Annotated in this window: 54 protein-coding genes; 28 read left to right on the top strand and 26 right to left on the bottom strand. The window is 42.0% G+C overall.

The annotated features are described in order from the left end of the window. Positions 1 to 1,248 precede the first annotated feature (1,248 nt). Positions 1,249 to 3,072 carry a PAS domain S-box protein gene (locus NFS43_RS18665; protein ID WP_251554290.1) on the bottom strand — a complete coding sequence of 608 codons (1,824 nt, stop codon included), beginning with the start codon at positions 3,070 to 3,072 and terminating at the stop codon, positions 1,249 to 1,251. Between the two features lie 258 nt (positions 3,073 to 3,330). Continuing rightward, positions 3,331 to 3,744, bottom strand: coding sequence for a nickel-responsive transcriptional regulator NikR (nikR, locus tag NFS43_RS18660; protein ID WP_251554289.1), 414 nt, complete (start codon positions 3,742 to 3,744; stop codon positions 3,331 to 3,333). A gap of 83 nt (positions 3,745 to 3,827) precedes the next feature. Here nikR and NFS43_RS18655 point away from each other — a divergent pair, with 83 nt between their 5' ends. Genes NFS43_RS18655 through NFS43_RS18645 form a run of 3 tightly spaced genes read left to right on the top strand, consistent with a single transcriptional unit; the run spans position 3,828 to position 6,634 of the window. Beyond that, a complete protein-coding gene (locus NFS43_RS18655; protein WP_251554288.1) occupies positions 3,828 to 4,889 on the top strand; it encodes a FecCD family ABC transporter permease in 1,062 nt (353 codons plus the stop codon). A gap of 12 nt (positions 4,890 to 4,901) precedes the next feature. Then, positions 4,902 to 5,687, top strand: coding sequence for an ABC transporter ATP-binding protein (locus tag NFS43_RS18650; protein ID WP_251554287.1), 786 nt, complete (start codon positions 4,902 to 4,904; stop codon positions 5,685 to 5,687). Beyond that, complete coding sequence (locus NFS43_RS18645) at positions 5,684 to 6,634, top strand: ABC transporter substrate-binding protein (RefSeq protein ID WP_251554286.1); 951 nt, start codon at positions 5,684 to 5,686, stop codon at positions 6,632 to 6,634. The genes NFS43_RS18650 and NFS43_RS18645 overlap by 4 nt, the downstream gene beginning before the upstream one ends. Before the next feature lie 101 nt (positions 6,635 to 6,735). Here the strand turns inward: NFS43_RS18645 and NFS43_RS18640 are convergent, their stop codons facing one another. Next, positions 6,736 to 7,608 (bottom strand): YitT family protein, encoded by an 873-nt coding sequence (locus tag NFS43_RS18640; RefSeq protein WP_251554285.1) that lies wholly within the window; start codon positions 7,606 to 7,608, stop codon positions 6,736 to 6,738. A gap of 169 nt (positions 7,609 to 7,777) precedes the next feature. Next, the gene (locus tag NFS43_RS18635; RefSeq protein ID WP_251554284.1) at positions 7,778 to 8,314 is read right to left on the bottom strand and encodes a GbsR/MarR family transcriptional regulator; all 537 of its coding nucleotides are present in this window, start codon (positions 8,312 to 8,314) and stop codon (positions 7,778 to 7,780) included. 260 nt (positions 8,315 to 8,574) lie between these two features. Here NFS43_RS18635 and NFS43_RS18630 point away from each other — a divergent pair, with 260 nt between their 5' ends. The 10 genes from NFS43_RS18630 (at position 8,575) to NFS43_RS18585 (ending at position 16,044) form a co-directional block, all read left to right on the top strand. Continuing rightward, positions 8,575 to 9,714, top strand: coding sequence for a betaine/proline/choline family ABC transporter ATP-binding protein (locus NFS43_RS18630; RefSeq protein WP_251554283.1), 1,140 nt, complete (start codon positions 8,575 to 8,577; stop codon positions 9,712 to 9,714). A gap of 54 nt (positions 9,715 to 9,768) precedes the next feature. Beyond that, a complete protein-coding gene (locus NFS43_RS18625) occupies positions 9,769 to 10,380 on the top strand; it encodes an ABC transporter permease (RefSeq protein WP_420910346.1) in 612 nt (203 codons plus the stop codon). Between the two features lie 15 nt (positions 10,381 to 10,395). Further along, entirely contained in the window at positions 10,396 to 11,319 is a 924-nt protein-coding gene (locus NFS43_RS18620) for an osmoprotectant ABC transporter substrate-binding protein (protein ID WP_251554281.1), read from the top strand. Positions 11,320 to 11,331: 12 nt separating this feature from the next. Continuing rightward, entirely contained in the window at positions 11,332 to 12,018 is a 687-nt protein-coding gene (locus NFS43_RS18615; RefSeq protein WP_251554280.1) for an ABC transporter permease, read from the top strand. Between the two features lie 316 nt (positions 12,019 to 12,334). After that, entirely contained in the window at positions 12,335 to 12,808 is a 474-nt protein-coding gene (locus NFS43_RS18610) for a DUF2975 domain-containing protein (RefSeq protein ID WP_251554279.1), read from the top strand. 10 nt (positions 12,809 to 12,818) lie between these two features. Continuing rightward, a complete protein-coding gene (locus tag NFS43_RS18605; RefSeq protein WP_251554278.1) occupies positions 12,819 to 13,055 on the top strand; it encodes a helix-turn-helix domain-containing protein in 237 nt (78 codons plus the stop codon). Between the two features lie 5 nt (positions 13,056 to 13,060). Beyond that, on the top strand, positions 13,061 to 13,426 hold the full coding sequence (locus NFS43_RS18600) for a hypothetical protein (protein ID WP_251554277.1): 366 nt from the start codon (positions 13,061 to 13,063) through the stop codon (positions 13,424 to 13,426). Positions 13,427 to 13,489: 63 nt separating this feature from the next. Then, complete coding sequence (locus tag NFS43_RS18595; RefSeq protein ID WP_251554276.1) at positions 13,490 to 14,422, top strand: ABC transporter ATP-binding protein; 933 nt, start codon at positions 13,490 to 13,492, stop codon at positions 14,420 to 14,422. Next, the gene (locus NFS43_RS18590; protein ID WP_251554275.1) at positions 14,415 to 15,359 is read left to right on the top strand and encodes an ABC transporter permease; all 945 of its coding nucleotides are present in this window, start codon (positions 14,415 to 14,417) and stop codon (positions 15,357 to 15,359) included. Before NFS43_RS18595 ends, NFS43_RS18590 begins: the two co-directional genes overlap by 8 nt. Positions 15,360 to 15,765: 406 nt before the next feature. Then, entirely contained in the window at positions 15,766 to 16,044 is a 279-nt protein-coding gene (locus NFS43_RS18585; protein ID WP_251554274.1) for a hypothetical protein, read from the top strand. A gap of 13 nt (positions 16,045 to 16,057) precedes the next feature. Here NFS43_RS18585 and NFS43_RS18580 read toward each other — a convergent pair whose 3' ends face one another. Together NFS43_RS18580 and NFS43_RS18575 are read right to left on the bottom strand one after the other, a co-directional pair. Continuing rightward, complete coding sequence (locus NFS43_RS18580; RefSeq protein WP_251554273.1) at positions 16,058 to 16,711, bottom strand: permease prefix domain 1-containing protein; 654 nt, start codon at positions 16,709 to 16,711, stop codon at positions 16,058 to 16,060. Then, positions 16,708 to 17,034, bottom strand: a complete 327-nt coding sequence (locus NFS43_RS18575; protein WP_251554272.1) for a PadR family transcriptional regulator — start codon at positions 17,032 to 17,034, stop codon at positions 16,708 to 16,710. Before NFS43_RS18575 ends, NFS43_RS18580 begins: the two co-directional genes overlap by 4 nt. A 100-nt stretch (positions 17,035 to 17,134) precedes the next feature. Between NFS43_RS18575 and NFS43_RS18570 the strand changes: the two genes are divergently transcribed. Then, complete coding sequence (locus NFS43_RS18570; protein ID WP_251554271.1) at positions 17,135 to 17,425, top strand: ABC transporter permease; 291 nt, start codon at positions 17,135 to 17,137, stop codon at positions 17,423 to 17,425. A gap of 34 nt (positions 17,426 to 17,459) precedes the next feature. On the opposite strand, the gene NFS43_RS18565 is transcribed toward NFS43_RS18570, so the two are convergent. Further along, positions 17,460 to 17,762, bottom strand: a complete 303-nt coding sequence (locus tag NFS43_RS18565; protein WP_251554270.1) for a hypothetical protein — start codon at positions 17,760 to 17,762, stop codon at positions 17,460 to 17,462. 178 nt (positions 17,763 to 17,940) lie between these two features. Here NFS43_RS18565 and NFS43_RS18560 point away from each other — a divergent pair, with 178 nt between their 5' ends. Further along, positions 17,941 to 18,309: a VOC family protein gene (locus NFS43_RS18560; RefSeq protein WP_251554269.1), complete on the top strand. Its 369-nt coding sequence runs from the start codon at positions 17,941 to 17,943 to the stop codon at positions 18,307 to 18,309. Between the two features lie 299 nt (positions 18,310 to 18,608). On the opposite strand, the gene NFS43_RS18555 is transcribed toward NFS43_RS18560, so the two are convergent. The 6 genes from NFS43_RS18555 to NFS43_RS18535 all read right to left on the bottom strand — a co-directional run bounded on the left by NFS43_RS18555 (position 18,609) and on the right by NFS43_RS18535 (position 24,597). Beyond that, entirely contained in the window at positions 18,609 to 18,875 is a 267-nt protein-coding gene (locus NFS43_RS18555; RefSeq protein ID WP_251554268.1) for a DUF2798 domain-containing protein, read from the bottom strand. Continuing rightward, the gene (locus tag NFS43_RS24450) at positions 18,875 to 19,003 is read right to left on the bottom strand and encodes a hypothetical protein (RefSeq protein ID WP_277613972.1); all 129 of its coding nucleotides are present in this window, start codon (positions 19,001 to 19,003) and stop codon (positions 18,875 to 18,877) included. The genes NFS43_RS18555 and NFS43_RS24450 overlap by 1 nt, the downstream gene beginning before the upstream one ends. Before the next feature lie 138 nt (positions 19,004 to 19,141). After that, on the bottom strand, positions 19,142 to 20,794 hold the full coding sequence (locus tag NFS43_RS18550; protein WP_251554267.1) for a DUF4368 domain-containing protein: 1,653 nt from the start codon (positions 20,792 to 20,794) through the stop codon (positions 19,142 to 19,144). Between the two features lie 57 nt (positions 20,795 to 20,851). Further along, entirely contained in the window at positions 20,852 to 21,055 is a 204-nt protein-coding gene (locus NFS43_RS18545; protein ID WP_071441617.1) for a transposon-encoded TnpW family protein, read from the bottom strand. 75 nt (positions 21,056 to 21,130) lie between these two features. Beyond that, positions 21,131 to 22,030, bottom strand: coding sequence for a phage major capsid protein (locus NFS43_RS18540; protein ID WP_251554266.1), 900 nt, complete (start codon positions 22,028 to 22,030; stop codon positions 21,131 to 21,133). Positions 22,031 to 22,302: 272 nt separating this feature from the next. After that, the gene (locus NFS43_RS18535) at positions 22,303 to 24,597 is read right to left on the bottom strand and encodes a phage/plasmid primase, P4 family (RefSeq protein ID WP_251554265.1); all 2,295 of its coding nucleotides are present in this window, start codon (positions 24,595 to 24,597) and stop codon (positions 22,303 to 22,305) included. Between the two features lie 897 nt (positions 24,598 to 25,494). Between NFS43_RS18535 and NFS43_RS18530 the strand changes: the two genes are divergently transcribed. From NFS43_RS18530 to NFS43_RS18515, 4 genes are all read left to right on the top strand, one after another. After that, complete coding sequence (locus NFS43_RS18530; RefSeq protein ID WP_251554264.1) at positions 25,495 to 25,710, top strand: helix-turn-helix domain-containing protein; 216 nt, start codon at positions 25,495 to 25,497, stop codon at positions 25,708 to 25,710. Between the two features lie 17 nt (positions 25,711 to 25,727). Beyond that, positions 25,728 to 27,710 carry an HsdM family class I SAM-dependent methyltransferase gene (locus NFS43_RS18525; protein ID WP_251554263.1) on the top strand — a complete coding sequence of 661 codons (1,983 nt, stop codon included), beginning with the start codon at positions 25,728 to 25,730 and terminating at the stop codon, positions 27,708 to 27,710. Continuing rightward, positions 27,703 to 28,791, top strand: a complete 1,089-nt coding sequence (locus NFS43_RS18520; protein ID WP_251554262.1) for a restriction endonuclease subunit S — start codon at positions 27,703 to 27,705, stop codon at positions 28,789 to 28,791. Before NFS43_RS18525 ends, NFS43_RS18520 begins: the two co-directional genes overlap by 8 nt. Before the next feature lie 141 nt (positions 28,792 to 28,932). Then, a complete protein-coding gene (locus NFS43_RS18515; protein WP_251554261.1) occupies positions 28,933 to 30,552 on the top strand; it encodes an ATP-dependent nuclease in 1,620 nt (539 codons plus the stop codon). 87 nt (positions 30,553 to 30,639) lie between these two features. Here NFS43_RS18515 and NFS43_RS18510 read toward each other — a convergent pair whose 3' ends face one another. The 7 genes from NFS43_RS18510 to NFS43_RS18480 form a co-directional block, all read right to left on the bottom strand. Continuing rightward, positions 30,640 to 30,951 (bottom strand): MarR family transcriptional regulator, encoded by a 312-nt coding sequence (locus NFS43_RS18510; RefSeq protein WP_251554260.1) that lies wholly within the window; start codon positions 30,949 to 30,951, stop codon positions 30,640 to 30,642. Positions 30,952 to 31,126: 175 nt separating this feature from the next. Next, on the bottom strand, positions 31,127 to 31,555 hold the full coding sequence (locus NFS43_RS18505) for a VOC family protein (protein ID WP_251554259.1): 429 nt from the start codon (positions 31,553 to 31,555) through the stop codon (positions 31,127 to 31,129). A gap of 139 nt (positions 31,556 to 31,694) precedes the next feature. Beyond that, a complete protein-coding gene (locus NFS43_RS18500; RefSeq protein ID WP_251554258.1) occupies positions 31,695 to 32,255 on the bottom strand; it encodes a CBO0543 family protein in 561 nt (186 codons plus the stop codon). 137 nt (positions 32,256 to 32,392) lie between these two features. Further along, on the bottom strand, positions 32,393 to 33,061 hold the full coding sequence (locus NFS43_RS18495; RefSeq protein WP_251554257.1) for a TerC family protein: 669 nt from the start codon (positions 33,059 to 33,061) through the stop codon (positions 32,393 to 32,395). 267 nt (positions 33,062 to 33,328) lie between these two features. Continuing rightward, complete coding sequence (locus tag NFS43_RS18490; protein WP_251554256.1) at positions 33,329 to 34,735, bottom strand: APC family permease; 1,407 nt, start codon at positions 34,733 to 34,735, stop codon at positions 33,329 to 33,331. 98 nt (positions 34,736 to 34,833) lie between these two features. After that, positions 34,834 to 35,643, bottom strand: coding sequence for a PfkB family carbohydrate kinase (locus tag NFS43_RS18485; protein WP_251554255.1), 810 nt, complete (start codon positions 35,641 to 35,643; stop codon positions 34,834 to 34,836). Between the two features lie 83 nt (positions 35,644 to 35,726). Then, positions 35,727 to 36,704 (bottom strand): LacI family DNA-binding transcriptional regulator, encoded by a 978-nt coding sequence (locus tag NFS43_RS18480; RefSeq protein ID WP_251554254.1) that lies wholly within the window; start codon positions 36,702 to 36,704, stop codon positions 35,727 to 35,729. Between the two features lie 271 nt (positions 36,705 to 36,975). On the opposite strand from NFS43_RS18480, the gene NFS43_RS18475 reads away from it, so the two are divergent. The 3 genes from NFS43_RS18475 (at position 36,976) to pfkA (ending at position 39,994) form a co-directional block, all read left to right on the top strand. Next, complete coding sequence (locus NFS43_RS18475; protein ID WP_251554253.1) at positions 36,976 to 37,731, top strand: GntR family transcriptional regulator; 756 nt, start codon at positions 36,976 to 36,978, stop codon at positions 37,729 to 37,731. Between the two features lie 212 nt (positions 37,732 to 37,943). Beyond that, positions 37,944 to 38,957 (top strand): SIS domain-containing protein, encoded by a 1,014-nt coding sequence (locus NFS43_RS18470; protein ID WP_251554252.1) that lies wholly within the window; start codon positions 37,944 to 37,946, stop codon positions 38,955 to 38,957. Positions 38,958 to 39,031: 74 nt separating this feature from the next. Continuing rightward, positions 39,032 to 39,994 (top strand): 6-phosphofructokinase, encoded by a 963-nt coding sequence (gene pfkA, locus NFS43_RS18465; protein ID WP_251554251.1) that lies wholly within the window; start codon positions 39,032 to 39,034, stop codon positions 39,992 to 39,994. 135 nt (positions 39,995 to 40,129) lie between these two features. Here the strand turns inward: pfkA and NFS43_RS18460 are convergent, their stop codons facing one another. From NFS43_RS18460 to NFS43_RS18450, 3 genes are read right to left on the bottom strand one after another with little or no spacing between them, the layout of a single operon-like run. Continuing rightward, complete coding sequence (locus NFS43_RS18460) at positions 40,130 to 41,128, bottom strand: carbohydrate kinase family protein (RefSeq protein ID WP_251554250.1); 999 nt, start codon at positions 41,126 to 41,128, stop codon at positions 40,130 to 40,132. Positions 41,129 to 41,145: 17 nt separating this feature from the next. Then, on the bottom strand, positions 41,146 to 41,577 hold the full coding sequence (locus NFS43_RS18455; protein WP_251554249.1) for a secondary thiamine-phosphate synthase enzyme YjbQ: 432 nt from the start codon (positions 41,575 to 41,577) through the stop codon (positions 41,146 to 41,148). Then, the gene (locus tag NFS43_RS18450) at positions 41,574 to 42,431 is read right to left on the bottom strand and encodes an amidohydrolase family protein (RefSeq protein WP_251554248.1); all 858 of its coding nucleotides are present in this window, start codon (positions 42,429 to 42,431) and stop codon (positions 41,574 to 41,576) included. The genes NFS43_RS18455 and NFS43_RS18450 overlap by 4 nt, the downstream gene beginning before the upstream one ends. A gap of 373 nt (positions 42,432 to 42,804) precedes the next feature. Between NFS43_RS18450 and NFS43_RS18445 the strand changes: the two genes are divergently transcribed. From NFS43_RS18445 to NFS43_RS18420, 6 genes are all read left to right on the top strand, one after another. Further along, positions 42,805 to 43,632, top strand: a complete 828-nt coding sequence (locus tag NFS43_RS18445) for a sugar phosphate isomerase/epimerase family protein (RefSeq protein WP_251554247.1) — start codon at positions 42,805 to 42,807, stop codon at positions 43,630 to 43,632. Positions 43,633 to 43,764: 132 nt separating this feature from the next. Beyond that, positions 43,765 to 45,003 carry an ABC transporter substrate-binding protein gene (locus tag NFS43_RS18440; protein ID WP_251554246.1) on the top strand — a complete coding sequence of 413 codons (1,239 nt, stop codon included), beginning with the start codon at positions 43,765 to 43,767 and terminating at the stop codon, positions 45,001 to 45,003. A gap of 75 nt (positions 45,004 to 45,078) precedes the next feature. Then, positions 45,079 to 46,032: a carbohydrate ABC transporter permease gene (locus NFS43_RS18435; RefSeq protein WP_251554245.1), complete on the top strand. Its 954-nt coding sequence runs from the start codon at positions 45,079 to 45,081 to the stop codon at positions 46,030 to 46,032. Positions 46,033 to 46,045: 13 nt separating this feature from the next. Further along, positions 46,046 to 46,864 (top strand): carbohydrate ABC transporter permease, encoded by an 819-nt coding sequence (locus NFS43_RS18430; protein WP_251554244.1) that lies wholly within the window; start codon positions 46,046 to 46,048, stop codon positions 46,862 to 46,864. Positions 46,865 to 46,944: 80 nt separating this feature from the next. After that, entirely contained in the window at positions 46,945 to 47,676 is a 732-nt protein-coding gene (locus NFS43_RS18425; RefSeq protein ID WP_251554243.1) for a GntR family transcriptional regulator, read from the top strand. 258 nt (positions 47,677 to 47,934) lie between these two features. Beyond that, positions 47,935 to 49,248, top strand: coding sequence for a glycosyltransferase family 2 protein (locus NFS43_RS18420; RefSeq protein WP_251554242.1), 1,314 nt, complete (start codon positions 47,935 to 47,937; stop codon positions 49,246 to 49,248). A gap of 366 nt (positions 49,249 to 49,614) precedes the next feature. Here the strand turns inward: NFS43_RS18420 and NFS43_RS18415 are convergent, their stop codons facing one another. Genes NFS43_RS18415 through NFS43_RS18405 form a run of 3 tightly spaced genes read right to left on the bottom strand, consistent with a single transcriptional unit; the run spans position 49,615 to position 52,180 of the window. After that, on the bottom strand, positions 49,615 to 50,166 hold the full coding sequence (locus NFS43_RS18415) for a GNAT family N-acetyltransferase (RefSeq protein WP_251554241.1): 552 nt from the start codon (positions 50,164 to 50,166) through the stop codon (positions 49,615 to 49,617). A 16-nt stretch (positions 50,167 to 50,182) separates the two neighbouring features. After that, a complete protein-coding gene (locus tag NFS43_RS18410) occupies positions 50,183 to 50,959 on the bottom strand; it encodes a class I SAM-dependent methyltransferase (RefSeq protein WP_251554240.1) in 777 nt (258 codons plus the stop codon). A 15-nt stretch (positions 50,960 to 50,974) separates the two neighbouring features. After that, the gene (locus NFS43_RS18405; protein ID WP_251554239.1) at positions 50,975 to 52,180 is read right to left on the bottom strand and encodes a M20 metallopeptidase family protein; all 1,206 of its coding nucleotides are present in this window, start codon (positions 52,178 to 52,180) and stop codon (positions 50,975 to 50,977) included. Positions 52,181 to 52,459: the final 279 nt, after the last annotated feature.

The following is a 52,459-nucleotide window of genomic DNA, read 5'->3' as shown; positions in this document are numbered from 1 at the left end:
CCATGACAGGTTCAAGACGACAAAACCAAGGAGAAGCCGTCCGGAATTGTCGCCATGACGGGTTCAAGACGACAAAAATAAGAGGAAGCCGTCCGAAATTGTCGCCATGAAGAGTTCAAGACGACAAAACCAAGGGGAGCCGGTCCGGAATTGTCGCCATGACAGGTTCAAGACGACAAAACCAAGGAGAAGCCGTCCGGAATTGTCGCCATGACGGGTTCAAGACGACAAAACCAAGGGGACCCGCTCCGAAATTGTCCTCATGACAGGTTCAAGACGACAAAACCAAGGGGACCCGCTCCGAAATTGTCGTCATGACAGGTTCAAGACGACAAAACCAAGGGGAGCCGTCCCGAAATTGTCGCCATGACGGGTTCAAGACGACAAAACCAAGGGGAGCCGTCCCGGAATTGTCGCCATGACGGGTTCAAGACGACAAAACCAAGGGGAGCCGTCCCGAAATTGTCGCCATGACGGGTTCAAGACGACAAAAATAAGAGGAAGCCGTCCGAAATTGTCGCCATGAAGAGTTCAAGACGACAAAACCAAGGGGAGCCGGTCCGGAATTGTCGCCATGACAGGTTCAAGACGACAAAACCAAGGGGAGTCCGCCCGGAATTGTCGTCATGACAGGTTCAAGACGACAAAACCAAGGGGACCCGGTCCGAAATTGTCGTCATGACAGGTTCAAGACGACAAAACCAAGGGGAGCCGTCCCGAAATTGTCGCCATGACGGGTTCAAGACGACAAAACCAAGGGGACCCGGTCCGAAATTGTCGTCATGACGGGTTCAAGACGACAAAACCAAGGGGACCCGGTCCGAAATTGTCGCCATGACGGGTTCAAGACGACAAAACCAAGGAGAAGCCGTCCGGAATTGTCGCCATGACGGGTTCAAGACGACAAAAATAAGAGGAAGCCGCCCGGAATTGTCGCCATGAAGAGTTCAAGACCACAAAACCAAGGAGAAGCCGTCCGGAATTGTCGCCATGACAGTTCAAGACGACAAAACCAAGCCGGTCCCGTCCGAAATTGTCGCCATGACAAATACATGACGACAAAAATAAGAAGACCCCGCCCAGAAATATCGCCATATTTTAGCAGAAACGATCCTTTCAATCTAACACCAAAATGACTAGGAGCAATCCTAGCCATTTTTTTGCAAGACTCACCACTTTGAACACAAGAAAACCGCTCTACGCCGCATTCTCAAGGAAACCATTCAGGCCCATCTGGGGGCCCGTCCTTCACAAAGGCAAAATGACCTCAATCAGGGTTCCGTTCTCATCACTCCAAAAATTGACACTGCCATGATGATTTTCAATAATTTGCTTAGAAATCATGACCCCTAATCCAGTTCCGCCTTCCTTCGTCGTAAAGAAAGGCTCCCCAATCCGTTTTAGGAGATGCGGCGGAATTCCGCTGCCAGTATCCTTAAAGAAGATTTTGACCCGATCATTGCCTAATCTTTTTAATTCAATCGTAATCATACCGCCATTTGGCATCGCTTCAAGAGAATTCTTCAAAAAATTGATAAACACTTGTTTCAACTGATTCTTGTCACAATTAATCGTAAGATCCTCACATTGATTGACAATTTCAATCTGGACATCCTTCATAATGGCCTGCGTATCAATGAGCATTTTGACCTCGTTCATCAACGTTTTCATCTGCTCTTTTTCATATTTTAAATCCTGCGGTTTGGCTAGAACCAACAGCTCGCCTAGGATCAGCTCAATCCGGTCCATCTCAGATTGAATAATATCAATATAGGCCTTATTTTCCAATTGCGCTTCCATCAGCTGGAGAAACCCTTTAATGGCGGTAAGCGGGTTCCTGACCTCGTGGGCAATTCCAGCGGCTAGCTGCCCGGCGATGGTCAATTTCTCCGAATGAAGCAGCAGCTCTTGCGTCTTTTTCCGTTCCGTCATATCCCGAATAATAATATGCTGGCCAGACTGATGATTAAAAAAGGTTGGAACCGCCTTGATCTCCACCTCAAGGGGAGTGCCATCCATTCGGTTTATGACGAATTGCTTAAAAGTAGTGGGTTCGCCGTCCGTGACACTTTTAATCCGTTCTCTTGCTATTTGCTGATAATCCGGATGGACAAAGTCTAATAGAGTTTTCGACATCACTTCTTCAACGCTCTCAGCGTTTAATAACTTAATTCCTGTTTCATTAATGAAGGTAATTCTTTCATTGCTCGCAATAACGACGGCATCTGGCGAATGCTCCACTAAATTCCGAAACGCTTTTTTGCGGTTCAAAAGTTCCTCCGTTGCCTTCACTCGTTCCGTTATGTCCCTCATGACCCCGACTATTTCGATAATATTCCGGGTATCCGGGTCCACAATGGGTTTGCTCAAGGACTCTACCCAGACGAAATTCCCGTCCTTTTTGCGAAGCCGGAAGGAAACTCTGCTAGATTCAAGCTCGGTGAAACCATGATTCAAAACGGCCTTTTCTCGATCTTTTTTATCGACCAATTCAGAGAAATGCCATCCCGCGAGCTCATCAGGTGTATATCCCAGTATAGCTTCACAAGAAGGGGAAACATAAAGGATTTCTCCCAGCACATTCGTGGTCAGGATGATATCCAGAATATGGTCGGTCAGGAGTCGGTGAAACTCTTCAATTCTACGAACCTCCGCCTTTTTTCGCTTTAACTGGGTAATATCTTTTGCTATGATTTGGATTCCTGCAATTTGGTTTTCGGAGCTAATGGGGAGCAGCATGATATTTAAGTCGATGATCTGGCCCCATTTGTTGATGGATTTGCAGTCGAAGTTGTGGAATTGTCCCAATGCTGCTTTATGGAAGTAGTTCAAAAATTTATCTAATTCTTCCGTGGCGATCATAGATTGGAATTTCAATTGTTTGGCTTCCCTGTTTGAGAACCCCATTAACTCTTCAAAAGAAGGGTTTACCTGAATAACATAGCCATCCAAATCGACGGTCAAAATAGCATCTTGGTTAGAAGCAATCAGCTTCTCTTTCCCTTGGCTTTCTAGGAATCTCGTGAGTAATTGTTTCTTTTCATGCTTAATTTCTTCGATCGGACTGTTCATCTCTCTCTATCAGTTCCTTTCCCCTTAATGCTCGTCTATAAAAATAGCCAAGATGGAATAGGCCACCTTGGTTAAATCTCGCTCGTTTATCCCAATTTTATTGTATATCTCCACAGAAAAATTATCAATTTTTTCCTAAATTACACATTTTAGTTTTCAAATGTTTGTCAAATTTTCAGTTCATTTCGTGAATCATGCCCATTTTGCCTATACAGTTGTACAGTGGAGTGCTACAATTTTGGTAAAAAGTAACACGATTTAAGAAAGTGGTGAAATCGTTAATTTTCCATAAAAGACACCTTTTAATGTGATCAGTTTGTCACTTAGTGTTCTTAGATCAGCGGCTAAGCCTTTGACGATGATTATTTCTAAACAGTTATGATGATCGATATGCAAATGGGTAGCGGCCAGAATATTTTCATGGTATTCATGCTGAATACCCATCATTTCATTGACCAGTTTATTTTGATGGTGATTATAAAAAAGCAAAATCGCACCCGCAACGATTTCCGAGTTATTGGTCCAATTATGTTGGAGGATAGCATCGCGAATAAGATCTCTCACAGCCTCAGAACGGTTCGAATATCCCTTTTCTTCTATGATTTTATCAAAATTTTCAAGTAACCTTTCATCCATAGAAACACCAAATCTAGTAAGTTTATTATTTTCCAAGGCGATGCAGCTCCCTATCCATATGATTACATAGAAAAACAATCTCCTTCTTTATTGTATAGCATAAGAAAGGATAAATGAACATGCCTGCTAACCGGTTACTAATTAAACACAACGAACCAAGCATGAAGGGAATCCTCCTGGTTTTATTGCCAGCCAGCCTATTCTCGATCATTTTGGCCATTGGGATTGGCCCTGTCTCGGTTGCACCCGCCACCGTAGCAAAAATCATTTTAAGCAAGCTGCCATTTCTATCCGAACACATCGCCCATCATTGGACTCCATTGGAAGAGAACATTGTCTGGGGCTTGCGCTTGCCAAGAGTGTTATTGGGAATGATTGTTGGCGCCTCCTTGGCCGTAACCGGGGTGGCGATGCAGGCGCTGGTCCGCAACCATTTGGCAGACCCCTTTATCCTTGGGGTTTCTTCAGGAGCCTCCGCAACTGCCACGCTTGGCATGATTTTTGGGGTTTTCTCCTTTTTGGGAACGTATGCCCTTTCTTTGAGTGCCTTCCTTGGAGCGGCAGCAACGATCATCATCGTCTATTGGATATCAAGAGTCAAAGGGAGAATCAATATCACCCAATTATTGCTCTCAGGAGTCGCGCTCGCCATGGTGATGGATGCGGTCACGAATATGATTACGCTGAGTGCCCCTAATGCCTTGGGTTTGCATAATGCGGCATTTTGGATGTCGGGCAGTTTAGCTGGAGCGAAGTGGGGGTATTTGACGCTGCCCTTAGCCGCCATCGTCCTTTGCATGATCGTTCTGATGGTTCACTACCGGGCGCTGAATGCCTTGGTTTTAGGAGAGGAAACAGCGGAAACGCTTGGCTTCCACGTGAGAAGAATGCAAAAGATCCTTGTCCTGGTGTCCTCCCTTTTAGCCGGGGTGACGATCGCTGTCAGCGGTTCGATTGGCTTCATCGGATTGATGGTCCCGCATATCACGCGGCTGTTGATCGGATCCGACCATAAGCGAGTTCTGCCGATCAGTGCTTTTCTTGGGGGGATCCTCGTCGTTTGGACCGATGTGGCGGCCCGGCTGTTGATCGCGCCGGAGGAATTGCCGCTTGGGATCTTGACGGCTCTCTTTGGCGGTCCCTTCTTTATTTGGCTGCTTAAGAAAAATACGCGGATGTAAAGGGGTGTGTGCATGAAGTTAAAGGTGGAAAATCTTGATTTCTCCTATGCTGAGTCCAGTGTCATTCAAGATATTTGTTTGCATGTGGAAAACGGCGAATTTGTTGGGATCATCGGGCCAAACGGAAGCGGGAAATCGACGGTTTTGAAAAATATCTACCGGGTACTGAAGCCGGACGGTGGTGCCGTGCTTTTGGATGGTGAAAATATTTTTAAAATGAGCAGCAAAAAAACGGCTGCCGTCATGGGGGTGGTTGGGCAAGAAAATACGATTCCGTTTGATTTTAAGGTGGAAGAAATAGTGGCAATGGGTCGAAGCCCCCATAAAAAGCTTTTTGATGCGGATACAAAAGCGGATCGGGAAATCGTGGCAGACGCCTTACGGGAAACGGGCATGGAGGAGATGGCAAAGAAAAGCTATTTGCAGCTCTCCGGCGGAGAAAAGCAGCGTGTCATTATCGCGAGAGTGCTGGCACAGCAAACGAATCTGCTGCTATTGGATGAACCGACCAATCACTTGGACATCCACTATCAATTGCAGATGTTTGATTTAATTAAGGGATTAGGGGTCACGGTATTGGCCGCCATCCATGATCTGAACATTGCGGCCCTTTATTGTGACCGGCTTTATGTACTAAAAGAGGGGAGATTATGGGCATCAGGCACCCCGGAGGAAATCTTGACCCCCTCATTGATGACGGAGGTCTACGGGATTCATGCGGATGTCATCATTCATCCCGTCACGAATAAAGTTTCAATCACGTATTTGCCGAAAAGCCTGAAGGAGAGATGGACGTGAAAAAATGGATTATGGGTGTGTTGCTGCTGGCTGTCATATTGGGAGGATGCCGTTCCTCTTCAGGTGAAACAGGGGCGAAGGCATCAGCACAACCATCTATGACGTTTGACAATTATGGCAGAAAAGTAGTGGTCACGAAGAAGCCGTCAAAAGTACTAACATTCGGACCGAATGCGACCGAGCTATTCGTTGCACTCGGGCTGACCGATTATGTCATCGGCAATAGTCTCGATAACCATAGCCGGGGCCCATTGCCAGAATACAAAGAGGAATATGCCAAGATCCCAGAATTAACGTACGGTTCAGCGACGCGGGAGGCCGTGATTTCCAGCGGTGCAGATTTTATTTATGGGATTGATTGGGAGTTTGGCGGGGACGGACTGGATGTAAAGGAATTGGCTGATTTTGGCATGACCACCTATGTGAATCGTGCCACAACCTACGAGCAGATGTACCAAGAAATTCTTGATCTTGGAAAAATTTTTCGAATTGAGGACAAGGCAGCGGCTTTTGTGGCCGATCAAAAGGATAGAATTGCGGCTGTGAAAGAGAAAATCTCAGGTCAAAAACCAGTGAAGGTATTGGTGTACGATAGTGGCGGAGATGGAGTGTTCACAGCAGGCGGAACCAATTTTGAAACGTTGTTAATTGAATCCGCGGGCGGGAAAAATATATTTGAGGATATTACAGATAAGCAATGGACCACGGTAAGCTATGAAGAGGTATTGGACAGGCAGCCGGATGTGATCGTGATTCATGATTATGATGCTCCTTCATTAGAACAAAAAATAAAGGACATCAAAAAGGATCCGGCACTGTCGCAATTGGATTGTGTGAAAAACGAAAAATTCGTCGCCATTTCGTTAGAAAGTGTTTTGCCGGGGGATCGAATGGCATATACAGTTGAAACGTTAGCAAAAGGGTTTTATCCGGAAGTGATGAAGTAGGCTCCTACAAATAAAGACGTGCAAAATTAGCGTGAAAAGACAGCGGGTACTTAAAAGTGTTAAAAAAGTCCAGCCAGGAAGCGCTGGCTGAACTTTTTTATTTAGTGAATATCATTCTTTTTGAAATTTCCGCCCTTCACTTCTGCAACATCAAAGACGGTAACAAAGGCTTTTGGGTCAATTTCATGGATGATTTCTTTTAGTTTGGTTTCTTCCAAGCGGTTAATGATACAGGTGATTTCTTTAAATCTTTCGTGAGAAAAACCACCATATGCTTCTTTATACGTTGCGCTTCGCCCCAATCGGTCACGGATGGTTTCGACCATTAATACAGGCTCCGTTGTGATAATTTGAAAGGCTTTCGAACCGCTTAAACCTTCTTCGACAATATGAATGACTTTGGAAGCAATAAAGTAGGCGATTGCCGAAAGAATCGCCCCCTGCAGGCCGAATACGCTTGAAACGACAATAAAGACAAAAACATTTAAGAAAAGAATGAAGTCACTTGTTCCGAACGGCAATCTTCGAGCCAGCAGCACGGCCAGCATATCAATGCCATCCAATGCACCGCCGTTACGCAAGGCTAAACCCATCCCAAAGCCGAGAATAATCCCGCCGACTACGGTCACCAACAATGTATCTCCTTCAATAATCGCCGGGGTGTGATGCATGAGGCTTGTCCCAATCGCCAGTGAAGCAATGCCGATAATGGAATAAATCGCAAAACTTTTCCCGATTTGTTTATACCCTAGCCAGATAAAGGGGATATTGATGACAGCAATTAGAATACCTAAAGGAAGGTCAAATAGTTGTGAACCTACGATGCTTAGGCCTGTCACACCTCCATCTGATACGTTATTGGGGATTAATACGGTTTCCAGCCCATAAGCGGCGATAAATGCACCGATAATGACCAATAGTCCTCGCATGATCATTCTTGGTCTATTCGGCGGCTGTTTTTTGTTTGTACTCATATAAATCCTCTCTTCCGATATTTTTGTTAGTTTAAGTTTACCACAAAATTATCATCATCATCGTCCGGGTCCTGCCCAAGCATTTTTTGCAGACATTCCTTCTCTTTGAAAATAAATAAAAAAAGAAAATGGGATAACGCCCCATTTTCTTGATTCATGGCTCAATAGTTTATGGCTTTGGAACATGTTTAAAGACTTCTCCGCTGTCAAAGAATTCAACGAGACGGGCTAACCATTGATAATAATCCATCCATTCCTTCGTTTCTTTCAGAAGAGCATTCAGCTTTTGCTCCATTTCTTCATTGATTGGTTCATTTTCCCGAATGGCTTGCAGTTCAGCAGACATTTTTTTTTCAAACATTTTGTTTTTCTGAATTGCTTTTTGCCAGTTGGAGGTAAACAACGAGACGAAGGTCTGATAATAATCCTGTTCTACATTGTATAAATCTTTGCGGACTCCTTTTTCAAAAACTTTTTCCGCTATATTTAAATCGACCATTTCGCGGACCACTTGGCTCATCCGGGTTTTGCTCATTCCGGTTTCCTCTGATAGTTCATCCAGTGTCATTGGCCTTCGGTTCATATAGATGATGCCGAGCACGCGTCCGACCGTAGGTGTGACACCGTATGTATGCATGTTGTCGGCGATTTTCTCGACAAACTGATCTTCAATCTGCTTTATCTTCTCTAATGGTCGTTCTTCCAAAAGAATTCACCCTTCCAGTTACCCATGTTCGTTGACACTATATCATAACTTGGCAAAATTTCGAAAAAGCGGATGGTATAGGAAGTGGGAGGAATTGGGCGTTTTTTTAAGAAAAAGTAGTCATACATCATTCTAAACTTTTAATTTTACGTAAATTCTATAAAATATATACAATTTATAAACTTTTTATTTTACGGAAAATACTTTAAACTAAAATTAGAGAATTTAGATTTTTTATAAAAATAATGGAGGTGGTTCACTTGCTCAGACTTGATCATGTTTCAAAAGTGTACAAAGGGGGAAAACGGGCGGTCGATAATTTGACCTTAGAAATTGAAGAAGGCGAATTCATCTGTTTTATCGGTCCAAGCGGCTGTGGGAAAACGACCACAATGAAGATGATTAACCGCTTAATTGAGCCCACGGATGGAACCATTTTTATCAATGGCAAAAACATCATGGAGAGCGACCCGGTCCAGCTGAGAAGGGAAATCGGGTATGTGATTCAGCAGATCGGTTTATTTCCTCATATGACCATTCAGGAAAATATCTCCCTCGTTTTAAAACTATTAAAAGTTCCCGAAGAAAAGCGCCGTGCCAGAGCGCGAGAATTACTAACACTTGTTGATATGACACCCGATTATTTGGACAGGTATCCGCATGAACTGAGCGGAGGCCAGCAGCAGCGGATCGGCGTACTGCGGGCATTGGCGGCCGATCAGCCGCTGATCCTAATGGATGAACCGTTTGGCGCATTAGACCCGATTACTAGAGACTCCTTGCAGGAGGAATTTAAAAAGCTGCAGCGGAAGCTGGGCAAAACGATTGTGTTTGTTACCCATGATATGGATGAGGCGCTGAAATTGGCTGACCGGATTGTGATAATGCGCGACGGTCAGGTTGTCCAGTGTGACACACCGGATGAAATTTTACGAAATCCGGCCAATGAATTCGTGGAAGAGTTTATCGGAAAGGACCGGCTGGTGCAGGCAAGGCCGAATATCCAAACGGTCGAACAGATTATGAATCCAAGTCCGGTCACGATTACGGGAGGCCGAACATTATCAGAAGCGATCCAATTAATGAAACAGCACCGGGTCGATTCCTTGCTTGTGGTGGATGAAAAGAAGGTGCTGCAAGGGTTTATTGATGTCCAGATGATTGATCAAATGCGGAAAAAAGCCAACCTGGTCAAAGATGTCGTCGAGACCGAGATTTTTACGGTTGAGAAACAGACGCTTGTTCGTGATACGGTCCGGAAAATCTTAAAAATTGGGATGAAGTACGTTCCGGTTGTGGATGACAAACGCCGCCTTGTCGGGATAGTCACCAGAGCTAGTTTAGTAGATATTGTCTATGATTCGATTTGGGGCGAGGCTGAAATCACAAAAATAGGATAGGAGGGAGCTGATTTGGAGTCCATCTTACAATTTTTCAGTACCAATGGCAGTGAAATGCTGTTCAAGACATGGGAGCATTTATATATTTCGGTGATTGCTGCACTGCTCGGCATCCTCATCGCGGTCCCGCTTGGAGTGGCGTTAACACGGTTTCCGAAAGCGGCAGGATTTGTGATGGGAGTATTAGGGGTGGTTCAAACCTTTCCAAGTTTTGCGATTCTTGCCTTCTTTATTCCTCTTTTAGGTGTCGGGAAAACACCCGCTATTATTGCGTTATTTTTCTATTCGGTCCTACCTATCCTGAGAAACACCTATACGGGAGTGAGCGGCGTACAAAAGAGCCTGCTCGAAGCAGGGCGCGGGATGGGTATGACTGGATGGGAACGGATCCGCTACGTGGAAGTACCGCTGGCGATTCCTGTCATCATGGCTGGGATTCGCTTATCCACGGTCTATTTAATTGGCTGGGCCACCTTAGCTTCGTTTATTGGCGGCGGCGGCCTTGGGGATTACATCTTTAGCGGCCTTAACCTGTACCAGCCTGAATTTATTATTGCCGGTGCCGTTCCTGTTACATTGTTAGCTTTATTGACGGATCTCCTTTTAGGCAAAGTGGAAGGCTGGGTAACCCCTAAAGGAATGAAAAAGATGAGAGAAGCAGCTTAGAATGGGGGGATTCATATGTTAAAAAGAAAACGTTTACTGATCACCTTGTTGCTGGCACTGGCTGTGTTGATGAGCGGCTGCTCGCTGCCCGGTTTGAGCGGAGCAGCCGATAACACGATTAAGGTAGGAACCATGTCGACATCCGAATCGCAAATTATGGGGAATATCGTTCGGCTGATGATTGAACATTACTCCGATGCGAAAGTGGAAATGGTGAATAATTTAGGTTCTTCGATTGTTCAGCATCAGGCGATGATGAATGGGGATATCGATATTTCGGCCACCCGTTATACCGGAACAGACCTGGCTGGTGCCTTAGCGATGGATTCAGTCAAGGACCCAGAAGAAGCGCTTAAAATAGTCCAGCGGGAATTTCTAAAGCGCTTTGACCAAACCTGGTTTGATTCTTATGGCTTTGCCAATTCCTACGCGTTCACGGTGACGCGGGAGCTGGCGGGAAAAGAAAACCTGAAAATGGTTTCCGATTTAGAACCACTTGTATCTAATCTGAAATTAGGTGTCGATAACTCTTGGTTGAAGCGGAAAGGGGACGGTTATCAGGGGTTTGTCGAAGAGTACGGATTTGAATTTGGCAAAACCTTTCCGATGCAGATCGGGTTAGTCTACGAAGCGGCAGCGAATGGGAAAATGGATGTGGTTCTTGCTTATACCACGGACGGGCGCATTAAAGCCAATGATTTACAGGTATTGGAGGATGACAAACATTTCTTTCCTCCTTATGACACGTCAGCCGTGGCCCGCAATGATGTGTTAGAGGCTCATCCGGAATTAGAGGGCATTCTGCAAAAGCTTTCCGGGACGATTAGTACGGAGAAAATGCAGGAATTGAATTATGAGGCAGACGGGAAAATGAAAGAACCGGCGATTATCGCGGAAGAGTTTTTAGAGGAAAACGATTATTTTGAAACTAAGAAATAGGAGGTGACCCTCATGGAGACCATCCATGATATTGTTTATTACTATTCACAAAATGGAGCTTATGTCTGGGAGCAATTTTATCGGCATTTCCTGATGTCGGCCTATGGCGTGTTGTTTGCTGCGATTGTCGCCATCCCGTTAGGTATTTTTATTGCGAGACATAACAAGCTTAGTGTCTGGGTGATATCGCTGGCGAATATTGTCCAAACGATTCCGGCATTGGCGATGCTGGCCGTGCTCATGCTGGTTATGGGACTTGGAACCAATACAGTGGTCTTTTCCTTATTCCTCTATTCCTTATTGCCGATTATTAAAAACACCTATACCGGAATCCGCAATGTGGATCATGCGTTACTGGAATCGGGAAAGGCGATGGGGATGAACAAGTTTCAGGTTCTTTGGATGGTCGAGCTGCCGATGGCGATGTCGGTGATCATGGCAGGGCTCCGGATGGCATTAGTCATTACTATTGGGATTGCCACGATCGGGACATTTATTGGTGCAGGTGGATTGGGTGACATTATTTTGCGCGGGACCAATGTGACGGACGGAACACCGATTATTCTGGCAGGTGCCATTCCCACCGCCTTGATGGCTGTGATTGCCGATGTGGTGATGGGCTGGCTGGAGCGGAAGTTGTCACCGATAAAAAAAAGAAAAGGCAGTCTAAAGAAGAATCTGAGGGAACAGGCTGCTTAAGTTCATAAGCCCATCTCGATCATGATCGAGGGTGGGCTTTTTTCGTGTTTCTGACAGGATACTGGACGTATTTTTAAAAATTCATCCGATTTTCAAAAATACTTTCGGGTTTTAGTGTAATACATTCAACTTTATGATTTAGAAAGAGCTTGGGACTCCAAGCTCTTTTTTGCACATTTAGGTTTGCTATTTCAATTTTAGAAGATGAAATTGAAATAATCGATAATAATATATTAAAAACAATTAAAAATTTATTGAAATTCGATAAATATTATCCTATAATCAATTTGTAAAAAATTTTGTGAGGTGTTTTTTTATGAAACGGGGATCACTCTTTTTAAAAATGGCTGTCTTTCTTATGGGAATTCCGGTTCTTGCTTTGGGCATATATGCGCTGATTTGGTTAGTTCATCATCCATTCAATCCAGATTATGACCATATCCTATATCCGATTTTAATCGGCATGTATGTATCCATGATCCCGTATTTCGCTGCCTTGTTTCAGGCCTTTCAACTGTTAAATTATATTGACAAGGGCCAGGCTTTTTCTAAATGGTCTGTGAAAGCCCTGAAGAAAATCAAAATCTGCGCGATTATCATTAGTGGTTTGTATGTGATCGTTCTGCCATTTGTTTATCTCCTAGCGGAGCTGGATGATGCGCCGGGGCTCGTTCTCATCGGAATGGTCCCGATTTTTGCCTCGATTGTCATCGCCGTATTCGCGGCGGTTCTTCAAAGACTTTTACAAGAAGCAATCGATATCAAATCCGAAAATGATTTAACGGTCTGAGGTGAATACAATGGCGATGATTATCAATATTGATGTGATGCTGGCAAAACGGAAGATGAGTGTAACAGAGCTGTCGGAACGGGTCGGCATCACGATGGCGAATCTTTCGATCTTGAAAAACGGGAAGGCAAAAGCGATCCGCTTATCCACGTTGGATGCGATTTGTAAGGCGCTGGATTGCCAGCCTGGGGACCTTTTAGAATACCGAAGTGATGAGAACGAAGGGAAAAATTCCTCTAAGGAGTGATTCAATTGATCAAAAATATGAATCGTATTAAGGATAAAATAAAGGACTTTTCATTGCAAAAGGTAGAGCATATTGATCGATTCTGTTTGAACTTTCAAAATAAGCCCTTTGAAGATCAGTGCTTACTCGACATCGATTTTGTTATTAAGGATCAAGACAAACGATATATCTCCTGCTTTCGTTTCTACAACCCTAACAGTATCGATTTTGAAAGCGGGGGCATCTATCATCAGTTGTCCCTCGAGATTTATGATATCAGGGATCGAGGCTGGGAAAATAAGAATTATGAAGTGATAGACTGCGAGGACGATACGTTACGGTTTTACTGTACAGACATTGAAGTGCTTTCTTTTAGGGAAGCTCAAAAATAGCAGTTCTTTCAAAAAGGACGAAGACAAAGCAGCATTCAAATCGATTTTTAAAGGAGAACATGTATGAAAAACGAACCGATCATCAGCTTGAGTCATGTGACCAAACGGATTGGCCGGAACACGATTATCGACGATCTGACATTTGACGTACCGCAAGGCGAAATTTTCGGCTTTCTTGGTCCAAATGGTGCCGGTAAAACCACCACCATCCGCATGATTGTCGGGCTGATGTCCATCACCAAGGGCCAGATCCTGATTAAGGGGAAAAATATCAAAACTGAATTCGAGCAGGCCATCCGCCACGTTGGCACCATCGTGGAAAGTCCGGAAATGTACAAGTATCTGAGCGGCTACCACAACCTGGTTCATTACGCCCGGATGGTGCCGGGGGTTACGAAGGAACGGATTGATGAAGTGGTGTCGCTGGTCAAGCTGGAGGAGCGTATCCATGACAAAGTCAAAAAGTATTCGCTCGGGATGCGCCAGCGGCTGGGAATCGCCCAGGCACTGCTGCACCGGCCGTCCCTGCTGATTCTTGATGAACCGACGAACGGACTTGATCCGGCGGGGATTCGCGAGCTCCGCGATTATTTGCGGCATTTGACCCGTACGGAAGGAATCACGGTGATTGTCTCCAGCCATTTGTTGTCGGAGATGGAGCTCATGTGCGACCGGGTCGCCATCCTCCAGCGGGGCAAGCTGGCCGATGTGATGCCGGTTCAGGATTTCACCCAGGGGAATGAGCAGGCTCAAACGTATCTCATCCAAGCTCAGCCGCCTGAACAGGCAGTGGCGGCGATGAGGGACATGGAGGGGATCAAGGAGGTCAAGCTCGCTCAAGGCGGGAATGTGGAGGTCACCACCGAGCGGGAATGCATCCCGGATATTCTAGAGGGGCTAATGAAGAACCAGATTCGCATCTATGGTGTCCAGATGGTCAGCCAGTCTCTGGAGGATCGTTTCTTAGAAATAACGGGGGGTGGACCAATTGGTTAATCTAGTACTCAATGAAAATATGAAGATTTACCGGCGGGTGCGAACATGGATCCTCGTCGGGCTTATGGCGGCTTTTGTGCTGTTTGTCAACTTTATTGAATGGCATTCCGATGGAAAACAGGCAAAAGGTGAAGGCTGGCGGTCAGAACTGAAGCAGGAGAACCGGCAATACAGGGAGATTCTGAAGCAGCCCAAGCTGGGGGAAGAGGACCGGGCCTTCTATCAGGAGCAGATGGCTCTCAACCACTATCACTTGGATCACGATATCCGCTCAACGGACGGCACGATGTGGGATGGCGTGAACGGTTCGGCTAGTTTGATGATTGTGATTACTATTTTCGTTATTATCATTGTGAGTGACAGTGTAGCGGGGGAATTTTCGTCAGGGACGATTAAGCTGCTGCTTATCAGGCCGGCCAGCCGGGTCAAGATTCTTGTCTCCAAGTATATCTCGTTTCTGCTGTTTGGTTTGCTGTTGTTGATTACGCTGTTTGTTATATCTATTGTAGTGAATGGAATCTTATATGGTTTTGGATATATGGATTTGCCGCTGGTCAGTATGACTGCGGACGGGCAAATTGTTGAAAGGAATATGGTTATCAATTTGTGGAAAACGTATATGCTAAACGGTATTTCCACGATTATGTATGTAACTATGGCTTTTATGATTTCGTCGGCGTTTCGAAGCAGCGCGATGGCGATCGGATTTTCGATTGGCGCTTTGTTTGCGGGCAATATTGTTTTGGAGGCACTGCAGCGGTTTGTTTGGAGCAAGTATTTGTTGTTCGCCAACACGGATCTCACCCAGTATCTGGATGGGCATCCTTTCCAGGAGGGAATGACTTTGTCGTTTTCTATTACGGTGCTGGTTTTCTATTTCCTTGTGTTCAATCTGATTTCCTGGCTCCTTTTTACCCGCAGGGATGTGGCAGCATAATTGATCAAGGCGGCCTAAATAATCATAGGGGGGTTCTTCCTTGGTTATTTAGGCCTCTTTTTATTTTTGTTTTTCAATTTGTGTGATTTCTTTAATGAAGGCTGTTCTACTGTCGGATAGCTCTCGCTGACTGTCGGATAAGTTTGAGTAACTGTCGTATATGCACCCGTAACAGTCGGAAAACGGATTCCAACTGTCGGAAGCCGGTGCTACTGTCGGATAACGCTCGCTAACTGTCGGAAGCCGGTGCTACTGTCGGATAACGCTCGCTAACTGTCGGATACCCCTCCCTAACTGTCCACTCGCACAGTCGGCATCCATTACCTGCTAAACAAGCACCTCAAAAAAATATCTAATAAATGGATCAAGTGGTATAATATAGATATTCAAACCAAGGAGGTTTAAAATGAACAAATCTTCTTATCATCCATACGAGGACGAAAACCTTCATCAAACAGTCAATATACCCGAAACCAATTCTTTAGATGAAAGGGCTCCATTTAATGACGCAATCAAGCACAGTGATATGGTCCAAGGGATTCCGTCCCCTAAACGAATAGAGCAATTACCAAAATGGTATCAGAATCCCAGAAGAATGTTTGCAGCCGTCTCCGCCCTTATCATCATCTCGCTTTTGATCTATCAAGTTATCCAATTCGTGATCGCCATTAGATCAGGGCAATAGATCCATTCCATTCTCAGCGAATCAACCGCCTCCGCTTATTCTTAGCTCCTGTTTTGTTCAAAAACAGCACGGTAAAAAACTGTCTTGCCAGGAGATAGGCAAATGCCCCAATGGGGATGGCGAACAAATCAAGCCATAGGCCATCTGGATATTGGTCCGGGTGGTTGAACCATGATCGAGACTCAATAGCCCCAAACAGCAGGGAGGGCGCCAAAAAGAACAGCCATGGGTTTCGAAGCCACTTCACGTTCCATTGCTGGTTGACCGCTTCGTAAATGGCTTCGGCCGCCACAGCCAGAAACACGACAATGAAGAATCCCCCTACAATACTTTCCATTGGCAGCGTATTCGGAAATTCCGGATGATAAAATTCCATCGTCCCATACGAGACCAGACATAAAAATGCGGTGACAAAGAAGACGCTCCAGACAAACCGGACAATCTTCAACCAAGGGAACATGGCCCGCTTCAATTCGTGATTGATGCTTGTCTCATTCCCGAAGGATTGGATCACCAGATCGACTGCCTCCGCTTCCGAATATCCTTGACCCATCAAGTCGTTCCTATGTTCCATTAGATGGGCATATAACTCCTCATGCATGTCCTCCCGTTCCTCCCGAGGCAAGTCAGCCAGGACCTGCCGCAAGTATCGCTCCAATTCATTCATGTTAATCCCCCTAACGTTCGATCAATTAACCGATTGATTTGCTTCCAGTTCTGCAGTTTTTCCGAAAGCACCTGATGGCCCGTGTCCGTAATAGAATAGTATTTCCTTCGTGTTCCATCGGGCTGCTGGCTCCAATAAGATGTCACGCACCCTTTACTCTCTAAGCGTTTTAAAGCCGGATAGAGGGTGCCCTCATTCATGTGGTAGGCATCTTCACTTAATACCCGTAGCCTTTTGGTCATTTCATATCCATAACTATCACTCTCAACTAACAAAGACAGCAATAAGATCTCAATGCTCCCTTTCAGCAATTCCCTATCCATAAAAATCTCCTCCAAATCTTGCTAATAACATTGTATAACAATGTACATAGTTATACAATGTTATTAGGAAAATAAATACAATTCATAGGGGGATGCTGCAATGGATGGAGTCATTTGGCTGATCATTCTGCTCTTGCTGACGTTGATTAATGGTGGAGCCATACAGTTACATATAAAGAAGAAACTGCATTTTTTCTGGTCAGGGATCATCATCGGGATTCTTGGGCCCCTTTTAGCCTTTTCCTTAGGAGCTGTCTTCGTGAAACTGGGGAGCACCGGTGAGGGAGGGGCGATTGCAGCTGCCTTTATCGGGATGATCATTGTGGGGAATGGGATTATTTACATCATCGCCGGGATGGTTATAAAATTAGTGAGCTGGATTCGAGGATAAGGCTGGGACGAAGTTTTCCTATTTGGCGGCTGTTTTATCCGCCAAAGCCGAACAACGCCATAAGAATAGGCTGTATGGCCATTCCAATAATCAGGATGATGACAACCAAGAAGGCCGTATATTTAAGCAAACCTTTTTCCTTCTTTTTCATTCCCAAGATCCCCATATAAATGCTGGCGATCATAAAGCCAAAGGATGAAAAGAAGAACCATTTAATAACTATTTTTTCGTAAGAAGCTGGTTCAGCAGGGTCGTCAGCGATATAATAACTGGAAATAAATAATAGTACCCCTGCCAGACTGAGAATGGTTGACCAAATACTTCTTTTTGAAGCCATGAAGCCTCCTGCTCCTTTCGAAAAAAATTTTCTTTGTCTCTTTATTTCGTCTTTCTTTTCGATTATTCCTTCTTTAACCATCCTATCCTTTAGATAGATTACAGTTCGCCGTGCTTTTGGAAAAATCAAAAAAAGACTATGATAGAATAGTAAAATTTTCCGTTAGGAGGAATTCAGGATGAAAATGGAACATGTGGGAATTATGGTCAATGACATGGACGAGTCTTTGACGTTCTATCAAAACGTCCTCGGTTTGGAATTAAGAAATAGACAATGGTTAAATGACACGGTCGAGCTAGCCTTTTTATTTTTTCCAGAGCAGCCAAGTGTCGAGGTGGAACTCGTCAAAGGCGGTCCGGTTGAAAAAGAAGGAATCGTGAACCACTTGGCCTTTACGGTTGAAAACATTGAAACGGAACTCGCACGCTTGAAAGAAGCAGGCGTCAAATTGGTAGATGAAGCACCTCGGAGCATTCTAAATGATACTGTGAAAATCGCCTTTTTCCAAGGACCGAATGGCGAGAAGCTGGAATTGGTAGAAAGATAAGGGAAAGTAGTTCGCCTTAGGGTTCCTTGTTGATTTCCGTGTAGGTATGAGAATGGAATAGGGGGAGAATTTCCGTCTATTGTAGATAAAGGGGACTTATGAAGCTGATATAAGCGGAGAAATTCCGCTTAACGTCTCTAAATAATCCAAAATTCATTGATTTTGATACAATAAGCGGAAAAAACTCTCTTATTTTTAGGGAAATACCCATATTTCTCAATATAAACGGAAAAATTCCGCTTATTTTTCATGCACAGAAAATCAACGTTCAGTTAGAGCAGACCTTTTTGAAAAAGTCCTCAAAAAGATTTTTTCTTGTCTACAAAAGTGATTCCTTTCATGATCTTTCTAATACCCTTTGGAAAAAAATAAGCACACGGAACGGCACAGATAAATGCCTCGCTCCACATTCTTAACCACGTTGCCATAAACATGTCAGTAAAGCCGATATTGATGGAAACTAAAACAAAAGAAATGAAAAAGGAAATCCCCAAACCCATTAAACTCGTAAAGATTATATGCTCATATTCTTTATTTATTTTCAATGCAATCATTCTTTCAGCCATCATTCCATTATATCTGGTTTCTTTATTTGATTCGTCCACTCAGACATAAACCGGATAATGACACACAATTCCTCTTCCGTAAATTTATTGAATAACTCTTCATAACGCTGGATTACTTTTTGATGCATTTTCTATGCTCACAGGCTCGTTTTTCGCTAGATTGTGTTAAATAGTAATAGACCGTCTTTAGGAGCGGTCAGATAGGGATTTATAATTCCTGAAAAATTCGGCATAGTCGTTGATATTCGGCTATGCCGTTTTTTCGTTTATTTTGGTAAATCGATAGCGCCAATGCAGTTATAAAAAATTTGAATCCGCTGGGTTCTGCGGCCATCTACCTTTTCAGCCTTAAATACTATAATTTTATCAATGAACTCTCGGATAATCTCTGCATCCAATTCTGTAATTTCTGTGTACTTTTTTACTAGTGCCAAAAAGCGGTCGGTATTGAGGGACTGTTCATTTGCTGTATCAATGGTATGCTTTAATTTGATTATCCTTTCTTCCAGGACCTTCTGCTCGGCTTCATATTCAGCCGACATCTTGTAAAAACGCTCTTCGGGAATTTTGCCCATCACATTGTCCTCATATAGTTTCCGAATGATTTTGTCTATGTCAGCAATACGAGTCTGTGCTTGTTCGTACTCCTTTTGACTTTGGCGGAGTTCTTTGGCAAGTTCCTTTTCTGAATTATTCATAACTATACGAATGAATTCCTGTTCATGGTCTTTGGCAAAGGAGGTTACACGTCTTAAGTCTTCTAAAAGAAGCTGTTCCACTACAACATTGCGTATCTGATGTGAACTACACATACCCTTTTTCTTGCGGTAAGTCGCACAAACGAAGTATTCCTTATCGTGTGTCCATCCCTTGCCTCTAACCTGATACAGCTTTGCTCCACAGTCGGCACAAAACATCATGCCAGAAAGCATTCCCATTTCACCTAATCGTGATGGTCTTCGCTTGCCATCTCTAATTTTCTGCACTGTTTCCCAAGTACCCTCATCAATAATTGCTTCATGGGTATTTTTGAAAACCAGCCAATCTTCTGGATTGTTCAATATCTTGACTTTGCTCTTATATGACTTTTTAGAAGTCTTGAAATTTACCGTGTGACCTAAATATTCCATTTTAGCCAGAATATCTGATACGGTACGAGCCGACCAAGCATATGGGTTTTCAGGTGGTCTTGCTGGAGTGTTAATACCCATTTTGCGAAGATGCACCGTAGGTGTATCAATGCATCGCTTTTCAAGTTGCTTTGCTATCTGCGTGGGTCCAAAGCCAGCCATGCACAGTCGGAAAATATCTCTGACCACTTCGGCGGCTTTCTCATCTATAATCCAGTGCAACTTATCTTCAGGGTCTTTAATATAACCGTAAGGCGGATTGGTGCAGAGTGGCTTACCGGACTGTCCCTTGGATTTGAACACAGCACGGATTTTCTTGCTAGTATCCTTAGCGTACCATTCATTAATAATGTTAAGAAACGGTGTAAAGTCACTGTCTGCTTGGTTTGCACTATCAATACCGTTGTTAATAGCAATGAATCGTACATCTGCTTCAGGAAACATAATCTCGGTATAATATCCTACTTTAAGGTAATCCCTGCCGAATCGTGACATATCCTTGATGATAATCGTTCCGATTCTACCGGACTCTACATCAGCAATCATGCGGTTAAAGTCTGGTCTATCAAAAGTTGTACCGCTGACCCCATCATCCACATAAAATTCGATGTTGCGAAAACCGTTGTCCTCAGCATATTTTTTTAGAATTGCCTTCTGGTTCACTATGCTGTTGCTGTCTCCTGCAAGCTCATCATCACGTGAGAGCCTGCAGTACAGAGCAGTAATTTTTGCTTCTTCAAATGCTAATGTTGATTTACGTATAGTGCTAAATGTTGACTGTCTATTCATTTTTATCCTCCATTTCCGACAGTCTTCAAGCGGTTTAGCACTATGTATATTACCGTACTACCTTGAAGAAGTCGAGTTGATTTCCGTGGGTTTATATGAACTATCAGATAACTTTGAAAGGTTTTTTGCGTTGACTGTAATCAGTCGTTTCAGCTTGGAATATGCACTTTCCTTTGCTGAATCACTTACTCGTGATTCCACCACATAGACCGTACCTCCGATATCGGATTTGGTTGTGCGGCTGTTACTTTGATTTTCCATATCGTGACCTCCTGTCCGATGTTTTGATGGAACTGGCACTGAGCCGAATTGATGACTCAGTGCCTAATCCATTATTTAAGCTTTTATTTGTAATATTTTCAGAGCATCCGGTTGAATCAACTTCCCATCCAATCTCTCGTAAGCAGAAAATCCGATTTGCCCCTGCAATGCATATAACTCACTTAATTTTTTTATCGTTATTGGTTGACGTTCAATCAGCCAGTAGTATGATAAATCTCCAAATACAATGCTTTTTGCTCCTGCTGATACTGTAGGCATATATGGAGAGGTAACTACAGGTTTTCCGAAGATGGTGTTATCCGAAGAATTCCACAGATAACTACCGCTTGTATCTTTAAGGGTTCTAAGAAGCATGGCTGTATTATCATGCATGATAAACACAGCGTTATTTCGGTATTCATCTTTTAATGAAAAATACAGAGAGATGATCTCATCAAAAGAGATGGTACTATTGTCTGCTGTAGTTACATCTGCGTCTGCCGTAAGGATACCTGTTGGCTGAGTTGTGCCATTTCCATTAAGCAATGCATTTTCCTCAGCCTTGCCAAAACGCTTCGCAAAATCACCCATCAGATATTTTTCAAGATTAAAGTTCATATCGGTGACGAATGAGCGGTTTAGCTTGACAAGAGATGCCAGCTTGTATGATTTCACCAGAAACTGTGTAAATGTATCAGCACTTTCGGGGATTGGATCTCCGTCTTCAACCCAATCTGCTGTACCCGTTGAGGATACCGCTTGAATTTTACCTTCTGCAGAAGATAGATTGATAACAGTAGCAAATCTGCGGAATATATTCTCCTTTGCCAAAGCAGTGTTAAAGCCTTCTCGGAACTCGTCTGGTGCGACATAGGCTCCTGCATTATCAAAGCCCTCGCTTAGATTTTGATTATTTTCTTCTTTTCCTTTCATAACATTCCAAAACGCTCTATTATAAGTTGTTGATGTTGCCATAATCCTTTACCTCCTAAATTAAAATGGATTGTGGGGTATATACCCCGTTTGAAACCGCGTTTTTTTACGCGTTGCCCCACGCCCGTTATCCAGATGAAAAGGTGTGGAGATTTGACCTCCCCTAGGGGCAGGTATCAACACATGGAGTTGTATCCAGTGTTTTAGTGTTTTTAAGCTTTGTAGCAAGATGTAGCAGGTAAAAACTAAACTCTCTATACGAGAGTGATTTTTTATATAACCTGTTTTTCTTGCTACAAGCTGCTACACTGTGTTTAAATAAGAAGAAATTCTTCTTCAGTCAGCTTATATCCGATAAGCATTGTGGTCATTCCACCACCAGAACGTGGTCGTTTCCGTTCTACACGGGCAATAGCTGTTAATGCTTGTTTAAAGTTTCTTGCATTCTCCGAATAACATCCATTGGCACTACACCACCGCTGATACCGGGCATACACTTCGGATGTCCGCACCTCACTGTTAGGACTTTCCTCCAAGGCATCCTCGAAAAATAATGCTATTTTATCGCTGTCACGTTTATAAGCCTCCGTTGCTGTCTTAACAGAATCAGGTAAAGTCAAGCCTTCCTTCTTTAACAACTGATAGCCTTCAATTAGCCAGTTGAGGATAGCACTCTGATTCTTCGGTTTGGCGAATTCACGTTTTAGGTTTTTATCCTGCTCGCTTTCATCGAAGTGTCGTTCAAAAGGAATAATCACCACTCTGCCACTAGAAAACAGCGTCATATCCGTAATAACGGGCAGATAATTGGTGTTGATATACAGCTTAAACTTTGGCGAAAAGTCAAAAGAATTCTCATGTAGAAACCTTGCGTTAATGGTGTCACCACCCGTCATGCTTTTTACCTGTGCAGCATTTAAGACAAGTCCTCTGCTAGGTTCGGAGATATTCACAAAGCGTACTCCTGCAAGCCGGGCAATATCTTCACTTGGACTTGAACTGTTATTGTTCTTTTTCAGACTGATAGTCTCTGGCCTTGCGGTACAGCCATAACTGCCTAATACCTTAAGAATGCTCTCACATAGCGTACCTTTACCATTTCGAGTTGTAGCACCATAGAGAACAAACAGGCATTCATACCGAGTGTCTCCGCTGATACTGTAGCCAAAGGCCTTTTGGAGGAATTTTGCCTTTTCCTCATCTCCGCTCATAATCTCATGAATAAATCTATTCCATCGCTCGCTTTTTGCTTCTGGGTCATATTTAACGCCAGATATCTTTGTAAGTCTGTCCTCGCTGTTGTGGGGATGAAAATCCATGGATGTTAAAAACAAGGTTCCATTGGCACAGTTGAGTACCTGCGGGTCTTGGTCAAATTCAGCCATTGATATGGGATATACGCTCTGTGCATCCTTAAGCACCGTTTCTCGGTATCTTCTTGACTGCCACTTTCGGCAATAGTCAATGTATGCCTTTCTTTGATGTTCATCCTGAATAGTCAAAGCATAGGTTAGCAGTTGATTAGCCAATGATTTACACATTTCCATTACTTTGAGATTACCGACATCAGGAATCCAAATGCCATTCTCATAGCAAAACCACATTTTCCTTTCAGGAACATATCGGGCAAAAGACTTATAATAATCAGCAAACAACCTGCTTGCCCCAATATCCGTCCAAGGGTAGCGATCGTTACTCTCAGGCTTAAAGCCAGCAAGGGAACATTCACCAAAATCTTCTGTAGCTGATGAATGTATACCACCCGGTTTGTATATCTCAGTAGCATTTGCGATTGCTTTTTCTATGGTTATCATTCCATAAGTACTGCCGGACTGTGGTCTATTCCATTTATCTCGCATTAGGCCGCTCTGCCGGAAAAGTCTGTCTATCTGTCCAATATCCCTGCCACACCAAAATGCCAGCATACCGCAAAGTGCCAAATCAGCTTCACTTACAGAAGCATAGCCTGACGTATCTCCTTGCCATAATGCTTTGAATTTTTCTCCATTTGCTGATTTTAATGCCTTCTCAATAACAGACTTGTCAGATAGATAGGATCGGCTTTCTGTATCCAGTAGTTGCTTCACAGGGGTAGGACGCAACATATACTTGTCTAGTATCATCTGTAGTTCATTCGATTTCTCCGATATATCACCATCTACAAATACATTGCCTGTTACGGTAACAAAACGATTTGTTGCTCCAGCCACATAGACCTCAACTCCCAGCTTTCTGTTGTTGATATAGTATTTTGTTTTGTCAAAGTCATAGCCTGTGGCCTTAAAGAAAATATGCAACCCTTTCCCAGATGGACTGTGTTCCATATAGCAACCACTAAAAGCGTCTACAACACTTTGGGAAATAGGCTTAAGCTTACCGCTGCTATCAAAGCAATCATCTAAGTCGATAACACATATGTCATTACCCACCAAAAATCCGATACCGTCATAATCACTTATAGCAGCTACCGCCGAACTAAAATCTTTAAATGTACCACGTTGATTTGGTTTTGCCCTTTTTCCTGTTATCGGGTTATAGGGAACTTTGGTCTTTTTACCACTTCGCTCTTCATATTTCCAACAGCAAAACTGAGGATTATCTTTAAGCATCTGCGGCAAGTTATCATATTGTGTTTTCAGTTATTTCACCTCCTTGCCTTTTATAAATGACCCGAAACGCTACTGTTCCAGAGGGTTTGCCTTGTTTGACACAACCTCGTTATCTTTCAAGGAATACGCTCGGAATTATCGTCATGGCATATTCTGCTTGAAATATCTCTTGCATTTCGGGGTATTCAGTTGTCAAGGAGCAGTGAGAGAAAACTATGCTTTCTTTTGTAGTGCATAAGAAAGGCAAATCCAAAGAGTATTATTTAAGGTAATTTCCTCTCGTCATCCACAAGACACAAGCCTGCAGTTTGAGTACCGGAACAAATATTTCTGTGAATTGCTTTCCTCTGCTAATAGCCGAAATTATTAACCCCTTAGCTAAATACCTCATTAAATTTCTAACTTGGAAGCTAATGGGGATTATTTTTCCTCTCACCTTATAGCCTTGGTAGAACACATTAGTTGAGGATTTTCTAAAAATATTTTTCTTCCTCATCTATAAGCGAAGAATTCTATTGATTCGAACCCCTAAAATAAAAAAAACAGCCTGTCTATTTTCTAGAAAAGACGGCTGTAATGCTTATGCTTTTTCTCAAATCTGAGCGAAAGTGGTATTAAGTTTAAGAAGGCTGAATGCTGTAGTTTTGGATTTTTCAATTAGACTTTTCGACTTTTTTGTCTAAAAGTATGGGATTGTAATGATTGAATAAATTAATGAAATATAAAACCTAAAATAAAATTGTAAAGTCAAAGTCGACTTAAAATTAAAATGATTTGACCAATATGAATCACATAACAAGATATATAAATATCGCATGTTATTAAGATAAATTATTGAGAAATTGCGATTTTATTGTTATAATATACGAATAGTATATAATTATGGAGGGAGAAGCTGTGGCGATTTCGTACAATAGATTATGGAAATTGTTAATTGATAAAAAGATGAGCAAATCAGATTTACGCAAAGATGCAAAAATATCACCAAATACAATGACAAAGCTGGGTCGTGATGAAGTAGTTAGTCTTGGTATTCTTAGTCGAATATGTGATGTCCTCGATTGTGATTTTGGAGATATAGTAGAACACATTAAGGAAAATGAAAATATATAGTAAGGAGTACTATAATTATGAGAAAAGAAGCAAGCACAGACTTATGGGTTTATGATTTATTAAAAGAAGCAAATCTTGATTACTTTACTCCACAAGGAAGCGATATTAAAGAAATACATAGAGCCTTAAAAACTGCATCAAAATCAGGAACTAATAATGTTGGTTTTCCAGAATATACAGGTGTAGTAAAAGACTTTTTAATCGTTATCGAGGATAAAGCAGATTTGTCATTTCACGTAGCAAGAGACGAACAAAATCTACTTAAAGAGGATACCTCAAGTAATGTTAATTACGCAGTTAATGGAGCTTTATTTTATGGCAAACATCTCATAAAAAATACTACATATAAAAAAGTTATCGCCATTGGAGTTTCAGGAAATGAAAAAAGGCATCGTATCACGCCAATTTTTATAGATGAACGCTTAAATTATAAAGAACTACCGGAAATAGAAACATTTATATCTTTCAAAGAAGAAAATATTGATGAGTACTATATTAAGGAAATATTAAAAGAGGCCACTGACCAAGAGAAGGAAACTACTGAAATTCTAAAAGACGCAGCTACTCTTCACGAAGATTTGCGTAATTATGGTAGTATTCAAGATAAGGATAAACCTTTGATTGTGTCGGGCATTTTACTTGCCCTTCGAGAAATGGAATACAAAAACTTTGATATAAACAACTTAAATGGTGATAACATCGTAACCGATGGAGCGAAGATATATAAAGCTATAGAAGATAACCTAGCTCGTGCTAATGTATCTCCACAAGTAAAAAAAGATAAATTATTGAGACAGTTTTCTGTTATCAAGGATACAGCAAAAATCAATCAGATAAACCCTACACTTGGAAAAACTCCAGTGAAACATTATACTGAGTTTCTCTATAAAAGTATCTATCAAAGCATTAGATACCATCGTTCTTCAGAGGATTACTTAGGAAGATTTTACGGAGAGTTTATGAGTTATTCAGGTGGAGATGGACAAAGTTTAGGAATTGTACTCACACCAAAACATATAACAGAATTGTTTTGTGAATTGCTAGATTTAAAGCCAACAGACAATGTCTTGGATCCTTGCTGTGGAACAGCCGGATTTTTAATAGCAGCCATGAGCCATATGTTGAAACAAACAGATGATGATTTTCAGAAGTTAAATATTAGAAAAAATCAACTTCATGGCATTGAAGACCAAAGCTATATGTTTACTATAGCTACAACAAATATGATTCTCCGAGGGGATGGGAAAAGTAACCTAGAGAACGAAGATTTTTTGAAGCAAAACCCTGCTAAGCTACAGAAAAAAGGCTGTACTGTAGGAATGATGAATCCGCCATATTCACAAGGGTCAAAACAAAATCCTGACCTTTACGAGATTGCATTCACAGAGCATTTATTAGATTCTATTGTCGAAGATGGTAGGGTTGCAGTTATTGTGCCACAAAGTGCTGTTACGGGCAAAACCAAAGAGGAAAGAAATATTAAACGAAATATATTAAAAAAACATACTCTAGAAGGAGTAATCACTCTGAATAAAAACACTTTCTACGGCGTAGGTACGAATCCTTGTATTGTCGTATTTACTGCGGGAAGGCCTCATCACAAAGATAAAATATGCAAGTTTATCAATTTTGAAAATGATGGATATGAAGTATCCAAACATATAGGATTAGTGGAAACAGCAAGCGCAAAGGATAAAAAGCAACATCTGCTTGATGTATGGTTTGATAGAATTGAGCCAGAAACGAAATTCTGCGTAAAAACAACCATTGAGCCTGATGATGAATGGCTACACTCTTTTTATTATTTTAATGATGAAATTCCATCTGAAGAGGACTTTAGAAATACAATTGCCGATTATATTACATTTGAGGTTAATATGATTACTCATGGCAGAGGATATCTATTCAGCCTAGGAGATGATAATTATAAATATTATACAGAACAAAAACCAGATATCCCAAGAGTTGCAGAAGAACTGGCAGGTGAAAGTGATGAATAGACTTGAACTTGACAGTGTGGAATGGAAAGAGTTTTTTATAGGTGGCGAAGAAGGACTTTTTAATATTCGTTCAACTAATAGTGGAATTGACAAAAACAAACTTCTTGAGACTAATGGAGACATCCCATATGTCACTAGGAGTAACCTTAATAATGGGATTGATATTTTTGTCGGTGAAAAACAGAACACTGGATTTAGCATTGACAGAGGAAATGTAATAACAATTGGTTTAGATACTCAAACCGTCTTCTATCAGCCAAAGAATTTTTTTACTGGACAAAATATTCAAATTGTAGAAAATAAACTTTTGAACAAAGAAATTGCTTTATTTTTAGTACCATTATTAAAAATTCAAATGAGAAAGTTTAGCTGGGGTAGCACTGGAGCAACTCTAACTAGACTAAATAGAACTAAAATTTTACTCCCAGTTGATTCTAATGGCAACCCCAACTGGAGATTTATGGAGGATTATATTAAGCGAAAACAGAAAGAACAGGCTCAAAAAATTGTTAATTATTATAAACAGAGAATGATTGAATATTGTTTTGAACTGCTTGATTTTGAAAATGTAGAGTGGAAAGAGTTTAAATTTGAAAAAATATTCAAGAAGATACAGCGAGGAAAAAGGCTTACTAAAAGCAATCAAATCGAGGGCAATACACCCTATATATCATCAACAGCAATGAATAACGGAGTAGATAACTTTATAAATAATGAGGATAATGTGCGCAAATTTAAAAACTGCTTAACTGTTGCAAATAGTGGAAGCGTTGGAGCTTGTTTTTATCATCATTATGAATTTGTGGCAAGTGACCATGTAACAAGCTTAAAGTTAAAAGATGAAAATAATGCAGACAAGTATATTTATCTTTTTATTTCTTCAATTATAAAAAGATTAGAAGAAAAATATTCTTTTAATCGTGAAATTAATGATAAAAGAATTAGACAGGAAAAAATAATATTACCAGTAGATAAAAATGGAAATCCTCATTGGCAATATATGAGGATGGTTATGAAGAAAATTGAGTCCGAAAAAATCTCAAAAGTCGTTGAACACCTAATAAATACATATATTAATTAGATATCTCTTAAAAGCAATCAAAATATTTGAAAACAACCATTTAAGTATAATGATTACTTTCTCGACCAGTAAACAACAAACAGATGGCTCAGATTATTAAGGAAGTATTGGCAGAGTGATTTAATTTAGGGGGATGAAAGGTTGAGGTTAGAAGCATTTTTAATTAAACATTATCGGTCGATAGAAAGAGTGGCTCTTAAAATTCCTCCAAATAAGCCTCTTGTTCTATTCGGACCGAATAACGCAGGAAAATCTAATATATTATCAGCTATAAATAGATTACTTGGTGAAAGATATCCAACTTATATCGAGATGTTGGAAAGTGATTATTTTAAACGTAATCAAAATGAATATCCTACCGCACATATTACCGCTAAATTCACTGAGCCTTTATATTATGATAATAGAGGAAATGGATATGACGTTATAGCTGTAAGTTATGGCTATAATGGACAGGCTAATAATAATCTTTTGCACGATGGCAGTGGAAATAAAATATATCCCACAAACGAACAACGTTCTGCCTGTCAGTCCTACTTGATTGATGCTGAAAGAAATATCCAGAGTGCTTTTAATTATAGTAGTAGCTACTCTCTGTTAAGCAAGTTTTCAAAGAAGATACATGAAGCCTTAAGTACAGAGCATAAAGATGAATTATCACAAGCCTTTAATCAAATTACAGCATCCTTTGAACAGACTGATGAATTCTCTGGTTTTTTTAATCGATTTTCTGAAGCTCTAAAGGGAGCGGTAAAAGGGTTTGTTCATTCATTGGCTGTGGATTTTTCAGCCTATGATCCAAACAATTATGCAAAGTCACTTCGGATCTATGCAAAAGAGGGAGATAATATTCGTGGATTTGAAGAATTCGGCACTGGTGAACAGCAAGTCTTATTAATGGCTTTTGTTAAAGCATATATGGAAGTATTCACTGGTGAAAACTTTGTGTTGATTATTGAAGAACCAGAAGCCCATCTTCATCCCTTAGCTCAAAGATGGTTAAAGGAATATGTTGTGGATATGTGTTCATGTGGTATTCAAGTAATCATTTCAACACATTCCGCAGAATTCATAGATGCAGAATACTTAGACGGACTTGTTCGAGTACATAAAGAGGGTGGAGTTACTAAAGCAATACAACTATCCGCTCAGCAACTTTGCGATTTTTGTATAGGGTCAGGTGTTCCAGAGAATTGTGTGTCACCAGAAAATATAGTTGATTTTTACTCGACAAAACTATTTTCAGACCAGTTAAAAGGAATGTTTGCCGAAACAATCATTTTAGTGGAGGGAGCTACTGAATATTTTGCTCTGCCAGTGTATTTGAAACGTAGTGGGTATTCTTTAGCTGAACATGGAACCGAAATTGTTAATTGTCGCGGTAAGGATGCAATCCCCTTGTACTGGAGGTTATTTAAAGCATACGGTTATAATTGTTATGCTATATTTGATTGTGACAGGAATGCATCAAAGACTAGGGATGTGTTTAATGGCATCTTTTGCGAAGAAGAATGGGATACAGAAACTGAAAATTGTATTGTTAGAGCCGATTATGCATACTTCGGTAAAGACTTTGAATCCTATTTGCGTACAGCAATAGAGGATTATACTTCAATGGAACAAACTATTTCTGAAAAATATCATATTTCTTCAAAGCCAGGAAAAGCTAAAGCTATTGCACAACATATAGAGGAAATTCCTCATTTTATTAAGGATATTGCAGATAAACTATTAATTATAGAACTATTGGGACAAAATTAGCTGAATGTTAAAAAGACCACACAGGAGTATAAAAACTCTTATGTGGTCTTTTTTGCCCCGCTTGAAGCTGTTCATTTAAGTTTTTCTTCAATCCCTAAGTGAACGCTTCTTTTGATTTTCCTTTTTTTTCTCCGCAAGAATAAGGCCTTTTTCGATTAATTGATTAACAGCTTTGGTCACAGCTGGTTTTGAGATCTTTAGCTGGGAAGAAAGAAAAGCATTATTGGCCTCAGGTGAATGCTCTTTTATAAGGGCAATCATGTGGAGCTGCGTTAGTGTCAATTCATGAATCGGATCTCCTGCTGCAGGGATGGACTTGCGTTTATTCATTTTTTTGTCTCTTTGGGCAATAAATTCCTCGATCGCCTGTAAAGCCAATTGCCTTTGTTTTACTTCCATTAGTCTGCACCTCCTTTTTTGTTAACTGGTTAACAAAAAAGAAGTCAACCGAAAAAGCCCCAAACTCGCAATTGCCATATGGCGAATTCAGGGCCTTAACCTATTTATAGCGTGATTAGCAACAGAGTAAGCCTCAGGCTTTATTGCTGCTGGAGCGGGAGTCGTTTTGGAAATACTATGGTTGCTCTGCTTGGACGTTCACTTGGAAATAAACGCCGAATTTATCCTTTACCTGCCCATATAAGGGGCTCCAAGGCGTCCCTTGAAGGGGCATGATGACTTGACCGCCGTCTTCCAAAGCGGCGAAGATTTCTCTCGCTCTAGACTCTTCTTTAGGATGGATCGCCATCTGGATCGTATTGCCTGGCTGATAAGGCATGCCCTCGTATGTATCGCTGAACATGAGATCGTCTTCTCCTACTTTCAAGTGTGCATGCATAACGCGATTCTTCATGTCGTCCGTCAATGGATGATTCGGATCCGCTGGCATATCTCCAAAGGTCATGATCCCCATCACTTTGCCGCCAAGCGCTTTCTCGTAAAAATGGACAGCCTCTTTCGCATTACCGTTAAAAATCAAATACGGGTTCAAACTAATTGACATCATTCCACAGCTCCTTTCATTCCCATTTTTTCAATGCTTACCACAAACTATTATTACCATATTTATACTTTATAACACAGAACACATGTTCGTCAATAGAAATTTCATTAAATAATAGAAGTTTTTCTATTATTTAGAGCTATAAAAGCGGTTTATGGGAGGAACTGTGAACCAATTTGTGAGCTATAAGATAAATGATAAAAAAGAACGGAAATGAAAACACGGAGTTCCACCCAGGATATTTAAAGTAACCTAGCCATAGGAATATAGGTTCTGCTATAAATGCTGTCAAGCCCGCAAAGAGTACCCCTTTCATGAGGGGACTTATCTGAGGTTTAATTTGTAAAAAGAACATAATGGTAACGGGCATAAGGGCAAAATCCCATGCAAGATAGTCTGGGATTAACGGGATTAATTTATTATAGTATCTCCAAAGGCCCAAAGTCACCCCGACATAATCCAGCCAGGAAGAGATAAGCATGGACCACAGCCCGCCTAACATTAAACGGGTCGAACTCTCTTTATCTCTGAAAATAAACCATACGATCCACGGAACCACTGTTAAAAGCAAGGTGGTCATCCACCCAAAAGTGAACAGAATATCCTTAAGCCAAATTCCGCTTAATCTAGAATGAGTAGCATCAAGTGTTCTATACTGTTCATTGATTAATTCTTGTATATGATCAGAAGGACTTATCATAGGCAGGGACTCCTTTTTTCTTATCATTCCCTTTTCCTTCTTATTTATCTCGTTACATGAACCAGCCATGTCCTGTATTTTCAAAATAGCAGCCGGTTCGTTTATGTGGAGGATATCCAAAATTTTTTGCCGATTGCTTAACTTTCTTTAGCCGGTTTAAGCTTATTCGTTAAATAGCCCAACCCAATGACCAGAACGGTGGTGACAGTAGGGATCAATAAATGGAAATCGTGTGGCAGTAGATACTCGAATTTTGGTTCACCGGCCATCATTTCACCGGCAGTCCATGCTAATATTCCAGCACCAGCATATGAGATGATCTGGTACTTTTCCATTGCTTTTAAAAGTAATTGGCTGCAAAAAACGACGAGAGGAATACTGACGATCACGCCGATCATGATACCGGCGATATTTCCTTCAACTGCCCCTGCGATAGCTAGTACATTATCAAGGGACATGATGGCATCAGCGATGATAATGGTCTTCACAGCGGAGAAGAAGCTGGAACCGCCTTCTCGATGATTGTCTTCCTCCTCGCCGATTAGGAGTTTGATGGCAATATACACGAGAAGTAGACCGCCTGCAAACGTGACGAAAGGAAGGCGCAGGAGGTAAACAATGGCGATGGCAAAGAGCAGCCGTAAAATTATTGCTCCAAATGTTCCCCAAAAGATCGCCTTTTTTTGCTGCTTCTTTGGAACATTGCGTGATGCCATGGCGATGACAACGGCGTTATCCCCGCTTAAGACGATATTGATTAAAATGACCTCCAAAAGAACGGCAAAGGACAAACCAAAGATCTCCAAACTTTTCACCTCTTGGATAAGCTAACGATGTCATTATATTAATTTGAGGGATTAAAAAGACCGGATTTGTGCTATTCTGCAGTTATTTGTTCATTTTCTAGTGCTGCTTTGAACTTAAAAAACAGTACAAGTATCTAATTCATATATGCACCAAAAAGCACAACTAGCATCTGTGAGCTGGTTGTGCCTAGATAGTTATTAACTTGCACCCAGCTTGATCCCAAGAGGGGGAGCCGGTGCTTAATTCTTCGAAAGGATCGATGGCTGTTAGGCCGGTCTATCCTCATCAAAGCTTGATCCGAATTTCTCAATGATATCTGCCCGTTTTTTCTTAATTCGGTTTAAATAGAAGGCCCCTATGATCACCCAAGTGATAATCACATATGGTGCAAGATTATATGGAAAGGCAGGAGCTGGATAAATACTTGTATATAGCGGAAGAGCTAATAAAGCGATCCCGATAATAGGGAATAATAAATGTTTCGTTTTTGAAAACTCTGACGGATACTCCCGCTTATAAAAGATTGGCAAGGAAATGGTAACCATCGAATAAACAATGATTAATCCAATGGACATCATACCGCCTAGTAAATTCCAAACGCCCCATCCGCCTAGCCAAATTCCAACCGCGCCTCCTAAAATCATGGAAAGGACAAAGTCAAAAACAATGGCGTTAACCGGAACACCATTATGATTGGTGTGGCCGACAAAACGAGGCAGAATTCCCGCACGACCCAAAGAGAATATATTACGAACAATGGAGGTTTGTCCGGCAACGGCATTCGCAAATACACTATTCAAGGCTGTTAAGCTGATAAGCCAGGCAAAATTGTTCCCCCATACGTTACGTGCAATGGTATCGAATGGAGAAGCATTATTTGCTAAGGCTTCCGCGTCATTGTTAAAGCCGATATCTGCAACATATGCGCCAAGGACATATAGCAACCCAATCATAATGACGGAGATGGTAATGGCTCTTGGGATAGTTTTGTTGGCATTCATCGTTTCCTCGCCTAAGTTGGCGGCAGCTTCAAACCCGGTAAATGATAAGATTCCAAATACCATCCCCAATCCGATCGAGGAAAATCCATTTGATGCATTTGAAACTATAAATGGTTCAACACTGTTATTACCCGTAAAAATAACGGAAGCACAAAGAAGCAGAATAACAATCAGTTCTAAAACCAGGAAGATCAAAGTCGTATTGGTTGAATGGTTTACCCCAAAATAGGAAAGGCCGCTGATGATTAACCCTATTATGACAAAGAATACTGCCCATGAAATATGAACACCGAATTGGCGGCTTAAAAACTCTGAAAGCATGACACCGAATCCGGCGTAGGTAATCGGAGAGATCATCGCATAGGCAAATAATAGTATCCATCCGGCCATAAATCCTGTTTTTGGACCAACCCCTTTAGAGGTAAAGGAAAAGGCAAAGCTAGCGCCATTCACCTTTTTTGAAAACTGAATAACACTATTAGAAATAAAAAGAATCGCAATCATTGAGATAACAAATGATAAAGGGAATGCTTTTCCAGCAGAACTTGCAGCCGGCACCATATTAAAGAAAATACTAACGGCAGGTCCCATAAAGGCAGCGGACAAGGCCAATGCTCCAAACAAAGAAACACTATTTTTTTTCAATTGAGTTGATGGGGCTTGTTTCTTCATAATTATCCTCCTAAAAGTTGATCGTCACTTTTATCTGTATAAACCATGAAGTCTTACATGATGCCGGAAAAATCGTTTTGTAAGATCGAACAGAAAAATTACCATGCGCCAAAATGCATACAAGCTTCGGCAGCCCATTTGCTGGCTATTACAATGTGGTCCTCGATGCTCCTGGAAGCGTCGGCAGCTGAGCTTAGAAATCCAGAAATAAAGGCATCGCCAGCTCCCAGCGGATCGACTACTTCAGAAGCAGTTAATAAGGATGGACGGCTTACTATTTTTCCATGGCTATAAGCCATACAACCCTTTGAACCACGTGTAACAATCACGTTTTGGGGACCAAAATTGGAGATTTCCCTCATGATTGTCTGGATTCTTTCATCTGAAAGGGAAGATCCGCCGGAAACAAACACATAATCTAAATATGGAAATAACTCTCGCCAATAATCCTCGCTGTGCTGTTCATATTGACCACTAATATCACATGATAGAGGTATGTTTAATGGATAGAGCAATGGTGCAAGTTCAATAGCCCGGCCAGTTAAGGACAAATGAATGATGGATGCCTTATTTCGCAAAAATTCCTTTGTTTCACTGCTGATCGTAATCGAGTTGCTGACGCCATAGTCTTCCCGTTTAATGACATACTCACCATCTACCACTTCGATTTCAGTTACCCCTGTAGGGCCTTCCATTTTAGTTACATAATTGGTTTCGATGCCAAAGTTTTGGAGTGAAGAAAGAATCAGTTCTCCTCTCCTGTCGTTTCCGACTGTACCGATGTAGGCTGCGGGGAAATGGTGCTTTTTTAGGTTAACGGTCACATTTACCACGTTTCCCCCAACACATTCTTGGTTGACCGGTGATAAGTAATGATCGATGCAATTATCTCCTATACCAATAATCATCCATGAACCCTCCTTATCTAAAAGAAAACACAAAATGAGAGCGCTCTCATTTTTATATGATTCAATATCAAACAGGTAAAAAATTATCGTATAGTAGAATTACGAATAATAAGTTCATTTTTTAATCTCTGATGGGATAACTTCGTTGTTGGATTGGAAAGCTGTTCTAATAGTTGCTGTGCTGCGTGTTCACCCATCTCCACCACAGGCTGTTTGATGGTTGTAATGGATGGATTTACCAATGTCATCCAAGGCTCGTCATCATAGGAAATCAACCCTAGATTCTTACCCAGTTCTATTTGTAAATCATTGGCTGCCAACAAGACTGCTGTGCAGAGGACAGAATCTGTGCTTATCACGACATCAGGCTGTGTTTTTGCCAAACATTCTTTGACCTCTAACACTGTTTTTTCTAATTGATGAGAGGTTGTAATGTGTTCTGTTAATGGAAGCATCAAATGATTACAAGCATCCCGAATGCCGGACCATCTTTCATTAACTGTTGATAAGTGCGGCAAATTCATGAGAAGTGCAATATCCTTGTATCCTTGCTTGTATAAATGTTCTACAGCGCGGAAAGAAGATTCATAGTTATCTGAACTGACCCAGCTGTATTGATCACTATCAGGGACACGATCCACTGAGATAACGGGAATCGGGCACTGGGTGAGCTGCTTTAATCCATTAGAAGGTGCAATGATAATGCCTTCCACTTGTTCTGATAATAATTCCTTTAAGATGTTCTGTTCAATCGCTTCATCTTCCCCGCTGATACCGAGACTGAGGGAGAATCCATTTTGGTGGCAAACGGATTGAATTCCTCGGTACAACTTGGCAAAGTAGAGATTTTCAATATCGGGAATAATGATCCCTATTTTGAAGCTTCGGCTACTGGCGAGTCCTTTAGCAAGCTTATTGGGGAAATATCCAAGTTCCTCTGCTGCCTCTAAAACTTTGGTGCGTGATTTCGAACGTTCCCCTGCGTAACCACCTAATATTCTGGCAGCTGTGGCCCTTGAAACCCCTGCATGCTTGGCAACTTCTTCCACCGTAACCTTCAAATTAACTTCCTCCTTTCTAGGTAAATTAGAGAGCGCTCTCAAAATCGCTTTATAGTTTGAATGTTACCAGTGGTTCCATCGCATGTCAAACTATTTGTTAAAAATTCTGACAAAGAAATGATTGTTGAGTGTATTTCAGTGGTTCACTCATTTACTTTTATCAAAAAGACTGCTATAGTAGTCTTACTAATTATAACCAGTGGTAATTATCGGCGAGGATAAGTATGATAAATGAAACAAAATGTAAAAATCTGAAGGGGGATGAAAAAACATGGGGCAAAGTTTTTTCAAGGATCCTAATTCACAGGTTCCACTGTATATTCAATTAAAAGAAGTGATGATGGAGGAATTGAACCAATTATCTCCTTTGTCACCTATTCCTTCAGAGAGGGAGCTATGCGAAAAATATGAGGTCTCTAGACCAACTGTCAGAAGGGCTTTGGAGGAACTGCAGCAGGAGGGTCAGTTGGTCCGTCTCCCGGGAAAAGGTACGTTTGTTGCCGAAAAAGAGAAAAAATATACCGATCACGCCCTCCAGTGGGCAATTGGATTCCATGAAGATGCCAGCATGCAGCATAAGAATCCCAAAACCAAAGTTTTGCAACAGGTGGTTGGTACGGCTTCCCCCCAGGCAGCAGAAGCTCTGGGGATACCTGAGGGTTCGGATGTGTTTATTTTGGAAAGGCTGAGGTTTGTCGATAATGAACCGATCTGTCTGGTTACCTCTGTTATCCCGTTGGAGATTTGTCCAGGTTTGATCAAGGCAAATTTTACTGATCAATCCCTATATGATTATCTGAGACCCTATGGGATTGTGCTTTACAAGGCAAAACGCTCCATTGAGGTCATCCACGCAACCGCTGCAGAGGCCGCCTACTTGGAAATTGAAAAGGATAGTCCTGTTGCTTTGTTCCAAAGCCGGGGATTCACGGAGAATGGGCATGCATTTGAATATGTCCGTTCGAGATACCCTGCTTATAAGGCACGATTTGAAAGTGAAGTCTATGTGCCAAATACAGAAAATTAAATTACCAATGGTATGCCTAGCTGCCCTTTGACAGCTGGGTTTTTTGTATGTCATTTTCGCCTTGTGAGGGATAAGTGTTGGGGTGTTTTACAAATTTTTAGACAAATGGGTTGCAAAAATAATTGCAGGGTGTTACATTATTACCACAGGTAACATACCAGAGGTAATGACTGCTGCTACCTAATTCATTTACTTAACAGGAGGCGTTTTGAGTGTTTAATTTTGATGTGGAAAGATTTCTGAAAATCCAAAATGGTGCTGTGTCTTTAAAGAATGATATGAATAAGGTCATTGATTCTCTATTTGAAAAGGGAATTAGCAGTTTGTTCTTTATTGGAACAGGGGGAGCCGCGATCTTAATGAAGCCTGCCGAATTCATCATGAAGAACCATTCAACACTGCCGACGTTTGCTGAGATTTCTTCTGAATTCATGTTAACGAGCCATAAGTTTTTTGATGAAAAATCTTTAGTGGTCTTGCCATCCTTATCTGGAACAACAGAAGAAACGGTGAAAGCAGCTGAGTTTGTGAAACAAAAAGGGGCAACGACCATTAGTTTGGTAGGCTATGCGGACACTCCATTGGCAAAGGCAACAGACTATTCATTCGTCAACTATGCTGCAGATGACACATCCTGTGAATCTTTTTATCTTCAATCCTATTTAATCGCTTTCCGGCTTATGCATTTACGTAATGAATTTCCTCAATATGAAAAAGTAGTTTCTGAACTAGTGAAAGTTCCTGAAGCACTGCTTGGTGTGAAAGAAGCTGTTGAAAACAGAGCGGAAGACTTTGCTGCTAAAATAAAGGATATTCCGTATCATATCCTTGTGGGCTCAGGAAACTCTTGGGCTGAAACTTACTACTATGGCATGTGTATCCTTGAAGAAATGCAGTGGATTAAAACAAGGCCGGTTCATGCGTCTGACTTTTTTCATGGAACTTTGGAATTGGTGGAAAAAGGCGTCAGTGTCCTGTTGTTTAAAGGGGAAGACGAAACCCGTCCATTAACAGACCGTGTCCAAAACTTTGCTGAAGTCTATACAGATCAATTGGAAATCTTTGATACGAAAGACTACGAACTTCCTGGGATTTCTGAGGAAGTAAGAAGCTACCTTTCACCAGTCGTTCTTGCCACCCTTTTAGAGCGTGTAAGCTGCCATCTTGAAAAAGAAAGAAACCACCCGCTTACGACAAGAAGATACTACAGAAGAGTTAAATATTAATTCGTAGTAAAAACCGTGGGGACCAGTAAGGTTTCCGCGGTTTTTCATAAAAAATAGAACGGGAGAGGATTCCAATGGGTAAAAAGATTGCCGTCTTAACTAGCGGCGGTGATTCACCAGGCATGAATGCGGCCATTCGGGCAGTGGTAAGGAAAGGGATTTATGAAGGTATGGAAGTATATGGCGTCAACCGTGGGTTTTTAGGATTGGTGGAGGGCGACATGAAAAAGTATGAACTGGGCGATGTCGGTGATTTTCTTCAGCGAGGGGGGACCCTTTTATACTCTGCCCGTTTTCCGGAATTTTCAATGGAAGAGTATCAGTTAAAAGCCATTTTTCAACTAGAAAGATTCGGGATTGAGGCTTTAATCGTCATAGGAGGGAATGGTTCCTATCGTGGTGTGGAAGCATTGACCAAAAGGGGTTTTCCAGCTATCGGGCTTCCCGGTACCATTGATAATGATATTCCTGGAACGGACTTTACGATTGGTTTTGATACAGCCATCAATACGATTGTCAATTGTATTGACCGTCTGCGGGATACGGCTACCTCTCATGAGCGGACTTTTATTGTGGAAGTCATGGGGAGGAATGCAGGGGATGTGGCCATCTGGACAGGATTGGCTGGAGGAGCGGAAGCGATAATGATCCCGGAAGAGCCGTATGATATCAAAGATATTGCGGACCAATTAAACAAAGGCAGGATGCGCGGCAAAAAACATAGCATCATCATTGTGGCGGAAGGCGCGGGCTCAGCCTATGAGGTATCGGAAAAATTAAATGAGCTGGATGATTTTCATTCGCGTGTATCGGTGCTGGGGCATATTCAGCGTGGCGGCAGGCCCACTGCTCAGGACCGGATTTTGGCCAGCAGATTAGGGGCCAGGGCTGTTGAATTAATACTTCAAGGAAAACACGGGCTTGCAGTAGGGATTAAAGATAATAAAATTACAGAAAATGTGATTTCTGAGATATTAAAACAGCCGCGGCAGCTTGATAACTCCATGGTGGAACTTGTCAAGCAGCTATCTATTTAATCCTCTTGGGATTGGCCTTTGGGCAACCATCCGCAACAAAAAAAGAGTATGACTACCATCAATGTTTAGAGGTAGTCGTACTCTCTTTATTTTACTTCTAGTTGCTTTAATCGTTTCATATTAAAAAAGGCATAATCAAGCTCTATTAAGAAGTTCCCAATCAAAATTCCGATAGTTTTTTGCGTGTGATAGGACTTCGTCGCTTAAAGGATATCGTCTTCCAGCCACTTCTGATATATATAAGGAAGAAGTAGCGTTGCCAAAGGCCATGCACTGATTAATTTCCCATCCTTTTGTAAACCCATAAAGAAAGCCTGCATTAAAAACGTCTCCAGCTCCAACGGTATCAAAAACTTCTGTTGGCAAAGCAGGTACCCAAAAGCCTTCCCCTTTATGCAAGGCATAACTGCCTCTTCCGCCGCATTTTATGATTACTAGTTCCGGGCCGTAATCTGCAAGTGATTGGGCGGCTTCCTCAATGGTTGATTTTCCTGATATCACAAAGGCTTCATCTGAATTAGGAAGAAAGATGGTCGTCGCAGCTAATATTTTCTGGAGGCCAATCTTTGTCGGCTCCTGCCAGTTATTAGGATCCCACCCTGTATCGAGTAAGGTTAGTTTCCCTTGTGATCGGGCTTTTTGAAAGATGGAAAGCACGCCATCCATGGTAAAGGAAGGAAGGCAGAATAATCCGACAAGGCATAGAATTCCACAAGAAGATAAATTGGGCCAGAAGCGTTCGATTAAATGTTCATTATAGTCGCGCAAACAAGAGAAGTCCGAAATAAAGGCCCGCTCGCCATCATCCCGAACCACTCCAACCGTGATTCCTGTTGTCTTGCCCTTAGAAATTTCAACAGAGGAAAGCTCTGCGCCAACTGAATCTAGGCTCCTAAGAATGAGGCTTCCAAATGAATCCTCACCGACATTCCCGATGACAACAGGCGGTATGCCTAGATATCCCAAAGCCAGGGATAGGTAACCTGCCTGTCCAGAAGCAACGACGGTGTAATCTCTTCCTGCTTTTTCTTGTCCCCATTCAGGGAGAGTATTAATCCCCCTGATAATGAGATCGATATTTAAATTTCCGGTTACCGCAATTTTTAGATCCTTTCCTGAAGGCAGCTTCGACATTCGGATACCCCCTAGATTTATTCTCCAATAACGTGAATCATTAACTCCCGGTATAAAGGTCCATCAAGCTCTACAAAGTAAATCGTTTGGCGTCCACCAGTGACCATTTTCCCTTCATGCATCGGAAAAACAGTCTGCATACCTAGCAGAGCCCCTCTTAAGTGTGATGGGGCATTGACGGCCATTTGCCCGTCAGAGTGAAGAAAGCGGGCATGCCGGTAATTCAGGCCCGCTGGTACAAGGCGGAAGAGCATTTCCGTTATATCATCTTCTAAATCGGGAAGCCCCTCATTTACCGTAATGGCAGTGGTTGTATGCATCGTGGTGATATAGACAACGCCTGAAGTGATGCCCGAGGATTCTGCCGTTTTCTTTACAAGTTCGGTGATATTAATCATTTCAGTGTCCTTCTTTGTTTGAATGCCTACTGTTTTAAGTACGGATTTCATAAGCTTTGTCCCTCCAATTTTAATAATCGGGCCGCATTATCATGGAAAATCTTCTTTTCAAGGCTTTCTCTGAACCCCATTTCCTTGATAGCACCAACGACACGTTTAGGATCCACCCGCGGGTAGCTAGAGCCAAAGACGACTTGTTGGTGAAGACTGCGGTCAAAGGTTTCCAACCCGATCACCTTTTCGACTACGTGGCGGAAAGATTCCGGTGGGGTGCCGCTAAACAATATGGAGGTGTCTAGATAGACATTTTGATGTTTTAGAGCGAGCATTAATGATTCTGCCACCCATGGCCACCCGAACTGAGCAATAATCATTCGCACATTTGGGAAGCGATGAATAATCCGTTCTAAATGAATGGGCTGGGCTAACTCAGCACGCCCAATAGGTGACCAACTCATCCCGCAGTGCAGCAGGACCGGAATATCCAATTCTTCACATACTTGGAATATTGGATATACATATTCGTCATGATGCAAACTAAATCCTTGCAGGGAGGGATCTAATTTTAGCCCGCGTAAGCCATAGCTTTTTATAGCCTTTTCAAGATCTTTAGGTGCATTTGGTTGAAGGGGGTCAACGGATGCAAAGCCTATGAACCTATCACTTTTTTCTACCAATTCAACAATTTGTTCATTTGAAACAATTTTACAGCCATGAGTGGTTGTGCAGTCGATGGGAAGCAATACTGCTTGATCAATACCTGCTTCATCTAATTGATATAGGAAGGTATCTAGCGGCTGGGGTTTAACGTAAAAACCAAAAACATCTCTTACAGCACGAGTCAAATTTGGGTCTCCATCATACAAATCAGCTACTTGAACGGGATGGGTGTGAATATCAATCATTTACTGTCGCTCCTTTAGCGGAACCAGTCCGCGTGATTTTTGTCATTTAAGAGGTTTCAGAATAGATAGAAGGTATCATGCCGGATTGCCAATAGACAGAAGACAATTGGTAGAATCATAATCTGATAATCCAATCATCAGGTGCGATCAATGGAAAGCTTTATTAATGGATTTGCTAATAGGAATGCTTGATGGTGAAAAGATGATTTACGGTTTCCGAAATTACCTCCCTTTTTATTATAATTTTCAGAAAATTATTGACGGAAGTGAATCCTTCTCGTTATAATCTGTTATAACAAGTTATATCATTTGAAAGGAGGAGTAGTCAATCCATTTTTTGAAAATTCTTTAAACTATAAAAGGAGTGATCTTTTTGGGAAAACTTTCAATCTCCCAGTTTGCAGGAATGAATATTCACTATCGAATGTATTCTTTTGATTATTTTTTGGATTCCATGGTGCGCTTCGATATTCAAAACGTTGAACTGTATGGCGGTTCCCCTCATTTATACTCGGAGACGGCCACTTTAAACCAGGTCCAGTCTATTCGTCAGGCAATTGAAACAAGCGATCTAAAGCTAGTTTGCTATACTCCGGAACAAATTACGTATCCGTTTAATATTGCGGCAGCCGATAACAACCTGCGAAAAATGAGCCTAAATTACTTCATGCGAAATATTGAGATTACGGCAGAACTAGGGACGACATTGATGCTAGTAAATTCAGGATGGGGGGATTACGGGAAACCAATGGAAGAGGCTTGGAACTATTCACGTGAAGCACTGGGGGTATTGGCTGAAAAAGCAGGTGAACTGGGAGTGACCCTTCTATTAGAGCCGCTGCAGCCTTTTGAAACAAATCTTATTACTAATTTAGACCTTCTAAAACGAATGCTAACGGAAGTCGATTCCTCCCATATGACAGGGATGATCGATACTGTTGCCATGGCAGTGGCAGGCGATACCATTACTGACTACTTTAAAACCTTCGGGAGAATTGAACATATCCATTTCATTGATGGCAGCCCATCAGGCCATCAAGCATGGGGATTAGGGACATTACCTCTAGAATCCTATCTTAGTGAATTGAAGGAAAACGGCTATTCCTATTATCTAACAGTAGAGCTTGCTGATCCGGCCTATTTGCCTGATCCTGATTCAGCCTTCCTGCAAGCCATGAATGCCATCAAAGCGAAATTGTAAATGCAGCTTGATTAGATTCATAATCCAAAAAAATTATTTGCCCAGTTTAGGATCCACAATTTATAAGAGATTTTTAAAAGTATGAGTCTCAAAAAAATAAAATCTAATTATAGTTTCTGGGAGGTTATGAATTTGAAAAGAACCATAATAAAATCATTGTATGTTCCATTTTTACTTACAGTTGTGCTGGCCTTATTTGTGGCAGGCTGCTCGAGCCAATCGTCCACAAAAAAAGATGATGTCATCACGCTTAACCTAGTGGATTACTATGCTGGATGGCAGGCTGACTTACTCACAACATCCATCAATCAGTTTATGGAATCCCATCAAAACATTAAGATTATTCAAAATAGTGTACCATATTCTTCCTTCATGCCGAAATTAGAACAACAAATTGCCACTAAATCGCTGCCGGATATTCTGTTAATGGATAATACAGATGTCCCCAAATTGGCTGCTACAGGAGCACTTGAACCCCTAAGTAATCTAGGGGATGTCCCAAAAAATGATTATATGGAAGCTGCGTTGTCCACTGGCATGTATAAAGACAAAATCTACGCCCTTCCAAGCGGAATCAATACCCTGTCCCTTATCTATAACAAAAAGATTTTTCAAGAAGCAGGAATGGAGCCTCCTGCGACATGGGACGATGTCATTGCAGCGGCGAAAAAGCTTAATAGCGATAAAATGCATGGGATCATTTTCTCCGCCATCAATAATGAGGAAGGTTCGTGGCAATTTCTGCCGATCTTATGGTCGAATGGAGGGGACTTTTCTAGCATTGATTCCCCGCAATCCGTTGAAGCACTTGAATTTTGGGTCAGCCTCGTGAAGGAAGGGGTAGCACCTAAACAAGTCTTAAACTGGTCACAAGATGACACAGTACAGCAATTTATCGATGGAAAAGCAGCGATGATGATTGGGGGATCATGGGAAACACCTGCATTAAACCAAGCAGAAGGCTTAGAGTACGGCCAAGTTCCTATGCCAACCAAAGAGCCAGGCATCAAGGTAATTGGTCCGCTTGGCGGGGAGGCTTGGGCTATCCCGTCCAGCTCTGATGAAAAAATGAAAGCTGCATGGACTTTTGTAAATTGGATTCAAGGCAAGGATCAGCAAATCAAATTAAATGTGGATATGGGCCAATTATCCGGATTAACTTCAGCGACAGAGCAAATTGTGCAAGAGGTATCGTATCTTCAAATCTATTCCGATTTGGTGAAAAATGGGCGCGCCCGTTCAAGTTACGGCCCAAATTATCCTCAGCTTTCGAAAGCACTATGGACAGCAATCCAATCTGCCATGACTGGAATGCAGACTCCACAACAGGCACTCCAAGAAGCCAAGAAGTCAATTGATCAAATTAAATAGGTTTATGGATGCGGGGGCCAATTTGCAAAGCATATTTGCCCCTGCCTATGAATAAAGGCGAAAGAAGGGATACCAATGGCTCAATTGAGGAAACAATATAGCACGGCTCAGATCAGGAACCCGCTGAGCATACCTAGTGCGGAGGCGAGAAGACGTAAGCAAAAAATGACTAGAATGTTGTTTCTTCTGCCTGCTGTTTGTTACATGGCATTTGTTTATGTTCTGCCGATTGCTTACAACTTATTAATCAGTTTTCAAAATTACTCCTTAACCACAATGGCAAATGGGAATGCAGAATTTATTGGTTTAGATAACTATATCAAAATTTTGGGTAATCCGCTGATGATCAATACCATTAAAAATACAGCCTTATTTGTTTTCTTTTCCATTCTTGTTCAATTTTCTGCAGGGTTTGCTTTAGCTCTTTATTTCAACCGTCGTTTTCCACTTAGCCGTTTCCTTCGAATGATTCTTCTTCTGCCGTGGCTGCTGCCGCTCGTAGTCGCTGCGACAGCTTTTCGCTGGATTTTAAGCCAGACAAATGGGGTTCTGAATGAAATTTTGCTGTCTCTTCACTTGATTGGAGAGCCAATGGGCTGGCTTGTCACACCTGGACTTGCCCTGTTCTCGATCATTTTGGTCAATATTTGGGCCGGGATTCCCTTTAATTTTGTTTTATTATATAGTGGCTTGCAGGATATTCCCAAGGATTATTATGAAGCGGCGAAAATCGATGGGGCCTCACGGATTCAAACATTCTTGAAGATTACCCTGCCATCCCTTCGTCATACCATTGCTGTTGTGTTGATGCTCGGTTTCATTTACACCATGCAAGTGTTTGACCTGGTGTTAGGATTGACTGGCGGCGGCCCGGCAAATTCATCTCAAATCTTGTCAACCCTTTCCTATTCTTTTTCCTTCATGGATTCAAACTATGGACAAGGGGCTGCAGTAGGGAATCTAATGCTGTTTGTGATGATGCTTTTCTCACTGATCTATCTGAGATATGGAACGAAAGAAGATTATTAGGGAGTGATTGAAATTGAGACGGATTCAACCATTTTGGTTTACCGCCGGCGGCATTGTTTTGATGGTGATCATGGTATTCCCGTTATATTGGACATTGAAATCGGCACTGGAAACAAATGAACAAATATTTGCAACGCCTCCTGCTTTCTTCCCGGAGAGTCCGACATTGGAGGCATTTAAAGAGGCATTAGCAGTACAAGGGCCGAATATTCTTACAAGTATCATTATAGCGTGTGGAACCGTCATTTTGTCTATTATTATATCGGCACCGGCAGGTTACGCACTGGCAAAATTTAAATTTCGGTTTACCCGCCCTCTATTATTTGGTGTTTTAATGACCCAAATGGTTCCAAGTGTCATTTTGGCAAATGCCTTATTCGTCATTTTCCATAAGATAAACCTTACAAACAATTACTTTGGAATTATCCTTGCTGACTGTTCCTTATCCATTCCATTTAATATTCTCGTCTTACGCACCTTTATGGCGAAGATCCCAACAGAAATTATGGAGGCGGCGGCAGTAGACGGTGCAAGTGATTGGAAAATCTTTTTTAGAATCATTATTCCGGTTTCCAAATCAGCTCTTATTACAGTTGGGCTTTTTTCGTTTCTTTTTGCCTGGGGGGATTTCTTGTTCGCACTTACCATTATGACAGATAGTGCTATACAACCTGTGACGGTGTCCATTTATACATTTATGGGAGTCTATACATCTGAGTGGAACAATGTTATGGCAACAGCTGTACTTGCCTCTATTCCTGCTTCTATTTTACTTATGTTCGCACAACGGTATATTGCCGCGGGCATGACAAACGGGGCAGTGAAAGGGTAAGCAATAGATGTGAATATTTCCTAACGTGATATAATAATTCTAATAAATGGGAAGTAAATTGGATTTTGAGGGGAAATTAAATGATAAATGCAAACTCTAGTACACCGCTTTATCAGCAATTGGCAAATTTACTTAGGGATCAAATTCATAAGGGTGACTTAAAGATAGGGGACCGTATACCTTCGGAGGCTGAGTTAGGGAAAATGTACGGAATTAGTAGAATAACCATTCGCCAGGCTCTTGCAGAGTTGGAAAAGGAAGGACTGCTGGAGAAAATCCCTGGTAAAGGAACTTTTATTAAAAATAATAGAAAAATTCAGGGGTTAACTCGTTTAACAGGGTTTAATGAAGTAACGGCAGCTGCGGGATTAAAGGCCGGATATAGAATCATAGAGATTGACTCCATGGCTTTTTCAGAAGAGGCTAAGACCGTTTTTAATACGGATGAACCATCATTTTTTATGGTTAAACGGGTTCTTCTCGCCTCTGGAAGTCCTGTAGGAATGCATACATCTTATCTGCCATCTTGGTTGATTCATCAGGATCCAGACTCCTTTACAAGCGAGATACTTTCACATTCTTCTCTTCATGCGACGATTGAAAAAACGGGTGTCAGATTATATCGGGCGGAAGAAATTGTGGAACCAGCTTTGGCTGGAGAAGAGGAGATTGAACATTTGGGTCTTAAAATGGGTGATCTTGTCTTGCAAGTTAAACGCACTATTTTTGACTTTAATAATCAATCGCTGCTGTATGAAATAGACATTTATCGTCCAGATTCCTATACGTACCGTATCGAAAGTTACCGATAGTTTCAGCAGCCTAATCCGCAGGTTCATATTTCCCTCGTTTTTTACCTGGTCTCCCGTGGATTCCCATGTCAATTTCCATTTGAAAGGGAAATTTGGTTTGCCTATTACCGCTGGTAAAATGCATGAAAGTTCAGACGATATGTATATAACGTATTTAAAACCTTGATTAGAATCTCTCAAGGTTTCTTTTTTTGGATGCGGATAGTTTGGATCGTCCTGAAAAAGAATAAGAATGGATTGTTTCTAATAGGTGATAGGATGAAAACAAAAAAACGATATTATATTCCGGTGATTTGGAAATTCTGGATTTGTCATGCATTTGCTTTTTTATGGTTTCTTTTTTCGGTATATCTTTCTCTTCCATGGATCAAGGATTTAGAACAGATGGTTGGAATCGTGGCATCGATTTTCATCATTGCTGCGATTGCCTATATTCCGGGATATTTAAACGCTTTCATGGTCATGAGCCTGTTTTTCGATAAACAGCCTGAACTGAAGGTGCAAAACCCAACGGATCCTGTTTCCATTTTGATATCCTGCAAAAATGAAGAAAACGGGATTGGCGATACGATTCAGTATATTGCCCAGCAGGACTATCAAGGCGAACTAAAAATTATTGTGATCGATAATGCATCGACTGATCAAACCGCCCTTCAAGCAGTGGAAGCAGGGAAGGAGTATCAGGTCGATTTAACGGTGATTTATGAAGAAAGACCGGGTAAAAATTTTGCGCTTAACCGAGCGTTAGCGATGGTGGATACCCCCTATGTGATTACGCTTGATGCGGATACCATTTTAACAAAATCAGCAGTCCGGTATCTGGTATCCAGATTATTATCGGCTCCGAAGGATATTTGTGCGGTGGCAGGCTCGGTCCTTGTCAGGAATAGCCGGAAAAATTTTTGGACAAAGATTCAGGAGTGGGATTATTTTTTAGGGATTGCTTCGATTAAGAGGCTTCAAGGATTTTATCAAGGAACATTGGTCGCCCAAGGAGCATTTAGCCTGTATAAACGGGAAGCGCTTGAACAACTCGGAGGCTGGGATGATGCGATTGGGGAGGATATTGTGCTGACCTGGCAAATGCTGCAAATGAATTGCAAAGTCTATTTCGAGCCGCTTGCGGTTGCTTTTACCGATGTTCCGGAAACGTTTGTTCATCTGGCAAGACAGCGAAGCAGGTGGGCAAGGGGCATGATTGAGGCGTTTAAACGAGTCAAGCCTTGGCATCAGCCTGCTGTTTTCATTAAGTATCTCACGGGGACGAATCTGGTTTTCCCTTATCTTGATTTTGTCTATACCTTTGTTTGGATTCCGGGCCTGATTATGGCTTTTTTTGGCTATTATTATATCGTGGGACCGATGATTTTCTTTGTTTTGCCGTTAGCTTTATTGACGAATTATGCGATGTACTATTTCCAACGCAGAGTTTTTCGAAGGTTAGGGTTAAGGATTCGAAAAAATATTTTTGGCTTTTTTGCGTATGTGTTGACGTATCAAATGTTTATGTCGCCAATCTCGGTATGGGGCTATGCCCAGGAGTTTTTCCAATTAAAACGAGTTTGGAAATAGTGGTTGAAAAAGATAGTCAGGCTAACGAGCTGGCTATTTTTTATGATGGATTATTTTTATCCGACAATGGCGGCAGTATAAGCGACAGTTGATGGGTGCTATTCGCCAGAAGGAGCAGCTAAGCGCCAGTAGAGAGCTGCTATCCGCCAGAAGGAGCAGTTAAGCGACAGTTGAGGATTGCTATCCGCCAGAAGGCGCAGCATAAGCGCCAGTAGAGAGCTGCTATCCGACAGTTACGGGGGCTTCCGACAGTTGGAGACGGCTATCCGCCAGTGGCAGCACCTTATGCGACAATAGCTCCATCACCAAAAAAGAGCCTGACTAACCCAAGCTCTTTTTTGGTGATGGAGGGGATTTCCCCACTGTTTAGAGCGAGTTTTCTCCCCATTCATTAGCCAAAACCCCATAAACGATATGGTCCACATAATGGTCATATAGCCACTCTGCCTGCCTGATTCTTCCTTCATTCACGAAGCCTAGCCTTTCTGGGATGCTCCTGCTCTTTTGGTTCCCCTCGGCTGCCCGAATTTCCACTTTATTTAAATGGAGGTGATGAAAAGCGTAGTCGGTCAAGGCTTTAGCCACTTTGGTCATAATCCCATTCCCTTGGTACGCTTCTCCAAGCCAATAACCGATATAGGCCGTCTTGTTGGACCAATTGATACTGTTAAAGCTTGCTGCTCCAACGATTTCTCCGTGATAAAGAATAACGGTATTTAAGCTTTTGTTTTCGGCATGCCCTTTTAAACATCCTCGGATAAAATTTTTCGTATCTTCCACATTGTTGGTGACATCAAGCCAAGGCAGCCAGTTTTTTAAATAATTTCTTGATTGATCGGTTAGTTCGAAAACTCTTTCGGCATCCTGTAATTCGATTAATTTTAACGAAACTTCCTCATCGATTTTATGTATGAACATCTGGTAGTCCCCTTCATTATTTTTTCGCCATATATAATCTTACTTCTTGCGGAACCTCGATTTTGCCTCCCTTGCTGTCGATGTATTCGGCAGCATGATCAAGGATGGCTTGCCTCTTTGCGTCGCTCAGCGCGTGAAAGTCCGAGTAGGAATTCATTAATTGGAGATATCGCTTTGTTGTGTATCCATCCTCCCATCGGTAGACTTTGGTGACTGGTTTTTCGAATAAACGATGGGTTCCGATTTCTGATATCCGAAGATGATGCAGGTTTTTAGCTTCCTCCTCTGTTATATAGGTATCCAGTTCGGGTGCATATTTTCGGTAAATGTTCCTGATTTGATTAAGCATTTCGGTTTTGGGCTCGATAATCGAGGCCAAATGCCAAAATACGGCCATGACACCGTTTTTTTTCAGTAAATGATACGCTTTAGGATAGCCGATTTCCGGCTTGATCCAATGGAAGGCAGTAGCTGAGAAAATGACATCATAGGTTTCCGGTTCATCCTTGAAGTCCTCAAAGGACGAACAGACCGCCTGGAAATGGGGATATTCCGCATATTTTTTGGATAAATACGCTACTTGTTTGTCTCCAAGCTCCAGTCCGGTAATGGTATAGTGGTTTTTCACATAATAGTCGGTCGCTTGGCCTGGACCTGAACCGATTTCAAGTATTTTTGCCTCTTTCTTGATCAACGAATACTCGGCTATATCGGTAAACAATTCGGCTGGATAGCCCGGCCGAGCTAGTTCATAATCCGAGATGATCTGATTAAAGACAGCTTTATTCTCCATATTCATACGCCTTCCTTATTGGCTCATTTTAAAATGATAGACGGCCAGCGCAATATATAAGCTAATCCCATATTTCATGACGCATTCGTCCGGCAGAAATTTTTCATTATGCAGCTTATAAGCGCCGCCGGCCTGGTCTTGCACCCCTAAGAAGAGAAAGGCGCCAGGTATATGTTCTAAGTAAAAGGAAAAATCCTCACTGGCCATGCTTGGGTTTTCTAACTGTACAATAGCTTCTTCGCCAAAAAGACTTTCGGCTAACTGGCTGGCATGGTCCACGTGTTCTTTGGTGTTATTCGTGACGGGATACCCAAACTGGTAGTGAATGTCTGGATCTAACCGTAAGGCCGCACCCATTCCTTCTATGATTCTTGTAAAATCTTTCGCTACCCGCTGGCGTGTGTCATCTTTGATCGTCCTGATGGTTCCATTCAAAACGGCCTTTTCGGGGATGATATTAAATCCGCTGCCAGCCGAAAGGGTGCCGATCGTCAGGACGACAGAATCTACGGGATCGGTTTCGCGGCTGATAATTGATTGCAGGCCTGTAATGATATGAGAACCGCCGACGATGGCGTCAATGCCTTGCTGCGGGGCAGCCCCATGGCCGGATTTCCCTTTTAGTGTCACTTCAAATGAATCCATGCTAGCCATTAACGGGCCGCTTTTGAAGCCAATTTGGCCGAGCGGCAGGTCGGGCCAGACATGGAATCCATAGATATAATTCACATCTGGATTTTGTAAGACGCCATCCTGGACCATGTGTTTTCCGCCGGCCAGCATTTCTTCGGCTGGCTGGAAGATGAATTTGATTGTGCCTGCGATTTGGTCTTTTACTTGCGACAGGGCTTTTGCGGCGCCAAGCAGCATGGCGGTGTGAATGTCGTGGCCGCAGGCGTGCATGACGTTTGGGTTCTTGGACGAAAAGGCGGCCCCCGTTTCTTCTTGGATGGGCAAGGCATCCATATCAGCACGGAAGGCGATCACAGGGCCGTTTTTCTGTCCACGAAGGATGCCCACCACACCGGTTTTGGCGATTCCGGTGATGATTTCTAGTCCAAGGCCGCGGAGATATTTTTCAACGACAGAGGAGGTGTGGTGTTCCTCGAATCCGAGTTCCGGGTTTTCGTGAAAGAGTCTTCTTAATTTTACGGCGTCTTCATATACGCTTAGGGTCAGGTTATGAATCATGTCAGGAGTGAAGGGGCTGGTTAACTGCATATTATTAATCCTCCGTTATGAAGTTTTTTTGGGTATGATCCAATTTTATCAAACTTATCTGAAGATTAATAATGATGATGCGATCAAGTTTCCTAAAAAATGATGGGGGCAATAAATAAAAGCGAGGGTGGCCATAAACAAAGGGGGCAGGTCCGAACACTTAATTGGACGGTTCCTTGTTCTGTTTTCGGTCACGAAGAATCAGCAAAACTGTCTTCAAACACAGCCATTGAGGACAAAACCAGCTAAGGAGAGCAGCGAAACTGTCTTCAAACACAG

The sequence above is a fragment of the Neobacillus muris genome, assembly GCF_943193175.1.
GTDB classification, from domain to species: Bacteria; Bacillota; Bacilli; order Bacillales; family Cytobacillaceae; genus Neobacillus; species Neobacillus muris.
This window is presented reverse-complemented; position numbering and strand designations above follow the sequence as displayed.

Coding starts and splice junctions, on each gene's coding strand:
- NFS43_RS18490 (WP_251554256.1), bottom strand. CDS start 34,735: ATGAAGAAACAAGCCCCATCAACTCAATTGAAAAAAAATAGTGTTTCT.
- NFS43_RS18500 (WP_251554258.1), bottom strand. CDS start 32,255: ATGATAAGTCCTTCTGATCATATACAAGAATTAATCAATGAACAGTAT.
- NFS43_RS18595 (WP_251554276.1), top strand. CDS start 13,490: ATGAAAAACGAACCGATCATCAGCTTGAGTCATGTGACCAAACGGATT.
- NFS43_RS18510 (WP_251554260.1), bottom strand. CDS start 30,951: ATGGAAGTAAAACAAAGGCAATTGGCTTTACAGGCGATCGAGGAATTT.
- NFS43_RS18665 (WP_251554290.1), bottom strand. CDS start 3,072: ATGAACAGTCCGATCGAAGAAATTAAGCATGAAAAGAAACAATTACTC.
- NFS43_RS18585 (WP_251554274.1), top strand. CDS start 15,766: ATGAACAAATCTTCTTATCATCCATACGAGGACGAAAACCTTCATCAA.
- NFS43_RS18460 (WP_251554250.1), bottom strand. CDS start 41,128: ATGTCGAAGCTGCCTTCAGGAAAGGATCTAAAAATTGCGGTAACCGGA.
- NFS43_RS18655 (WP_251554288.1), top strand. CDS start 3,828: ATGCCTGCTAACCGGTTACTAATTAAACACAACGAACCAAGCATGAAG.
- NFS43_RS18650 (WP_251554287.1), top strand. CDS start 4,902: ATGAAGTTAAAGGTGGAAAATCTTGATTTCTCCTATGCTGAGTCCAGT.
- NFS43_RS18625 (WP_420910346.1), top strand. CDS start 9,769: ATGCTGTTCAAGACATGGGAGCATTTATATATTTCGGTGATTGCTGCA.
- NFS43_RS18540 (WP_251554266.1), bottom strand. CDS start 22,030: ATGGCAACATCAACAACTTATAATAGAGCGTTTTGGAATGTTATGAAA.
- NFS43_RS18605 (WP_251554278.1), top strand. CDS start 12,819: ATGGCGATGATTATCAATATTGATGTGATGCTGGCAAAACGGAAGATG.
- NFS43_RS18545 (WP_071441617.1), bottom strand. CDS start 21,055: ATGGAAAATCAAAGTAACAGCCGCACAACCAAATCCGATATCGGAGGT.
- NFS43_RS18425 (WP_251554243.1), top strand. CDS start 46,945: ATGATAAATGCAAACTCTAGTACACCGCTTTATCAGCAATTGGCAAAT.
- NFS43_RS18555 (WP_251554268.1), bottom strand. CDS start 18,875: ATGGCTGAAAGAATGATTGCATTGAAAATAAATAAAGAATATGAGCAT.
- NFS43_RS18405 (WP_251554239.1), bottom strand. CDS start 52,180: ATGCAGTTAACCAGCCCCTTCACTCCTGACATGATTCATAACCTGACC.
- NFS43_RS18580 (WP_251554273.1), bottom strand. CDS start 16,711: ATGAATGAATTGGAGCGATACTTGCGGCAGGTCCTGGCTGACTTGCCT.
- NFS43_RS18410 (WP_251554240.1), bottom strand. CDS start 50,959: ATGGAGAATAAAGCTGTCTTTAATCAGATCATCTCGGATTATGAACTA.
- NFS43_RS18560 (WP_251554269.1), top strand. CDS start 17,941: ATGAAAATGGAACATGTGGGAATTATGGTCAATGACATGGACGAGTCT.
- NFS43_RS18415 (WP_251554241.1), bottom strand. CDS start 50,166: ATGTTCATACATAAAATCGATGAGGAAGTTTCGTTAAAATTAATCGAA.
- NFS43_RS18575 (WP_251554272.1), bottom strand. CDS start 17,034: ATGGATAGGGAATTGCTGAAAGGGAGCATTGAGATCTTATTGCTGTCT.
- NFS43_RS18485 (WP_251554255.1), bottom strand. CDS start 35,643: ATGATTATTGGTATAGGAGATAATTGCATCGATCATTACTTATCACCG.
- NFS43_RS18475 (WP_251554253.1), top strand. CDS start 36,976: ATGGGGCAAAGTTTTTTCAAGGATCCTAATTCACAGGTTCCACTGTAT.
- NFS43_RS18640 (WP_251554285.1), bottom strand. CDS start 7,608: ATGAGTACAAACAAAAAACAGCCGCCGAATAGACCAAGAATGATCATG.
- NFS43_RS18450 (WP_251554248.1), bottom strand. CDS start 42,431: ATGATTGATATTCACACCCATCCCGTTCAAGTAGCTGATTTGTATGAT.
- NFS43_RS18535 (WP_251554265.1), bottom strand. CDS start 24,597: ATGCTTAAAGATAATCCTCAGTTTTGCTGTTGGAAATATGAAGAGCGA.
- NFS43_RS18505 (WP_251554259.1), bottom strand. CDS start 31,555: ATGTCAATTAGTTTGAACCCGTATTTGATTTTTAACGGTAATGCGAAA.
- NFS43_RS18525 (WP_251554263.1), top strand. CDS start 25,728: ATGAGAAAAGAAGCAAGCACAGACTTATGGGTTTATGATTTATTAAAA.
- NFS43_RS18620 (WP_251554281.1), top strand. CDS start 10,396: ATGTTAAAAAGAAAACGTTTACTGATCACCTTGTTGCTGGCACTGGCT.
- pfkA (WP_251554251.1), top strand. CDS start 39,032: ATGGGTAAAAAGATTGCCGTCTTAACTAGCGGCGGTGATTCACCAGGC.
- NFS43_RS18420 (WP_251554242.1), top strand. CDS start 47,935: ATGAAAACAAAAAAACGATATTATATTCCGGTGATTTGGAAATTCTGG.
- NFS43_RS18550 (WP_251554267.1), bottom strand. CDS start 20,794: ATGAATAGACAGTCAACATTTAGCACTATACGTAAATCAACATTAGCA.
- NFS43_RS18615 (WP_251554280.1), top strand. CDS start 11,332: ATGGAGACCATCCATGATATTGTTTATTACTATTCACAAAATGGAGCT.
- NFS43_RS18520 (WP_251554262.1), top strand. CDS start 27,703: ATGAATAGACTTGAACTTGACAGTGTGGAATGGAAAGAGTTTTTTATA.
- NFS43_RS18610 (WP_251554279.1), top strand. CDS start 12,335: ATGAAACGGGGATCACTCTTTTTAAAAATGGCTGTCTTTCTTATGGGA.
- NFS43_RS18565 (WP_251554270.1), bottom strand. CDS start 17,762: ATGGCTTCAAAAAGAAGTATTTGGTCAACCATTCTCAGTCTGGCAGGG.
- NFS43_RS24450 (WP_277613972.1), bottom strand. CDS start 19,003: ATGCATCAAAAAGTAATCCAGCGTTATGAAGAGTTATTCAATAAATTT.
- NFS43_RS18570 (WP_251554271.1), top strand. CDS start 17,135: ATGGATGGAGTCATTTGGCTGATCATTCTGCTCTTGCTGACGTTGATT.
- NFS43_RS18435 (WP_251554245.1), top strand. CDS start 45,079: ATGGCTCAATTGAGGAAACAATATAGCACGGCTCAGATCAGGAACCCG.
- NFS43_RS18455 (WP_251554249.1), bottom strand. CDS start 41,577: ATGAAATCCGTACTTAAAACAGTAGGCATTCAAACAAAGAAGGACACT.